This is a genomic window from Pandoraea commovens, from assembly GCF_024704525.1.
Taxonomy (GTDB): Bacteria; Pseudomonadota; Gammaproteobacteria; order Burkholderiales; family Burkholderiaceae; genus Pandoraea; species Pandoraea commovens.
In genome coordinates this window covers 5,055,878-5,112,768 of the sequence record NZ_CP102780.1, presented here as the reverse complement: position 1 = coordinate 5,112,768, position 56,891 = coordinate 5,055,878, and the positions used below count along the sequence as shown (strand labels likewise).

Genomic DNA, 56,891 nt, shown 5'->3' with positions numbered 1-56,891 from the left:
AGCCGATAGAGCCGCCACATCAACCCGAGGTCCTGCACCGGGTTCTGGCCTTTGGCCGCCATCGGCACACAGTGGACGACGCAACCCATTTCGGCGAGCCGCGCGGCAAATTCGTCGTCGGGCGCGGCGACGTGCACCGGGTGGCCCGCGGCGAGCAACGCGGCAATGGGGCCACGCCGGAAGTTGTAGATCGACCAGAAGGTGTTGGAGCAGAGCAGGACCGGAGATGCCATTGACGTTGCCATGACGAAATCAGTAGCCCGCGCGCCGCGTGGCGCGCAGGTGCGAATAAGTGTCGAGCCATCGCGTCACGATGGCGTCGAGCGAGAAATGCGTGACGATGCGTTCGCGGTTAGCCGCGCCGAGGGCCTGACGTGCTTCGGCGCTGGCACGCAGTTGGCGAAGCAGGGCGTCGCCGAGGGCTTGCGCATCGCCGACGGGCACCAGCGTGTTGTGTGCGCCACCGTGTTGCGCGTCGCCCAACAGTTCGCGAACCCCGCCGCAGTCCGTCGACACGACGGGCAGACCGCTCGCCATTGCTTCACCGACCACGAGCGGCAACCCCTCCCACGCGGACGACATGACATACACGTCGGCAGCCTGCATCCATTGCGCGATGTCGTTGCGACGGCCGAGCAACGTCACGGCGTGTGCGAGGCCGCGGGCGTCCACGTGCGCCTGTACAGAAGCGCGCAACGGGCCTTCGCCCGCGATGAACAGTCGCGCTTCCGGCATGGCGTTCGCGACGTACGCGAAGGCGTCGATCAGCGTCGGATAGTCCTTCGCTTCGACCATCCGCCCGGCCGCAAAAACGATGGGGGCGCCAGCATTCGGCAATACGTCGGACGCGTTGCGCCACGCGGCGCGTGCCTGTGCGTCCGGATGGTAGCGCCCGGTGTCGATGCCATTGGGCATGCTGACGATGCGCGCGGCGGGCGCGGCCCGTTGTGCGACGAATGCGGCGACAGCGTCGTCGCTCACGTTGGTCGTCAGATCCGTCCATCGATCGGTCAATCGATACGCGAGCATGCGCGCGCGGCCGCCTTCGTTGCGGCTGTGGGCGCTCGTCACCAGCACCGGCACGGGCGCAAACCAGCGCGCGACACGCGCCACCAGGTTGGCGTGGACCATATGGGCGTGCACGACATCCGGCTGCCAAGTCCTCAGATACGCCGCAAACCGGACCAATGCCCCGATCAGCGACCCCGGCGATTTGCCTGCCTTCAGTTCGACGAGCGTGAACTGCGGCGACGTCGGCAGCGCGATGGCGCACGGGCCGGTCAGCGAGACGAGCGTGACGTCATGGCCCCGCGCGAGAAACCCCCGCGCGAGATCGGCCACCTGCGTTTCCGCGCCGCCGAGTTGCAGCCCGGTGACGAACAACACGATCTTCATCGCGTGGCCTCCGTGGCGGAGACGCCGTTGGGCAAATCGTCCGCCCAGAGCACTTCCCAGCGCTCGGCGATGGCGTCCGCACGGAAGTCCTGCGCGTGCGCGTAACCGGCCAACCCGAACTGACGGCGCAGCGCGGCATCGCCGATTAGTCGACGCAGTGCATCGGCCAATGCCGGAATATCGCCGTCGTCCACGACGAGGCTGTCGACGCCGTCATGCAGCAGGGCGCGCGGTCCGGCGTCGGCCGCGAAGGCGACGACCGGCAACGCATACGCCTTGGCTTCGAGCAGCACCAGCCCGAAACTCTCACGTCGCGACGGCAGGCAGTAGATCGACGCGCGCGCATAGTGCTGCGCAATGTCGGACACGGCGGGCAGCAACCGGACGGTGTCGCCAACGCCGGTCTTGTGCGCGTGAGCGAGCAGATCGTCACGCAACTCGCCGTCGCCGACGATATGCACCTGCCAACCCGATGCGTCGGCGGCGATGCTTGTCCACGCATCGATCAGGCGATCGAAACCCTTATCGGGGATGAGACGGCCGACGGCAAGAATGCACCGCTCGTCGCCGTGCACGGGCGGCGTGCCGGGCATCGGGATGCCGAGCGGATTGGCCACCGTGACGAATTGCGCGCGCGCGTCGGGATGATGCGTCTGCCAGGCGCTGCGGTCTGCATCCGTGAGCACGACGACCGCGTCGTAGCGACGCGCGGCCAGCGCACGCGCCCATCGGCGTGCGCGACGGCCGAGATCGCTCGCATACGTGCTGTGCTCCCAGGCGATGCGCCGCAGCGGCAGGCCCAGCGTCGCGGGCACAGTGAAGAGCGCGAGCATCGGATCGACGTCGATCATCGCCTCGATGCCATGCTCGCGAACATATCGCCGCACCTGCCGCACGATGGACAGGTAGTGGCGTTTGAACGCCAGGCGTGCAGCGAACAGCGCGTGATGCGCGACACCGGGTGCGAGCGGAAAGACGGGCGTGTGACCCCACAGCGACAGCACGTGGACGCGATGCCCGCGTGCGGCGAGCGCGTTGGCCAGCGTGGCGGTCGCGCGCTCGGCACCGGCGAAGGCGGCGAGCGTGCCCGTGAACAGGCAGATCGTGCGCGCGGGGGGCAATGGATTCATGACAGTTGAGCCGGAAGTCGTCATCGTCTCAATCCCGCCGAAGCAGCCACACGCCGAGCACCAGCGCCGCAGCGTAACCCGCGCCATAACCCAGTGCCCCGGCCAGCGCGCCGAGCTGCGGTGCCAGACCCCGCACGACGACGAATGCCACGACGGCCGCGCACAGCCATTTCGCGATCACCCAGCGGCCAGCGCCGCGACGCACGAGCGTGAGGTTCAGAGCGGCGTCTGCAAACACGAGAATCCCCATGAGCGCCGAGACGCGCAGGATCTGCGCCGATTCCGCGAATCCCGCACCGTAAATCAGATGCACGATCCACGGCGCGAGCACGGCGATCGGAATGGCCAGACTCGCACCGGCGGCGACCATGAGCCAGACGGCGCGGACTGTGTTACGTCGCGCCGTCAGGTTGTCCATCGTCTGAAAAATCAATTGGGGTGCGAGCGAGTTCGCGATGATCGGTGCGACGAGCACAAAGTTCTCCGTAACCTGCATGGCGGCCGCGTAAGCTCCCAGTTCCGAGAGTGGAATGATCGGCTTGAGCACGAGCTGGTCGATGCGCTTGAACAGCATCATCAGCATCAGCCCGCCCCAGAAGGTCGAACCGCTTGCCAGCAAGTCGATCAGCAGACGACGGCTCCAGACGATCGCCGTCTTCGGCGAATTCCGCAGGTAGTAGCGCACGAGCAGCGCGGCTGCCACAACCGCCTCGACGGCGTAGACGACAGCGAAAGCCGCCACGTTCGCATGGGTGACGAACAGCACCGCGACCAGCGCGAGCTTCACGAACAACGCGCAGAGGTTGGCCGTCACACTGGGCCGGTTGAACGTGCGGGCTTGCAGCCAGGCGATCACGATGCCCGACGGCTCACGGAACCACAGCGCAACACCGAGCCAGAGCGTCACGACGACCAGATCGGACTCCGCAAAGCCGACGACGTAGATCGTGAGGATCGTATAGGCGACGGCCGCCGCCGCCAGCCGCAGCACGAAGGCATGTGCGATAACTGTGCGCTGTTCGTCTTCCGGCTTGCCGACCAGCCGGGGCACCACGACCTCGCTGCCGCATAGCAGCGTCAGCGACGCGGCGAGAAAGACAAGCGATTGTGCGTACTGAAACAGGCCGAACTGGGCCGCGCCGAGACTGCGGGCGAGCAGGCCGGAGACGGCAATGCCGCCGGCGATCTGTGCGCCGCGCTCGGTGAGCATCCAGAGGATGTTGCGAAAGATGGTCCGATAGGTTCGGTAGGGCATGGGCGCTCGCGCGTCTCACTCGTTCTCGAGATAAGCAAAACCGGCCTTGTGAGGCCGGTGCGGTGAACCGAAACTGGGACTGTCGGCGCTTGTCGGCTGGCGCGGCTACGGTCGGTAGGGCGAAAGTAGGTGCTGGCTGACAAGGGTTTGGGGAAATGCCGCAGTGCGGCGAAGTCCCGTATAATTTTAGCGTAATGCAGCCGCTCCCGGCCGGGCTTCCCGCCGGGATTTGCGTTTGTGATGCTGGCGGCCCCGATAGCTCTTTTTTGGCTCTTGACGGCGATTTTCGCCAACTGCTCAGCTTTCTCCCCCTCGTTTCCGAGAGACTCTTTCCCATGACGCAAACCACGCAAGTTTCGCCTGCGATTTTCAAGGCTTACGACATTCGCGGCATCGTCGGCAAGACGCTGGATGCCAACGTCGCGCACCTGATCGGACGCGCTTTCGGCACGGCGCTGCGTCGCGAAGGTGGCAATGCGGTCGTCGTCGGCCGTGACGGCCGCCTGTCCGGCCCCGAACTGGTCGGCGCACTGTCCGACGGCCTGCGCGCCGCTGGCGTCGATGTGGTCGACATCGGCGTTGTCGTCACCCCGATGGTGTACTTCGCTACGAACGTGACGCTGCACGGCCGCGTTGTCGACTCCGGCATCATGGTCACGGGCAGCCACAACCCGCCCGACTACAACGGTTTCAAGATGGTGCTGCGCGGACGCGCGATCTACGGCGACGCGATTCAGGGCCTCGCCAAGCTGATCGAGGCGCAGGACTTCGAAACGGGTCAGGGCACTTACACTGCCGACGAGATCGGCGAGTCGTATCGTGCGCGCATCGTCAACGATGTGCATCTCGCGCGTCCGATGAAGATCGCCGTGGACTGCGGCAACGGTGTGGCGGGCGCGTACGCCCCGGCGCTGTTCCAGGCGCTCGGCTGCGATGTCATCGAACTGTTCTGCGACGTCGACGGCACGTTCCCGAACCATCACCCGGACCCGGCGCATCCCGAAAACCTTCAGGACCTGATCCACACGCTGCAAACGACCGATGCCGAAATCGGTCTGGCGTTCGACGGCGACGGCGACCGTCTCGGCGTGGTGACCAAGGACGGCCAGATCATCTATCCTGACCGTCAACTGATGCTCTTCGCCGCCGAAGTGCTGAGCCGCAATCCGGGCGAGAAGATCATTTACGACGTGAAGTGCACGCGCAATCTCGCGAGCTGGGTGCGCAAGCACGGCGGCGAGCCGCTGATGTGGAAGACGGGCCACTCGCTGGTCAAGGCCAAGCTGAAGGAAACGGGCGCACCGCTCGCCGGCGAGATGAGCGGCCATGTGTTCTTCAAGGACCGCTGGTACGGTTTCGACGATGGTCTTTACACCGGTGCGCGTCTGCTCGAAATCCTCTCGAAGTCGGCCGATCCGAGCGCTGTGCTCAACGCGCTGCCGAACTCGATCTCGACGCCGGAGCTGCAAATTCCGCTGGCCGAGGGCGAGAACTTCGCACTGATCGACAAGCTGCGCGAGACCGCCAAGTTCGACGGCGCGCAGGACATCGTCAAGATCGACGGTGTGCGCGTCGAGTACCCGGACGGTTTCGGTCTGGCGCGTTCGTCGAACACCACGCCGGTCGTGGTGCTGCGTTTCGAAGCCGACAGCGACGCCGCCATCCAGCGTATTCAGGACGACTTCCGCCGCGCGATTCTGGCCGTCAAGCCCGACGCCAAGCTGCCGTTCTAAGGTTGGATGGCCGCCTGAATGGTCAACTGAGCGTCACCGGGCCGTCGTTGGACGATGGCTCGGAATGGCCTTGTAAGGCGGTCGTCGCGTAGTTCGTGGATGGACGCGGGCGTCAATCATGATTGGCGGGCCGGGACGGGGTAAAATCGCGGTTTTGCTCACGAGGCCCGGCCGAACCGCCGGGGCGTTCGGTTGCAGGTTCTGATCGTCAAAGTCTCGTCGCTCGGCGACGTCGTCCATAACATGCCCGTGGTGCAGGACATTCTGCACCGGTATCCCGACGCCCAGATCGACTGGGTCGTGGAAGAGGGATTCGTCGACCTCGTCAAACTCGTGCGCGGTGTGCGCCGGGTCATTCCGTTTGCGTTGCGCCGCTGGCGCAAGAAGCCGCTCGCGGCACGCACCTGGCAGGAGATCGGTGCGTTTCGCCGTGCCTTGCGCGAAACCCCTTACGACTACGTCATCGACACGCAGGGTCTGGTCAAGACCGGCTGGATCTCGCGCACCGCACGCGGCGCGGTCTGGGGGCTGGGCAACCGCACGGAAGGCGCCAGCTACGAATGGCCGGTGCGCTATCTGTATCAGCACATGGTGCGCATCGAGCCGCACACGCACGTGGTGACGCGTTCGCGTCTGCTGGTGGCCGAGGCGATGGGCTTCAAGGTGCCGGGCGAGATCGACTTCGGCATCGCCACCGAGCGGGCCGATCACAGTCAGTGCCCGGACCGTCCGTATGCGGTGTTTGTGCATGCGACCTCGCGAGACGACAAGACCTGGCCGGAAGACGATTGGGTCGCGCTGGGCCGCGATCTCGCATCGCAGGGATTCCTCATCGTCCTGCCGTGGGGCAGCGCTGCCGAGCGTGAGGTGTCGCGGCGTCTGGCCGCTGCGCTGGGCGAGGATGCCTGGGTGCCGCCGAAAATGAATCTGTCGCAGGTCGTCGGCCTGATCGATCGCGGGGCGATTACCGTGGGCGTGGACACCGGGCTGGTACATATCGCCGCAGCGCTGAACCGTCCGACCATCGAGCTATACAATTTCAGCACCGCGTGGCGCACCGGCGGGTTCTGGTCGCCGCGCATCGTCAATCTCGGCGACGCCGAACACAAGCCGACGCTCGCGCAGGTGCGCGACGCCGTGCGTGCGCTGGCACCTGCGCTGCCTTCGTCGTTGACGTCGTCGCCTGCGGCTGTGCCGGGCGGCACTGCCGCGTCTGAGGAGGACTGAATCGCATGAATCAAAACACTCAAGCTCACGACGCCAGCGAATCGAGCGCGAGCGGCCAGATCGTCACCGTCGCCTCGGGCGACTGGCAGGGCGGTCAGTTGCCGGTCGCGCGCGAGACGCTGGTCGCCGACGTCGAAGCCGGCAAGGTGCTGTACTTCCCGCATCTGGCCTTCGCCATCGACGCCGCCGAGCAAGCGTTGCTCGATCCGAAGATCGCCGATCCGAAGCGCAAGAACATCAGCCTCGACCCGAAGACCGGCGTGCTCGTGGGCGTGGCCGCCGACGACGCTACGCAGCGTGCCGTTCACGCACTGGTCAAGCGCTACTACACGCAGGCGTGCAGCCTGATCGATGGCCTGATGCCGGAGTATCGCGGCAAGCTGCGCGCCGCACCGACGAGCCTGCGACTGCATCAGGTGGAGACGCGTCAGACCTCATGGCGCAAGGACGACAGCCGTCTGCACGTCGACGCTTTCCCGTCGCGCCCGAACTATGGCGAGCGCATTCTGCGCGTGTTCACCAACATCAACCCGGCCGGTCAGCCGCGTGTGTGGCGCGTGGGCGAGCCGTTCGAGGACGTGGCGAAGCGCTTCCTGCCGAAGGTGCCGACGCAGTGGCCGGGCTCAGCCTGGCTGCAAAACGCCGTGGGCATCACCAAGCGCCCGCGCAGCGGCTACGACCACATCATGTTGCATCTGCACGATGGCATGAAGGCCGACATGGGGTATCAGCACGACGCGGACCAGCAGACCATGCCGTTCCCGCCGGGCAGCGTCTGGATCTGCTTCTCCGATCAGACGTCGCACGCCGTGATGTCCGGCCAGTTCATGATGGAACAGACCTTCTTCCTGCCCGCCGACGCGATGGTGCACCCCGAGTGCTCGCCGTTGGCGGTATTGCAACGTCTTACGCATCGCGCGCTGATCTGAATGTTGCTGCGTCTCGTCTATCGCGCGCTCTGGTGGATCGTCGCACCGCTGGCGGTGGTTCGCCTGTGGTGGCGCGGCCGTTTCGAGCCGGGCTATCGCCGTCACATCGGCGAGCGTTTCGGCTTCTACAGCACGCCGCCGTACACCGGCCGTCCGCTGATCTGGGTGCATGCGGTCTCCGTCGGGGAGACGCGCGCCGCGCAGCCGCTCATCGATGCGTTGCTGGAGCGCTATCCGTCGCACGGCGTCTTGCTCACACACATGACGCCGACGGGGCGCGCCACGGGCGAAAGCCTGTTCGGCGATCGCGTGGTGCGGTGCTATCTGCCGTACGACATGGTCGGTCCGATCCGGCGCTTCCTGAAGCACTGGCGGCCGAGCGTCGGCATGGTGATGGAGACGGAAGTCTGGCCGAACCTGATCTTCACGTGCCGCGAAGACGGCGTGCCGCTGGTGCTGACCAATGCGCGCATGTCGGCGCGCTCGTTCCGTCGAGCGGCGCGCTTCGGAGATGCGGCCAAACCGGTCTACGGCGGATTCAGTCGTGTGCTGGCGCAAAGCGATGCCGATGCAGAGCGTCTGCGCATGCTTGGGGCCAGCGACGTCGACGTGATGGGCAACCTCAAGTTCGACATGACGCCACCGCCTGCGCTGCTGGCGCTGGGCGCACGCTGGCGTGAGCGCTTCGGCGACCGTAAGGTGTGGCTGGCGGCGAGTACGCGCGACGGTGAAGAAGCGCAGGTGCTTCAGGCGCGTGCGATGCTCGCGTCGGCCTCTGACGAAGGACGTCGCTCGCTGCTGGTGCTCGTGCCGCGTCATCCGCAGCGTTTCGACGAAGTGGCGGCGATGCTCGAAAAGGTCCGCCTCAACTACGTGCGCCGCAGTGCATGGCCGGACGACGACACGCCGCTGCCCGCCGACGTCGACGTCGTACTCGGCGATTCGATGGGCGAGATGGCCGCTTACTTCTCGGCAGTCGACGTCGCGTTTATCGGTGGCAGTCTGCTGCCGCTGGGCGGTCAGAATCTGATCGAGGCGTGTGCGGCGGGTACGCCCGTAGTGTTCGGACCGCACATGTTCAACTTCACGCAGGCCAGCGAAAACGCGCTGGCAGCAGGCGCGGCCCGGCGTGTGAGCGATGCCGGTGAGCTGGCGTCGACGCTGGCCGACCTGCTGATCAACGACGACAAGCGGCTGGCGATGCGCACGGCAGCGTTGCTGTTCGCGAAGCAGCATCAGGGCGCAACCGCGCGCACCGTCACCGCGTTGGGACGCTGGCTCGATACCGGATTCGTCGCACCGCAGGAGTGATTCGATAAGACGTCGCAGCGCTGACGTCGGAAAGCAAAAAGCCTCGCATGCCAGAACGGTCATGCGAGGCTTTTTGTTTTGATGCGGACGAAGTCAGCGACGCAGCGGAGCAGTCGTGCCCGGACGCACGCCACGCGCCGGAAGACCCGTGCCCGCGTTTGCCGGGGCCGCTTCACGGGCACCGGCCATGGCGGCGGAGGCGTCCGGATTCTCGGTCAGCAACGCGTTGAGCAACTGCAAGTCCGTATCGACGAGCGTGGCGGCGCTGGCCTTCAGCTGGAGGCTGGAGAGCAGCGTGCTGTAGCGCGCCTTGGCGAGATCGCGTCGCGTGGTGAAGAGCTTGTCTTCGGCGTTGAGCACGTCGGCGTTGATGCGAATGCCGACCTGATAGCCGAGCTTGTTCGACGCGACCGACGACTGCGCCGATTGCTCGGCCGCTTCGAGCGCCTTGACCTGCGCCAGCCCGCTCGACACACCGAGGTACGACGTGCGCGCGCTCAGCACGGCCAGACGTCGGGCATCGTCCAGATCGCTTTGCGCCTTGTCTTCGAGCGCCAGCGTCTGACGCATCTTGCTCTGCACCGAGCCACCCGAGAAGATCGGGATGCTGATCTGAATGCCAATCTGCCCGGCCGAACTCGGCCCTGTGCCCTGACTCGACGGACTGGACATGGCGGACGACAGCAAGCTGTTGGCGTTGCCGACGTTCGAATGCGCACCAGCCGCCACCAGATCGACGGACGGCATATAGCCCGACTTCGCCTTCGACGTTTCGCGTCGCGCGATCTCCAGCGTGAGCGATTGCAATTGCACGCCGTAGTTGGCTTGCTCGGCCTGCGTGACCCAGTCGGCGACGTTGTTCGGCTCGGGAGACGGTAATGTCGATCCGGCGCGCAGCGTAGCGAGCGAGCCGACCGGATGGCCGACGATGCGCGCGAACGCGGCACGGCGCACGTCGAGCGTGTTCTGCGCGGCGATTTCCTGAGCGGTGGCCTGATCGAAACTGGCCTGCGCTTCGTTCGAGTCGACGATGGTGGCGTTGCCGACTTCGAAGTTGCGTTTGGCCGACGCGAGCTGTTCCGCGATGGCCTGCTTGTGCGTGCCTGCGAGGGCGAGATCGTCCTGCGCGGCGAGCACATCGAAGTAGGCTGTCGCCACGCGCAGGATCAGATCCTGCTGCGCCTGCGCGAATGCGGCTTCGGCGCTCGCGACCGTCAGCTTGCCCTGCTGGTACGACTGCCAGCTATCCCAATGGAAGATGGGCTGCGTCAGTGCGAGGCTGTAGCCGCTGCTGCCGAAAGTGTTCGAGATGTTGCCGGAGCCGTAGTGCGTGTTGACGGCCCCGTAGCGCGCTGTGACCTGCGGCAAAAGCGCGGCACGCGCTTGCGGCAGCGCTTCGATGTTCGCGAGGTACGACGAGCGTGCGCTGGCGATAAGCGCGTCGCGGCCCTGGGCTTCGCTGTAGAGCTGGAGCAGGTCGGTCGCGCTCGCGGGAGCCGAGTGCCCAATGAGGGCAGCGAGCATCGTCGCGGTGGCGACGACGCTCGCAGAGCGGGCATTGAGGATGCTACGGGTGTTACGGGTGTGGCGGGCGGACGCACGCCTGTCCGCGCGCAGCCGCGCGGCAAACCTCGGGGGGCGCATGGCCCTGGCTCAGTAAGTCGGCATCGACGGATCGACCTGGCGTGCCCAGGCATCGATTCCGCCGTCCAGATTGAACATCTGGGTAAAACCTTGTTGTTCCAGGAACATGGCGGCGCGGGCGCTGCGCATGCCGTGGTGGCAAATGCACACGATGGGCGCATCGGCGTCGAGCTCGCCCTGACGCGACGGCACGTCGCCGAGCGGCACGTTCTTGCTCTGGGCGATGTGGCAGGTCTGCACTTCCCAGTCCTCACGCACGTCGAGGAGCGTGGGTTGGCTGCGGTCCCCGTCCGCGAGCCACTGGGCCAATTGCGCCGGTGTAATGTTTTGCATGATGTTCTACGTGTGTCGAATCGATGGCGTCCGGCCTTCGTCTAGCCGCTTCATCGTCCCCAAACGATAAAAGCGGGAGACCGGTCCGCTCGCGGCTTCAGGGGCGCGCCGTTCGCTATCGAAGGGCGCGGTCCCCGGCAGCCGGGCTTTAGAACTTGAAGCTCGACGGTTGCGGGGCGACCAGATAGGTCACCTGCGTCTCGAACAGGTTTTCGCGACGGAATTCGGTCTCGGACACGCGCGTGATGAGCACGGCTTCCATGACCGGGCTGCCGCCCACGAAAGCTGCCAGACGGCCGCCGACCTTCAGTTGGTTCTGGAACGCTTGCGGCAGTTCAGCCAGCGCACCCGAGATGCAGATCACGTCGTAGGGTGCCGCGGCGCTCCAGCCCTGGGCACCGTCGGCGTTGACGACTTCGACGTTGGTCACGCCGTTGGCGCGCAGCGTCTGCTGGGCCGACTGCGCGAGGTTCGCGTCGAATTCGACGGTCGTCACGTGATGCGCGTTGTAAGCCAGCAGGGCGGCCATGTAGCCCGAACCCGTGCCGATTTCGAGCACGTTCTCGTTCTTCTTCGGCGCGAGCGCTTGCAGAATGCGCGCTTCGACGCGCGGGAACATCATGTGCTGGCTCTTGTTCGGGATAGCAGCGCCCGAGAGCGGCAGTTCGACGTCGGTGAACGCGATGTCGCGCAGTGCCGCCGGCACGAAATCTTCGCGCTTGACGACTTCCAACAGCTTGAGCACGTCCTGATCGAGCACGTCCCAGGGACGAATTTGCTGCTCGATCATGTTAAAGCGGGCCTGTTCGTAATTCATTTCGATTACTCGTGGGTAGTAGGCAAACACAACCCGGCATTTTACCAGTTCCGGACGGCAGCCATGATGACGTGTGAACTTTTGCCGCAAATCGGCACGAAAGCCGGGCAAATGTGACCGGCCCGAATGGCCCCGAGGCTCAGGCGGCCTTGTCCGGCGGGATCGAGAGCGCGGGCGATTCCACCCGAACCTCCGTGCAGGACTGCGCCACGCACTGCAAATAAGCCCCGCACATCGTGGCCATCTGGTCGGCGATCTGGCGGGAGAGCGTTTCCGAGCAGGCGCCCACGGGCGCACGGTTCTCCAGAATCGCCTTGATCGGCCCTGTCATGGAGTTAAGGAAGACGAAGGCCACCGTCTCAGGATCCTCGAAGCGCGCGTTGTGGGCGGTCTTCAGCATGCCGACGACCGCCGCGTGCATACGCGCCGACGCCCCCGCAAACACCTCCCGCCCGTCCAGATCCTCCGAGAGCCGGTACAGCGCCTGCGCCTCTTCGATATCGCGCATCTTCGCGCCGACGTACGCCTTCGCCAGTTCCTGCGCCATCGTTTCCAGCGGCTTGCCATGCGACGCCTGACACGTCTGCTCAACCGAATCGACGATACGGTCGATGTGACGCTCCAGCACCGCGTAGAGCAGCACCTGCTTGTTCTGGAAGTACTGATAGAGGGTGCCGACGGATACCCCGGCGCGCTCGGCCACCCGGGTGGTGGTCAGTTGACGCCCGCCATCGAGCAGCAAAACCTGAAGCGCGGCTTCGAAAATGGCGTCGATGGTGACCCGCGAACGCGCCTGCTGCGGCGATTTACGGGGCGTTGCGGGTGGTTGACCGGCCGGTTTCATATGCGAATAGAAAATCTGAAGGATTCTTCATAAACTCGATGCTAACAAATTTGCGTGCGGCCGGGCGCAGAACAACGGGAATTCGACGGGAGCAGTGATGAAACGGGACGCTATCGAAAATACGGTACGCGAGGACGCCGAACGCCATCTGGGAAGAGTGGCGCTGGTGACTGGCGCGACCCGGGGAATCGGATTGGAAGTGGCGCGTGAGCTGGCCGAAGCGGGCATGACGGTGCTGGTCGGCGCGCGCGATGAAGCCAAGGGGGACGAAATCGTCGCCCCGTTGCGCAAGGCGGGCTTTCAGGCAGAGACGCTGGTGATCGACCTGCTTCGCTCGGAGACGCTGCATGCCGCCGCCTACCGGATCGGGCGCTATCACGGACGGCTCGACGTGCTGGTCAACAATGCGGGCGTGACCGATCCGCGCGACGACACGCCGGAGAAGGCGTCCATCGAGGCGGTCGAGCGGGTCTTCCAGACCAACTTCTTCGGCACCTTGCGCGTCACACAGGCGATGCTTCCGTGGCTGTCGCGCTCGGACGGTGCGCGCATCGTCAATGTGTCGAGCGGCCTCGGCTCACTCGCGCAGAACAACGATCCGGCGTGGGAGCATGCGGCGTTCCGGCAGATCGGGTTCAACGCGTCGAAGGCTGCGCTGAACATGTTGACGGTGCAGCTCTCGCACACGTTGCGCGAGACGTCGATCACGGTGAACTCGGTCGACCCGGGCGCACCGGGTGATCTCACGGTCGACGCGAGCGGCAAGCGCGGGCGTCAGGGGCTGGCCGAAGGCACGCGCAGCGTGGTCATGCTCGCGCTGGGCGAACGCGGCCCGGTGACCGGTGGCTTCTTCGATCTTTCGGGCACGCTGCCCTGGTAAATGCGGTGATCCATGCAGAGAGGGCGGGTCGGGTAAAATCCGCCCCCATGAATTGCCGACCTCATTGCGCTGCCTGTTGCATTGCACCTTCCATTTCGACGCCGATTCCCGGGATGCCTGACGGCAAACCGGCGAACACGCGTTGCGTGCAGCTGGACGATGCCGACCGTTGCCGTATCTTCGGTAGCCCGCAGCGTCCGGCCGTGTGCGGATCGTTGCAGCCCTCAGAGGAGATGTGCGGCGGCGACCGCACGCAGGCCATCGCGTGGTTGTCGGCGCTGGAGGCGATGACTGCCCCGATGGCCGCCTGAGCATTGCCTGAGGATCGCCGTCGGGCAGCGTCGGGCAAACCTCAATTCCTGTCTTATCCGAGTGCTATAGTCGCGCGTGTCGGGCCTAATGCGCCCTGAAGCGGAACGCGAAATGCCGGGTAGCACTCATCCAGATCGTCCCATTCCTCAGCAGTGCGATGCGAGCGCGTCGTTCACTGTCTCGCGCCGTCGTTGGCTGACGATGACCGGTGCGGCTGCACTGGCTGCGGGCCTCGCCGCATGCGCAGGCTTGCCGTTCGGCAATGACTACACCTTCTCCGAAAGCCAGTTGCAGCGTGCGCTCGAGCGCAAGTTTCCGTTCGACCGTCGTGTGCTGGCTGTGCTCGACGTCAATCTCACGCATCCGCGTCTGACGCTGCTGCCTGAGCGCAACCGTCTCGCCGTATCCGTCGACGCCACCGTGACGCATCCGCTGGGCGGCGCGCCGCTGACCGGCACACTCGCCATCGACAGTGCACTCGCGTACGATCCGGCCACGCTGTCGGTCGTGCTGCGCGACCCCGAAGTGGAGACGTTCACTATCGATGGTCTGCCCGATCGCTGGTCGCGTCAGTTGAACGCGGCGGGGGCGCTGATCGCGACGCAGTTGTTGCAAGGCGCGCCGATCTATACGTTCAAGCCGGAGCAACTCAACATCGGCGGCGCGATGCGTCAGCCGGGGGCGATCACCGTGCTCTCGCACGGCGTGAACGTCAAATTCGACACGCGCTGACGTTGCACCGATTTCGCGCGAACGCATTCGCCTGAACCTACAAAAACTTCTTAATCCACGACTCCTCAGGAACTCATTGCATGGACTTGTTGCTGGCGCTCAAAGCCGTCATTCTCGGTGTAGTTGAAGGTCTGACCGAATTTCTGCCGATCTCGTCGACCGGGCACTTGATTCTGGTCGGTAGCCTGCTCGACTTCAACGACGAGAAGGGCAAGATCTTCGAGATCGTGATTCAGTTCGGTGCGATTCTGGCGGTGTGCTGGGAGTTTCGCGCGAAGATTGCGCAGGTCGTGTTCGGGCTGGGCAACGATGCGAAGGCGCGTCGCTTTGCGGTGAATGTGATTGTCGCGTGTGTGCCCGCTATCGTGCTCGGGCTGCTGTTCGGCAAGCACATCAAGGCAGTGCTGTTCAACCCGCTGGTTGTTGCCACCGCGTTCATCGTCGGCGGCGTGATCATTCTGCTGGTCGAGCGTCACAATCGTCGCAATGTGGAGGCGGGCAAACTGCCGCGCGTGAATTCCATCGACGAGCTGTCGACGCTGGACGCACTGAAAGTCGGCTTCGCGCAATGTCTCGCGCTGGTGCCGGGCACCTCGCGCTCGGGGGCGACGATCATCGGCGGCATGATGCTCGGGCTGGAGCGTCGTGTGGCGACCGAGTTTTCGTTCTTCCTCGCGATCCCGATTCTGTTCGGCGCGACGATTTACGAACTCTACAAGTCGCGCTCCATGCTGGAAGTCGCGGACTTCGGTCTGTTCGGCATCGGCTTCGTGTTTGCCTTCATCAGCGCGTTCATCTGCGTGCGCTGGCTGTTGCGCTACATCGCGTCGCACGATTTCACGGCGTTCGCCTGGTACCGCATCGTGTTCGGTATCGTGGTGTTGGTGTCGGCTTACAGCGGGCTCGTGGTTTGGGCTGACTGATCGCTTGTCGCTGAACGCCATATGAAAAAAGGGCACCGAAAGGTGCCCTTTTTGCTGTCCGTCAGTACCGACGCGATGACGTCGATGCCGCTCAGCTGCGCTTGCGGAAGACGAGATCCCACACGCCGTGACCGAGGCGCAGGCCGCGGTTCTCGAACTTCGTCACGGGACGGTAATCCGGGCGCGGCGCGTAATCGGCCGCTGTGTTCTCAAGCGACGCTTCGCCGCCGAGCACTTCAAGCATCTGCTCGGCATATTCCTGCCAGTCCGTCGCGCAGTGCAGATAGCCGCCCGGCTTCAGACGCGAGGCCAGCAAAGCGACGAACGGCGGTTGCAGCAGACGGCGCTTGTGGTGACGCTTCTTGTGCCACGGATCGGGGAAGAACACGTGCACGCCGTCGAGCGAGCCTTCCGGGAGCATGTGCTGGACGACTTCCACGGCGTCGTGCTGGATGATGCGCACGTTCGAGAGCGGCGTCGTGCCGATGAGCTTGAGCAGTGCGCCCACGCCCGGCTCGTGCACTTCCACGCCGAGGAAATCGTCTGCCGGACGCACCTTCGCGATGTGCGCGGTACCGTCGCCCATGCCGAAGCCGATTTCCAGAATGCGCGGTGCGTCGGCGCGATCGAAGGCCTTCGGCCAGTCGAGCGCTTCGGGCGCATACGGCAGCATGAACTTCGGGCCGAGTTCTTCGAAGGAGCGCTTCTGCGCTTCCGAGCTACGTCCCGCGCGGCGCACGAAACTGCGAATGCGGCGCGGGTGCGCGACGCCGTCCGGGCCGACGTACGTGTCGTCGTCTTCCGAAGAGGTCGTTTGCGACGCGTCGAGTTCAGCGTCGTCGTGGGCCGGGAGCGCGTCGTCGGCCGGCGGTTGTCCGTGGTTCGTCATGGAAACAAAAAGCCGTCTGGAACGACGGCTTGTCGAGGGAGACTTCGGCGGGCGGTGCGTACAGCGCCCAACACGATGATTTTTCAAAGGATTTTCCCGCGCCTTGGCAGCGGGAACGGGCTCGATTATCCACCGGAACGCCCTTCACTGGCAAGTTGGCGCCCGCTTCGCGTCCCGGCGTGATGCTGCCTGACGTCGCGAGCGTGCGCCGCCGTCAGCGAGCCTTGGCGCGTGACGGTTTGGCGCTCGCGGCCACGCGCGCTGCGCTCTTGTTGCCGAAGACGCCCGTCGTTTCCATGTCTTCGAGCCAGGAGAGGGCGTCGGCGTGGCGAAGGAAGTGACGCAGATAGTCCGGCGACACGTCGTGCATGAGCGAGAGCGCCCGATGCACGAGATGGCTGGAATTGAGCGGTCCCGCGTTTTCCGGCACCTGCGCGAGCGACTGGCGCAGATTGCCGTCGGTGCTCAGCTTCGACCATGTTTCGCGGAAGTATTCGAGGACGTCGAGGTCTTCGAAGGCGTCGTCCGTTGCGATGACCGTCGGCGTGATGGCGACGGGAATCGGTGCGGCTTGGGCGACGGTGCGTTTCGTGGGTGTGGTCGATGTCGTGACCGGTTGCGTGGGCGCGTCGGGGGCCTTCGCTGCGGGCGATGGGGCCGTCGGCTGAGCGCCACGGGTCGGTCTCGATGTCGCGGGCGATGCAGACGGCGTCGGCCGTTCACCAGTGCCGATCCGTCGCGTGATGTCTGCCGTCAGCGTGACGAGCGGCGATGCCACGCGCGATGCTGCGGGATCGTCGGCAGACGTCTCTGCATCGGCAAGCGACTTCGCGAAGTCGTCCATCAGCACCTTCAGACGCGTTTCAAGCACGCGCCGCACGTCTCCCTGATAGGTGAGCATGCGCGTGCAAAGCGCTTCGATGCGATGAAAGCGCGCCGGGTCGCGCTTGTCGGCACCGGCGTCGCGCCATGCGGTGAGTTGTGCGGTGATCGGATCGACCGGATCGACCGGATCGACCGGATCGGCAGACGACACGACAAGCGTATCGTCTGCGATGACGTCGTTCGTTGGAGAGGGCGTTTGCGTGCTCATCGCCGCACCGTCACGCTTTCGGCTTGCCAGCGTTACCGGCACTGCTGCGGGGCATCGGCGCGATTTCCACGCGGCGGTTCTTTGCGCGCCCGGTTTCGTCGGCGTTGGACGTCACCGGTTGTTCGGCACCGAAGGCGGCTGAGAACACGGAGGACGGCGGCACTCCGGCGGCGATCAGCTCGCGCGTGACGGTCAGCGCCCGTTGTGCCGACAACTCCCAGTTATCGGCAAAGCGGCGGTTCGTCTCGCGCACTTGCTGGTCGTCGGTGAAGCCGCTGACCATGAGAATTTCGTCGCTTGCGCGCAGATAGGCGGCCAGCGGCGCGGCCAGACTGCGCAGCACTTCGCGGCCCTGCGGCTGCAACTGGTCCGAGTTCAGGGCGAAGAGCACGTTGCCGCTGATACCGATGCGACCGTTCACGAGCGTTACGCGGCCGCCAGCGAGCGGTCCGGCGAGCGCTTTCTCAAGCGTCTCGCGGCGCTGCGTCTCGACCTGACGCTCCTTCACTTCGCGTTCCAGCTTCGCCGAGAGTTCGATCTGCACGCCGATCACACCGAGCATGATGAGCACGAACGCGCCGAGCATCACCGACATCAGATCGCCGAAGACGGCCCACGTCGGCGCGGCGGCGCCTACGTCGCCCGCGTCCGCGATATCCGCGTCGAATTCGTCTCTCATGCTGCCACGCTACCCGGTTGCATACCTGCTTGCGCAGCTTGCGAGCGCACCTGTGCGAGATCCTGAAGGTTCTCGAGGATCTGCTTTTGCGACATCACGCTCAGTTCGACCACTTCGCGCGCCTGTGCGACGTAGTACCCGAGCTGTTCGTCGCTGCGCGCCATCGACTTGTCGAGCGCGGCTTCGATACGTTGCAGATGCTCCAGCAGTTGTGTATTCGATTCGCCGAACGACTGGACGGCGGCACCGAAGGCGTCGCCGAGGCTGGCGATTTCCACCACGCTGCCAGTGACCTGTGCGGACGCTTCCGTGAGCTTCTCCGTCTGTGCGGCGATGGCGTCGCCGAGGTTCGTACTCGCGCGTTCGAGCAGTTGCGCGGAGGTCGTGACGAGTTCGTCGACGGCGGCACGTTGTTCGTTGCCCGCGTGCTTGACGGTGTCGAGCAGCGTGCCCAGCGTGTCGAGCAGTCGCGAGCGCTCTTCGAGCATGGCGTTGTCGCGGACCATGCTGTCCGAGAGCTTCTGACGCAGTTCGCCGATGATTTCGGCGGCCGCCTTCGGGGCTTCCGAAGCCGTTTGCACCAGACGCGAGATTTCCGCGATGGTGTCGCTGGCGTTGGCGCGCGTCTGTTCGGACATCTCCAGCGCGGTGCGCGCGAGCGTGTCGCAGATCGCCTGTTGCTGGCTGGCCGTTTGTGCGCCGACCTGCTGCCATTCCGAGCGCAGCGTGGACAACGTGCCTTCGAGCGTTTCCGTCCAGACGGACAGGCGCTGCGTTTCGCGCTCGGCGGTGGCGTCGTGATGTGCGGTGTTGGCGGCGCTGAGCGCTTGCAGCAGCGACGCACTGTGTTCGGTGAATGCGCTGGTCGTCGCCGCGACGAGTTGCTGATTGCCGTCGGCCAGACGTTCGCTCGTGCGCGTGTGTTCGGCGATGGCGTCGCGCCAGGTTTGAGCGACGTTGGAGGACGTCGAGTCGAGTTGCGTCGAGACGTTTTGCAGCAATTGCGACGCCCGCGATTCGAACGTTTCGGCGAAGCGCGCGAGGGCGGCGGCGAGGTCGGTAGCGAGCGTGTCGTTCGCCGATTGTTGCGCGACGAGGGCCTGCTTCCATTCGCCCGACACGACGGCGGCCGTCTCCGACACGCTGTGCATTGCGCCTTCCGTGCGCTGGCTTACGCCGTCGATCAGATGGGCGGCGCGTTGCTCGAAGGTTTCCGTGAAGCGGGTGAGGGCGGCGGCGAGTTCGGTGTTCAGTGCATCGTTGGCCTGCTTTTGCAGCCCGATCGATTGCTCCCATGCCGATGCCACGCGCTCGTGTGCATCGCTGACGTTGCCGCTCGCGGCGTCGAGCTTGGCTGCGACATCCGCCAGCAAGGTGCTTGAGCGCGCTTCGAACGTTTGCGCGAAGCGTTCCAGTGCTGCGCCGAGCGACTGCGTGAGCGTGTCGTGCGATTGCTGTTGCTGGCCAAGGGCCTGTTCCCACGCTTGCGCGACGGTCGTCTGCGCCGTGGCGATACTGCCCGTTGCACTGTCGAGGCGCGTGATGACGTCGCCGAGCAGGCTCGCGGAGCGCGTCTCGAACGACTCGGTGAATTGCGCGAGCGTGGCACCAAGTTCTCTGGCGAGCGTGTCGTTGGTTTGCTGCTGCGTGGCGAGCGACGTTTGCCACGTCTGCGCGATGCCCGCGTGTGCGGCGTTGACCTGCCCCGTTGTCGAGTCGAGGCGTGCGGAGACATCGTCGACCAGTTTGGCCGAGCGCGTCTCGAAGGTCTGTGCAAAGTGCGTGAGCGCCGTGCCGAGATTTTCGGAGAGCGCGTCGCTGGTGCGTTGCTGCGTGGCGAGCGACGTCTCCCATGTCTGGGCGACGTTCGCGTGGGCAGCGTCGATGCGGCCCGTCGTGGCTTCCAGGCGAGCGGCGACATCGTCGACCAGTTTGGCCGAGCGCGTCTCGAAGGTCTGTGCAAAGTGCGTGAGCGCCGTGCCGAGGTTTTCGGAGAGCGCGTCGTTGCTGCGCTGTTGCGCTGCGAGCGACGTTTCCCAAGTTTGCGCGACGCCGGTCTGTGCGCTGCTGACCTGTGCCGTGACGGTTTCAAGGCGTGCGGCTACATCGTCGACCAGTCGCGACGAGCGCGTCTCGAACGTCTGCGTGAAATCGCCGAGTGCCGAGCGCAGATCGGTGGCGAGCGATTCATTGGTGCGCAACTGAGCGTCGAGCGAATCTTTCCAGACGCTGGCGACGCGCGCCGTCGTGGCTTCGAAGCGATCGGACAGGCCGTCCATACGGTCTTGCACCGCGCTCGACACGGTCTGATGCCATGTGGCGGTTTCGCGCGCGAGGCTCGCCATCGTCGCTTCGACTTCCGGACGAATCGCTGCACCGGCGGCGCTTGCCGTGGTGGCGACGCTGTCCTTCAGATACTGCTGCATCGCGCTGGTAAGTTGCGCGTAGGACGCATCCGTCTTGGCGTGCAGGGCGTCCTGATTGGCGACGAGGCGCTCGCCGAGCGCCTGACTCTGGCGTTCCATCGCGGCCATCATGTCTTGCAGACGGTCGACGAGGGCGGGCATGACCGTCGCTTGTTGCTGAAGCAGTTGCAGCGTGGTTTCGCGTTGATGCTGCTGCGAGAAGCAGCGCAGTGTCGTAACGATGCGTGCGTCGAGCGACTGCACGACCTGTGCGCGTTCCTTGCGCGCGAGTGCGGCGAGCAGGCCGAGCATGGCCGACGTAGCGACGCCTGCGACCGACGTCCCGAACGCGAAGCCGAGTCCCTTGACCGGCGAGGCGAGCGAGGCGCGAATCGCTTGCAGATCGGTCGCGCCTTCGAGCGCGATGCCGGTGCCACGCAGCGTGGCGGCCATGCCGAGGAAGGTGCCGAGCATGCCGAGCAGCACGAGCAAGCCGACGAGATAGGGCGTGAGCGCCGGGCCGGGCAGGCCGACGCGTTCGCCTTCCACGCGCAGACGCACAGCGGTGCGAAGACCGGCGGGCAACGTCTCGAGCCACGCGGGCAGGGACGCGGGCGGCGCGTTTAGACCGGAGACGGCATTCGCGAGGGCGTTCGTCGACTGATGAAAGCGTTTGAGTTCGAGCGCGCCAAAGAGATAAACCGCTGCAATTAGCAGAGCGACGGCGAGCGCGAGGGTATTGGTACCGGCATAGCCGATGGCGATCCAGCCGACGACGGCAAGACCTGCGACAAAGGCAATGAGATCAACGAGGTAGCGTGGCAAACGGGTCATGTTGTCCGGGTTCACTAACGTTTTCGCCGGGAGTGACCGAGGCGAGGGCGGCAATCAGCCCTTCGATCGGTTCCAGGCGGATATCCAGTTCTGCGAGCAAAACGCTCTGCATATCCCGGTGGAAGGTGTCTAGCCATGTGCCTGCGGGCGCGAGCGGCGGTGCGCCGGGCACGCGCGGGGCCGCCATCGCGGCCTGCTCGGTGTCGCGCAGACGCACGAAGTGCCCTTCGAGCAGGTTCGGCACGCTCGCGAGCAGTGTGCGCTCACGTGCGCCCATCACGCGCTCCATAACGGCGTCGACACCGGCGAGACGCGCGGCGTCCGGCGACATCGTGGCCAATTGGGCGCGAAGGCGGGTCCGCAGGGCGCTGATCGCCGTGTCCATCGTCTGTTGCGACGTCGCGTAGCGCTGGCGATACGCCGGAAACTCCGCGAACGAAGCCGCCCGTTGACGCTCGGCAGCGCTCAGTGCGCGGATCTGCCCACCTGGCGCGGCCGCCAGTCCGCAATCGCGGGCGATGGCGGCGGCGAGGTCGACGCGCACACGTGCCAGTTCGCCTGCCGGGTTCTGCGCAGCCGAACGCGCGCCGGGCGTTGCCGCCGACGGGTTGGCTGGGTTGGCCTTAAGGGCCGACGACAAAGCGATGGCGTCGGTCCAGCCCAACCACTGGCTCAGACGGTCCGAGAGCGACGGCGCGGCCTCCGGGGGCGCGAACGAGCTCAGGCGGGCCAGCGAGCGTATGAGTGTTGGGGCGCTGATAACGGGACGCCGGGACACTTGCACCATTCCACTGGGGGGTCGAAAACCCAGCAGTTTACACTGCGCGCGCCCCGCGACCCCCACTGGCCGCCCGGTCGGGGGATTGACGGGCGAGCAAAGCGCCCGAACGCCCCCTGAAACCCCTCCGAAAGCCCCGCCGGACGCCGACTGTGATTTATCTCAGTTTTCAGGTGCCGACCCGAGGTTTATCTTTCACTCAACCCGCGACAAACGCGAAACAAACGAAACGAAACCGGAGGTGTGACATGGCTGCAATCGGACCGATCTGCGACGTACTGGTGACCGTAGGCACGTGGGCTAGCCGGGCTGCCCCGGTCGCCAAGTTCCTCAACGATGTGATGGCGCTGTTCTGAAATTTCCCGCGACTAACGCGAAACAACGAAACAAGACTGGAGGTGTGACATGGCTGCAATCGGACCGATCTGCGACGCACTGGTGACCGTAGGCACGTGGGCAAGCCGGGCTGCCCCGGTGGCGAAGTTCTTCAACGACGTGCTGGCGCTGTTCTGAACATTCCCGCGACTAACGCAAAACGACGAATCAAAACTGGAGGTGTGACATGCCCGCAATCGGACTCATCTGCGACGGACTGGTCATGATCGGAAGCTGGGCACGTGCTGCGGCACCTGTCGCAAAGTTTCTCGCCGACACGGTCAATATCTTCATGTAATGCGCGATTGGCGCAACGGAAACCATCAATAGCAGGAGGCTTGAGATGGGATGCGGGATGATGACTAATCCGACGATGAACGCAGTGGCCTGGGGCAGCGATTCCGAGTCTCTCCACAACTTCTTCTCGGACGTCGCTGCCACCGTCTTTTGATTCAGTTCAGGTCGTCGAGCAGGCAGTTTCGGGGGCTTGTGCGAGACCCGAGCGAAGGTAAGGCAACAAACTGGCGAGACCGACGGCGGCCATTGCGGCACCAATCCACAATGGTGCACGCATGCTGTAACCCGCGTCGATCGCGGCACCACCGGCCCACGTCCCGAAGGCGAGGCCCGCAGTAATCACCGACGTATGCATCGTATTGACCAGCGGCCCCGGCGCTGCGGCGCGCATCACCCGCGCGACCATTGCCGGATTGAGCGAGACGCCCGTCAGGCCGATGGCAGCAAACGCGGCGATGCCGACCGGCGTCAGTTCGGCCCAAAGCGCGAAGCTGATCAGGGCGAGTGCGAGCACTGACAAACCGGCCACCAGCACCGTGAGCGTATGACGGTCGGCGAAGCGTCCGACGACGGCGTTGCCGATGATGTTCGCGATGCCGTACATCGCGAGCAGATTCGGAATCGCGCTGGCAGACATACCAGCCACATTCAAAAAGATCGGCGAGAAATAGCTGAACGCAGCGAACGTGGCGCCGATGATCAACCCGCTGGTCGCAAATGCGGCCCACAGCGGACGATTCAGCAACGAACGGAATTCGCCGGACAGGCTGACGACTTCAGCGTCGGTCCCATCCTGCTTATGGTCGGCCGGTGCCCACAGTGCAATCGCGACGGTACAGAGTGCAGCGAGCACAGCGACGAGCCAGAAGCTGGCGCGCCAGCCGTAGTGTTGTTCGATGAAGGCGGTGAGCGGCACGCCGACCACTGGGGAGAACATCAGTCCGCCGAGCACGAAGGAGGCGGCGCGTCCGCGCACCGACGGTGCGACGAGATCGGCACAGAGCGTGAGCGCGACCCCGAACGTTGCCGAGCTGGCCACGCCCATGATGATTCGCGCGATGGCCATCATTTCATAGCGGGTCGACATGGCGGCGAGTACGCCTCCGGCCACGTTGATCGCGAGCAGCCAGATGAGGGCGCGCTTATGCGGCGTGCGCAGCGCGAGCAGCACGGCGGTGAGGACCGGGCCGCCGATGGTCATGCCAAGAGCATAAAGCGAGATCAGGTTGCCGATCTTGCCGATGCCGACGTTCATCGCATCGGCCAGTGCGGGCATCATTCCGGCGACCATGAATTCGGCCGTGGTCATGGCGAAGACGGTCAGTCCTAACAAGTAGACGACGGGTGGCATTGCGGATTTTTGCGTCATATTCTTTAACGTACATTCCATATTGGCGGGAGGAATAACGACCCGCGATGGGGGGAGTCAATTGTTGGGTGTTGTGGGTGGCGTGCTGCGAGAGAAAGTGTTGGGTGTGCGGACGGAACGTGGTCGTCCGTCAGAGTTGAGCCAGTATGCCTTCCATGATGCCTTCGAGGAATGCGCGGTCGCAGACGGTGCGTCCCAGCGCACGCAGGCCGTAGTAGCTCGACAGGAACGTGCGGGCGACAACGACCGGGGAGCGCTCGGTGGAGAGTTCGCCGTTGTGTTGTCCGACGGCGATCAGATGCACGAGCACTTGTTCGAAGCGGACGAAGTAGGCCTGGCTGATCTGGCGGACGCGTTCATCTTTGGCACCGCGCTCGAAGGCCGCGAACAGTGACATGCAGCCGCGTTGTTTCTCGGGATCGAGATCGTCGTCGATGCCCCATTGCATGAGCGTGCGCAGACGATCCTTGACGGGGCCGTTGCCGTTGAGAATGTCGACTTGCTGCTGAAGGCCGAGCGTCTGATAGCGCTCAAGGGCTTCGTGATAGAGATTGAGTTTGCTGCCGAACGCGTTGTAGAGGCTGCCGCGCCCGAGGCCGGTGCATTCGACGAGGGCTTGCGCGGAGGTGCCTTCATAGCCGTTCGTCCAGAAGACGTCCATGGCGGCGTCGATGACGGCTGCGTCATCGAATTCTCTGGGTCTTCCGCTCATGATGGACCTCGTCATTCTGGAGGAATGGAAATAGCCGGTGCCACGAAGCACCAGTCCGATGGCGTGACTATAGGTGATTTTTTACCGCTCGTTCAAATAACCGGATGTGGGTTGTGGATTTGGGCGGATGGCGGGGAGAGGACGATCGCGAGCGAGGTCAGTGTCAAGTCCTGAAATAGGTTGACAGTTATTTCAGGTTAAAACGCCCGATGCACCGCATCGGGCGTTTTGTATTTCAGGGCAGCATGTGGCCGCTCGTGGTTGTAGATGTGCACGGATTGCTCGACCATCTTGGCAGCCTGCTCAAGATCAACAGGACGCTGCAAGAGGAACTCGTCTTTAAGGATGCCGTTGACCCGTTCGGCCAGCGCGTTCTGATAACAGTCATAGCCGTCAGTCATCGAGCAGCGCAAGCCGTGGCGTCGGTGGATCTCCTGATAGTAGGTCGAGCAGTATTGGATGCCCCGATCAGAATGATGTATCAGTGGTTGGCGACTTCGGCGTTTGCGCAGCGCTTTTTGGAGCGCCTGACTGACCTGTTCAGTTTGCAGGCTATCGTGAACGTGATGACCGACAATCTTGCGTGAAAACGCGTCCGTGATGAGACTCAAATAGACAAACGGACCGGCCGTCGGTAAGTACGTGATGTCGGCCACCCATACCTGTTCGGGGCCAGTTGGCACGACCTGCTGCGGCCCCGGCTTAAGCAGATTCGGATGGCGCCGGAAGCGATGATGACTTTGCGTTGTCTTGTGGTACGCCCGGTGGGCCACTACGAGCAGACGCGCGCGGCGCAGCATCTCGAACATTCGGTCCCGCCCCAGCTTGATGCCTCGCTCGACCAGCGTTGGTCCGAGTAGATAGTGCAATTTTCGGGTCCCGATTCGGGGCTGACGCAACCGGACATCGCGCACCAGCGCTGTCACGGCCTCGGCCTGTGAGCAGCGACGCACCTCACTTTGGATGCGCTTGTAATATGCCTGGCGGCTGATACCCATGTATCGGCAGGCTCGCTCAACGCTTAGCTTTTCGATCCGCTTTTGCGCAACGACCTGCCCGAAGGCTTTTTTACGGTGATTCCGTAGTCCTTGCGCATCACGTCGAGCACCGCCTCGAATAGCGCAGCCTTTTCCTGCGCTTCTCGCAATTGCGTCTCCAACTCCTTGATGCGCTGCTCCGGCGTGAGCGGCTTTGAATCTTGTTTTGACATGGTGGAACCCGATTGAGCACGCCCGGATGGATCGGCCCAATCCTGCAAGCCGTGCTTGCGTAACCATACCAGTACTGTCGAGCGACCCTGAATTCCGTATCGCCGCTGCGCCTCCCTGTAGGTCAGCTCGCCCTTTTCGACTTGCTCCACCACCGATAGCTTAAAAGCCAGGCTGTAGTCCCGCTGCGTCCGCTTAAACCCTTGCTCCATTTGCCACTCCTTCAATGCATCGAAAAAGTGACAACCTATTTCAGGACGGGTCACAGAAAACAAAAAAGCCGTCACAAGGACGGCTTTCCTGAAAATTCTCTGGAGCGGGCGATGGGAATCGAACCCACGGCTCTAGCTTGGGAAGCTAGGGTATTACCATTATACGACGCCCGCGAAGAGCGCCATTTTACGCGGGGATTGAGGCGTTTGGCAATTGGCGCGTTTCGTAGGTGGGCGCGATTCTTCCCATCACTCACTCATCCATCAGCCGTACATGGCCCCGCGCCACACGATCGCCACCGATCAGCTTATGCAGCATCAATGCGCCTGCGGCGCCGCAGGCGATGCCCACGAGCCACCAGATGGCGGGCAAATCGAATATCGATGCGTTTTCCATGCCTTCCGGAGTGCTGATGCTGCTCACGACCACCGCTGTGTTGTAGACCATGTGCAACAAAATGCCCGGGAGGATCGAGCGGGTCCGTTCGTACATCTTTCCCAGAATCAGCCCGAGCACGAGGGCGACCACGAACTGATAGACGTTCAGGTGCGCCAGCCCGAAGACCGCAGCGGAGTGTGCGATAGCCGTGCCCGGCGGGTACTGTTTGAGAAATCCGCGCAGGATGATGCCCCGGAACAACATCTCCTCGACCACCGGCGCGATGAGGCAAACCAGAACGATCGCCCCAAGTCCGGCCTGCCGATACGACTCGGCCGCGTTGCCCAATGCGCCCCCCATCGGGAACATCTGCATGACGCCCGCCTCGATGACGTTGACGAACAGCAGCAACCCGGGCACCAGCAGCACAACGGGAACGGTGAAGAGACCCAACGTCGCCGTCATTGACACACGGCCTTCGTGAAACAACTCCCGGTAAGTGCGCTTGCTCTTGTGCAGCACGATCGCGAAGACGAGGCCATAGGCCAGTACCCGTCCAATGCTGTATGCCGCCATTGGACGAATGCCGACGACATAGCTCAACTGCACAACAATTGAATTCGTGATGAGTTCGAGAAAGAACAGCGCAATCAATACAAAAAACGCGTCCAGCAAACTCGGGAAGCAATATTCCCTGGGCCTGGCTTTCATGGCTTGTGCTCTTCTGATCAGTTGTTATTGTTGGTGCACCGCCGGACGTCCATGCGTTCCTGGCAGCAAAGCGCGTTTCTATACCTGAAGCCAGCATGTCGATCGCCGCATCTGAGATAGACGTCGAAGAACCCCCGCTCTCGAACGTCCTACGGCAAATGGATTGCACCTCCCCGGTTGTGCCGGACGATTATTAGGATTTGAAAGAGTTCGAATTATCGCAGGATGGGAGGAATTCCGACAGACCGGTGATTGCACTCCCCCAAATCATTCCCTTTCCTCATATGCGGTTGCGATCAGTATTTTTGCGTACCGATCGCACGTAGCATTGCGGATTCACCGATGTTTTTTATCGGATATATCTAACTCGTAATTCAAAAGGAGATGGTTAGTTAAGCGAGATAGATAAAGGGAGACGTAGATGAAAGGCATTTCTCTGTACGCGCGTTGGGTGGCCGCAACCGGACTGGCGACACTGTCCTTTGGCGCGATGTCGGCGGATTCGACAGACTCGCAAAGCCCATATTGCGAAACCGTCGCGCAATGCGCAAACCCGATGGTCACCGGCGGCATGGTCACATCGTCGAACTATCTGGCAACGCAAGCCGGACTGAAGGTGCTTCAGCAAGGCGGGAATGCCGTCGATGCGGCGATTGCCGTCGCGTCCACCATCGCCGTCGTCTATCCCCAGATGAACACCATTGGCGGCGACAACTTCTGGCTCATCTACAACGCCAGAACCCACGAGCTTCGCGCACTGAACGCGAGCGGCCGAGCCGGTGAACGCGCCACCATTCAGTTCTACAAAGACAAAGGCCTGACTTTGATCCCCCCACGCGGCTATCTGTCGGTCAATACCGTGCCCGGCGTTGTGTCCGGATGGGACGAGGCATATCGATACGCCCACGCCAGCATGGGAAGAAGCCTCCCATGGCCTGATCTGCTGCGAGACGCCATCCATTACGCCAAAGACGGTTTCATCGTCACGCCGTCGCTGGCAAAGTGGTCGGCGATCAACGTCGATACCACCGATAAAGTGTTTCGCAACCTTCAACAGTTCGATGGCTTCCGGCAAATCTTCCTGAAACCCGACGGCACGCCCTACCGATCGGGAGAGCGCCTCAATCAGCCGGAACTGGCGAACACGCTCACGCAGATTGCCGAGCAAGGTGCACAGGTGTTCTACAACGGCGAGGTCGCTGAGAAGATCGTCAAGGACCTGCAGGCCAACGGCGGATTGCTCACACGCGAAGATTTCGCCCGTCATCGCGCCGATTGGATGAAGCCGATCTCGGTGAAGTATCGGGGTTTCGACGCCTACAATTTTCCTCCGAACACACAAGGGTTTGCTTCACTGGAAATTCTGAACATCCTGAATCGATTCGATGTGAAGGCGTTGGGCGAGGGCTCGGCCGATTACTATCATCTCCTCGTGGAGGCGACCAAGCAGGCCTTCGCTGACCGCGACAAATATCTGGCCGATCCGGACTTCTCCGATATTCCGCTGGCCGAACTACTGTCCGTCAAGCACGGTACGGCGCAGGCCGCGCGTATTGACATGCGCCGCGCCAACAACGAGGTCAAGCCGATGGACCCGAAGGGCGATACCGTCTGGTTCGGTGTCGTCGATGGCGATGGAAACGCCGTCTCGCTGATCCAGAGCATCTATTACGACTTCGGCTCCGGCATCGTGCCGAAGGGCACCGGCATTCTTCTGCAGAATCGTGGCTCGTTCTTCTCGCTCGACCCGAGTCACATCAACCACATCGCCCCCCACAAGCGCACCTTCCATACGCTCAACCCCGCTATGCTGATGAAGAATGGCAAGCCGTATCTGGTCTACGGAACGATGGGCGGCGAAGGACAACCGCAGACGCAGGCGGCCATCGTTACGCGCATCGTCGACTTCGGCCTCTCGCCGCAGGCTGCGATCAACGCGCCGCGCTGGTTGTACGGCCGGACTTGGGGTGTGTCGTCGAACGATCTCAAGATCGAATCGCGTGTGCCGACGGCGGTCTCGGAGGCGCTGAAGCAGCGAGGCCACCCGATCAAAGTCGTCGAGCCCTTCACCGATACGATGGGCCACGCGGGCGCAATCCTGATCGATCCGACCTCGGGCGTGCTGCAAGGCGCAGCCGATCCGCGCGGCGACGGATTGGCGGCAGGCTACTGAGCCCGACGCGTTCGGGTACCGGCAGCCGTCCAATCGGTGTGGTTTGCGTGAGGCGAACGGCCATCACTCAAATGAATGATGTTTGCCTGCGCATGTGCATTTTAGAATCGCCCTTACATAAGAATTCGACACTGGGGGGCATGTATGCGGAACGGTCGCGGGCGATCACTTCGACTTGTGGCGACAGCGTGCGTTGCGCTCATATTGGCCGGTTGCGGTCTGCCGGGGCCGACGCATAAGGGCGGCGCCCTCGTCGCCCTGGACGGGCGTCCGGATTGCGGTGTGTATGGCGTTTGGGAACGTTACACATGGTCGGGGGAGTGCCAGGGCGGTTTGACCAGCGGTCAAGGCACCCTGCTCGGCTACGGTGGCTCCACGTTAATGCTGCGCTACGACGGCGAGATGAAGGCCGGTCTTCGCGACGGCGTGGGCGAAATGTGGATGAACGCTGAGAAGTTCAACGGCGGCCCAACGACACGGTCGGGCCGCTTTTCGCGCGGCAATCTGATGAGTGGCGCCGAAACGAACAACTACAGCGTTCGTAGCTATGCGGACGGTAAAAACGCCAGCACGGTCTATACCGCGAGCGAAAGCGAATCCTCTTCCGGGGTGGGGGGAGCGCTGGCCGTTGTTGGTGCGGTGATGCAGGGTGTTGCTGTGGGTGGTGGCAAGAACGCCGCACAGCTCGCGGCGCTGGGAGGTGCCATGCAGGGCAATACTCAGGCGACAGGCGCGCAAGTTGGCTCGAACAGTGCGATGAGCTCGAACAGTGACCTCAATCCTACTGTGCCTGCGGTGAATCGGTGCGTTCGCACGTCGCGCACGAAATACTCGGTCACCTTCACCAATACGTGCGACTTCCCAATAGCGGTCCGTTACTGCTTCAGCAGTCTGTCCGGCGCGAGCCAGGTGGACGCCAGTAGTGGGGCACTCAAAGACGCGCTCTGTGGCGCGAAGACCGCCTACCCAAGCGCGACGCCGTCGATATCGCCCGGTGGTAGCGATGCGCAGGCAGCGCCGAATAACGCGTTGCCGATCCAATTCATCGCCTGTCCATCGAGCGACATCCGAGCGCAAAACCACATTGCGTGGGACGGCAATTCACTTCGCGGCACCTGTGGCGGCATCATCGGCAAAAACGGTGTGCCGAACGGCCCGATCAGGAAGGCGGGGGCCGTACATTAGCGAAAGTGCGAGGTGCGTACGCCGTGGGATTCATATGGAATTTGCGTACGGGGCCTGAGAGCGTCTTACCCCTCGATCTTATCGATGAACGCCAGCACCTGCGCTTCGGCTCTCACCCATGCGTCATCTGGTGAGTGCCCTGATAACCCGGTGAGTTTGGAGAAGTCCGTGAAGAACACGCCGTTCTCCATGTGACCTATCGATGCGACAGCTCTCCATCCCGAGACCCCGTTCGGTGCTACGCGAATCATGTACGTTCGTTGGCGGTACTGTTTATGCAACTGCGTTGGCATGTGGCGAACTCCGACTGCTGGAAGCCAATCCTAGCACGCGTACACGTAACGTGCGTTTAAAGTCTCGACCTCGGCTTTCCCCCGGCAAACCCAAGAATCGTGTCGTAAAGCTGCTGCGCTGCGCTCGATAGCACCAGTCCCCGCCGACGAATCAACCCGACGGTGCGTGTGACTTCCGGCTCCACCAGCGGCACGCTCGTCAGGAGCGGATGCTCACCCGGTGGCATGGCCAGTCTTGGCACCGCCGCAATCCCCAAGCCTGCTTCGACCAGACTCACCACGCTCATCACATGTCGCACTTCACAGAAAGAGCGCGGCAGATCGGGCGTGCCCGCCAGCGCCAGATCCAGCACGAACCGATTGCCGCTCGCCTTGGCTACCGCCACGAAGTCGTATTCCTTTAACTCGGACCACTTCACTTCCGTGCGTTTGGCCAACGGATGTTCGTGTCGGCAAGCGAGCACAAACGGCTCCTTCAGAATCGGCTCGAACTCGATCGTGTCTTCCTGCGCGCCGAGATAGTTCAGCCCGAAATCCGCTTCGGCACGCACCACACTCGACAGCACGTCGCTCGCCCCCGTGTCCATCACGCGGATCAGCACACGCGGGTACGTCTCGTGAAACTGACGCAGCACCTCCGGCAGGAAGTGACGCACGGCCGACGGCACGCACGCGAGCGTGACCTCTCCGCCGAGGCGCGTCGCACCATCCGTCAGGCCGCGCAGGCTTTCGTCGAAATCGTTCAGCAACTCGCGTGCCTTGCGGGCGAAATCGCGTCCGAACGCGGTCAGGTCGACGCGACGGGTCGTGCGATCCAGCAGCCGCACGCCCAGCGTGCTTTCCATCTTGGCGATGCGACGCGAGAGCGCCGACTGCGACAAGTGAATTTCTTCCGCCGCCGCCCGAAAGTTGCCCCGCTCCGCAATCGCCACAAAGGCTCGCAGATCGCTCAATTCCAGATTCATGCGTTCAGTGCACTAATGGTTGTGATTTTTGCGATTCTAATGCGTCGCGAGATGGCCGATCATTTTGGGCTGCCCCAACGCAGGGCAACCGGTAGCCATTCACCAAAGCACACACAACGATTTCACGGAGGAACGACACATGAGTACTTTTACCCGACGCTCGGCCCTGAAGGCTGGCGCTTTCGCCTCGCTGGCCGCCGCGCAAGGACTGGTTCAGCGCAGTATCGCCGCACCCGCCCCCGGTGCAGCATCCGCCGCCAGCGCGGCTGAAAATGCGCAGAGCGGCAAAGGCGTGACCCGCACGCTGGCACGCTACATCGTCAACGCACGCTATGAAGATCTGCCTGCGAACGTCCGCAAGGAAGGCACGCGCACGCTGCTGAACTGGATCGGTGTGGCCGTCGGCGGCTCGCATCATGAGACGGTGGATCGCGCCGTCGCGGCGCTCACGCCGTTCTCCGGCCCGGCGCAGGCGCATCTGCTCGGCCGCAAGGAACGCTTCGACATCATGAACGCGGCGTTCCTGAACGGTGTGGCGAGCCACATCTTCGATTACGACGACACGCATCTGAAGACGATCATCCACCCGGCCGGTCCGGTGACGTCGGCCTTACTCGCGTTGTCGGAGTACCACCCGATCTCGGGCCGCGAATTCCTCAACGCGCTGGTGCTAGGCGTGGAGACGGAATGCCGCATCGGCAATGCCGTCTACCCGAACCACTACGACGTGGGCTGGCACATCACTGGCACCGCTGGCGTGTTCGGCGCGGCTGCGGCGGCAGGCAAGGTGCTGGGGCTGACCGAGCAGCAGACGGTCTGGGCGCTGGGTCTGGCGGCGTCGCAGCCGGTGGGGTTGCGCGAGTCGTTCGGCTCGATGAACAAGAGCTTCAATCCGGGACGCGCGGCCAGCAACGGACTCTTCGCCGCATTGCTCGCCGCGAAGGACTACACCAGTTCGGACGGCATGATCGAAGCCAAGCGCGGCTGGGCGAACGCCATCAGCACGAAGCAGGACTACCGGGAGATTACGGAAGGTCTGGGTCAGCGCTACGAGGCGGCGCTCAACACGTACAAGCCGTTCGCGTGCGGCATCGTGATCCACCCCGCCATCGACGCAGCCATTCAATTGCGCAACGAATACAAGCTGACGGCCGACCAGATCGCGAGCATCGACCTGAAGGTGAACCCACTCGTCATCGAACTGACCGGCAAGAAGACGCCGCGCATCGGACTGGAAGGCAAATTCAGCGTCTACCACTCGGTCGCGGTGGCGATCATCGAAGGCGCGGCGGGCGAGCGTCAGTACAGCGATCGCGCAGTGCAGGACCCGACGGTCATCGCACTGCGTGACCGGGTGACGGCGACCGTCGTGCCGTCGATCAAACCGGAGCAAGTCGACATGACCATCACGCTCAAGGACGGACGCAAGCTGCACAAGTTCATCGAGCACGCCATCGGTAGTCTGGAAGTGCCGATGACGGATAAGCAACTGGAGACCAAGTTCCTCGATCTGATGAACGGCATCCTGCCCGATGCACAAGTGCGCCGCCTGATCGACGCCTGCTGGCAAGTCGAGTCGCTGAAGAACGCAGGCGACATCGCCACGCTCGGCTCAGTACAGAGCTAAGCGTGACGTAGTTGACGGGTGCGACGTGCCCTCAGGCACGTCGCATTGGCATCACCAGCGATACCGGTACCCCACCTGCCCGTAGACGTTACGACGGTAGTCGCCGCCCATGTTGCGGGCGTACTTCACACCGGCATACATCGAAGACGTGCGGCCCAGCGTCGCTTCGACGCCTGCGCCGAGTTCGTACCACGTCTTCGCCAGGCTGCTGTCGAACGTCGCACCGCCCACGTTGGTCGCACCCGGCGAGAGGAAGTCGTGGACCACGTCGACGCTCAGATACGGCGACGCCGAACCGACACCCACCGCATTGCCCAGATCCGGCGTATTGAATTTCACGCCCACGCGCCCGCGCAGGGCATTCGTCGTATTGCCCGACACAGACGACACGCTGTCGCTGAAGCCGTTCAGATGCAGGTACTGATACGCCAGCTGCACTTGCGGCTCGACGGTGAAGCCCGATCCCAGAATCGAGAAGCGATGGCCGACCTCGCCCGACAGTGCCGCACCGAAGCCGTTCTGCGTCGCGCCTAAACCAGCGACGTCGCTGTACTTGTTGCGATAGTGGGAGAACTGCGTCGTGACGTCGATGAAGGCGCCTTGCGGCAGAATGCGCGTCCAGTATGCCCCGACCGATTGCGCCTGCATCGAGACGGTGCCGGTCGCGGCGGAGAGCGTCGGGTCCTGCGTGCGCGCGCTGTCGGAGAACGACGCCGAGGCCGTCCCGAACGTCGCCGTCAGCCCCACGAGCGCGCTGCCGCCCATGCCTGAGGCATCCGTATTCAGACGCCAGTCGCGGCCGAACTGCGCCGCGAACATGCGTTCGTCCGCACCGAAGCGTCCCGACAGCGTGGTGTCCATCGTCTTGCCGTACAAACGTCCCCACACACCGTTCGATGCATCCTCACCCGGCACGCTCACGCCACGCACACTGCCCATGCGTTCCTGCAAGCGGCCCAGCATCGTGTAACCGAAGTCGGCGTTCAGTTGCGGCGTCATCGCGTAGCCGACGGCTGCGGCGCGATAGGCCGTCTGGCCCGACGCGTACGACGTCGACAAGTACCAGCTCGGATCGCCGCCCACCGGGCCGACCTTGCGAAGCAGGTACTGATACGCGCCCGCCTGAATCGGTGCCGCCAGCTTGAAGGCCCCATCGGAGGCCGTTCCGTTGACCTGCACCAGTTGAATGCCCGCTCCCGACGTGGGCACACCCGTCCCCGTGACGGTGAGCTTGAGCAGCGTCGTGCCGCTTGCGTTCCCGTTGATGACGAGCTTGTCCGATGCGGTCGAGCCATCCGGCGAGACCGTCGCACCGAACAGTGCCGTGCCGTTGTTGCCGACGTAATCGCCCGCGATGGTGAACGTGCCGAGCGCCCCCGGCGTAGCACCCAGCGAAGCGCTACCCACCGCGATGATGCCCGCGTTCGTCACGCTGCCGAGCACGCCGCCGTAACCGCCGAGCGTCGCACCGGAGGCGACGCTCGTCATGCCGCTGCCCAGCGTTGCGCTGCGATGCGCGGCGTCGCCGACGAGGACCGTCGCACCGCTGGCAATCGACGTTGCGCCCGCGTAAGTGCTCGCACCGTTCAGTGCGATCGTGCCCGCGCCGAGCGAGACCGCCGAGAAGTTGGAAATCGCGCCGTTGTAGCTGAACGCGTTGCCCGCACCCGGTGTGATCGTCAGTGTGCTGGTGCCGGTGCCGCCGGACACGTCGCCATTCATCACCGCTGCGCCGCCCAGAATCTGGAGATTGCTGTTGCCGCTGCCCAGATCCACCGCCTTGCCGCTTTGGTCGGCTGTGATCGTGCCGTAGTTGGTCACGGTGGCATCGTTTGCGCCGGTATTCACGACTGCCGCCGTCGCACCGCCGCCTTCGAGCACACCGCTGGCCTGATTGATGACGGTCACGGTGAAGGCGTTGCGCCCGCCCGTCACTGCAATCGCCGAGTCGCTCTGGCCACGAATGAGGCCGCTGTTGACGATGGTCGTGTTCGTGTAGATGCCCTGCGGCGCGATGGGCGCTTTGGTGACGGGGTCTTTGTCGACACCCGCGAGCGTGATGCCGCGACCGATGCCGCCAGGCGTGTTCTCGCCGACGATGGTGCCGCTGTTGACGATGGTGCCACCGCCCACAGTGACGCCTTCGCTGACGTCGTTGTTGGCGCGCGCGCCGCGAATCGTGCCCGAGTTGGTGATGTTGACGATACCGTCGACATCCACACCGTCGCCATCGCCCGTCACGCCGTTACCGATGATCGTGCCCGCGTTGACGATGGTGACGACTTCCTTGGCGTTGAACCCATCGATGTTGATGCCGGAGCCGTTCATGCCCTGAATCGTCGCACCGGCGCTGTTGTTGACGTTCAGCGTGAAGGTGCCGTCGGTCGTCGTGTCGACGCCGCCCGTAATGCCGTGGCGCGCCCCCTGAATCAGACCGGCGCCCGTATTGTTGACGGTGATGCCGCTGTTGGCCTGCGCATCGACGCCGTCGCTGCTGCTCGTGCTGCCGGGGTTCACCGTCGAGCGGATGATGCCCGCGTTGTTGACCACCCCATTCACGCCGGGGCGCACCGCATCGGCTTCGTTCGCCTGAATGACACCGCCCGCAAAGTTGTTGAGAACGTTGGTGCCGGTCGTGATGGCGTTGAAGTCGATGGCCTGATTGCCGGAGCCGGAATTGTTGGTCGACGTCAGCGTGCCGTAGTTGTTGAAGACGATGCTGCCGTTCGACTTGTTCATCTGGATCACGTCGGCATCGAACGTCGTCATGCTCGCGCCGACACCGTTCGTGACCGTGAGCGACACACCCGTGTTGTCGCGAATGGCCCGGCCGGTGCCCGTCATGTTGATTGTGCCGTTGTTGACGATGGTGGCGTTGCCGGTGGTCGTAATGCCTACGGTGCCGCCGCTGACCTGCAACGTGCCGCCGTTGTTGATCGTGCCGGTCTGGCCGCTCGACAACGTCTGCCCTGCGGTGATCGTCTGCCCGTTGATGATTTGGAAATTAGCGGCGAGGGCGTGCTGCTCGGCGAAAAGCGCGATGACGCCTGCCAGAATGGCGATGGGTTTCATGGACTCCGATGTCCTCTTTGGAACTTGGTCGAAGTCCCGGAGTATTGGGCGGAGTCATGACGAACTGATGAAATGAAGTGAAAGTTCGCGAATTCGGGACGTGGAGTTTGGCGACGACCTCAGGTTACCTAACGTTACGGACCACGAAGCGCATCGGTGGCGAAGCGCTTGCGCGGCCCGACGTTCCATACGTCAATACAAACCGGCGACCGTGTTCTTCTGTAGATCGCGGTCGTAAGTCTCTGCGTCGAAATGCCCGCCGCTCAGACGGCGATGCATCGCGCCGGTGCTCGGCAGGCACTCGCGGGCGATTTGCGTCGCCTGATCCCACAGATGGGAGCGGACGATGGCTTTCGCGCAATGGAAATACACGCGATCGATCGACACGACGATCACCGTTTTGGGAAGCTTGCCGTTGACGTCGAAGCGCGCGAGCAGGTCGGGGTCGACCGAAATGCGCGCACGGCCGTTCACGCGCAGTGTCTCGCCGATGCCGGGGATGAGGAACAGCAGCGACACGCGCGGATCGGCAATGATGTTGCGCAGATTGTCGATGCGATTGTTGCCGGGACGGTCCGGTACGGCGAGCGTGCGTTCGTCGAGAATCTGGACGAAACCGGCCGGATCGCCCTTCGGTGAGCAGTCCGTGCCTTCCTCGCTGACGGACGCCAGCACCACAAACGGGCAGGCTTTCACGAACGCCTGATAGTCCTCGTTGAGGTACGTCAGTTCCTTCCAGATCGAGCGCTCGCCCGGCTCGCCGTAGATCGCTTCGAGTTGTTCGACGCTGCTCACATCGTGATTCATGTCATTGCCTCATCACTTCAGGTGTCCAAGGTGTCGCCAGGAGCGGGCAGTATAGAGGGTGACATCGACGCGCGTCAGGCTGGCGTGACACCCATCGACACATCAGGCGGCGTCCCCTCCCGAGAACCGCAGTCCTGCAATGCCCACGATTGCCAGCGTCAGAAAGCCGACGCGGCTCCACGTCAGCGACTCCCCGAACCAGAAGATGCCGACGGCCACCAGTCCAACCGTCCCGATACCCGTCCAGATGGCATAGGCCGTGCCGACAGGCAGCGCGCGCAACGCCAGCGCCAGCAGGTAGATGCTGGCGAGCGCGGCGGCAACGGCGATCGCACTGGGCAGCACGCGCGTCCAGCCCTGATTGAGCTTGAGCGCGAGCCCCATCGCGATTTCCAGTGCCGCCGCGAGCAGCAGGTAAAACCAGGCCATTGCGTTCATCGCATTCATCGTGTCATGCCTCCTGCGCCTCGGTTGCCTCGGACGCGCCGCGATTGGCCGCAATTGCCTTTTGCACCGCCGGACGCGCCTCGATGTCCGTCAACCATTGACGCACATCGGGGAACGGCGTCAGGTCGAGGTCCAGTTCGTAACACGTACGCAACCACGCGAAGGCGGCGATGTCGGCAATCGAGTACTCGTCCGTCGCGAGATAGGCCGATCTGGCCAGCTTCATGTCCACCACGCCGATCAAGCGCAGCGACTCCTTGCGATAGCGCTCGATGGCCTCGGTGTTACGTGTCTTCGAGCCGTGCAGGAACCACCAGAGCTGACCCAGCATCGGGCCGATGCCGCCGATCTGAAAGTGCAGCCATTGATTGACGGCAATCGCCTTCGCTTGCGTCATCGGTTGCAGCACACCGGTCTTCGTCGCGAGATAGGTCAGGATCGCGCCCGACTCGAACACCGTCAGATCGCGCTCGTGGTCGACGATCACCGGAATCTTGCCGTTCGGATTCAGCGACAAAAACGCGGGTTGCTTCTGCTCGCCCGCAGAAAGATCGACGTTGACCTGTCGATGCGCCAGACCGGCTTCGTGCAGATACAGACTGACCTTCAGCCCGTTGGGCGTGTTGGCCGTATAGAAGGTGAGCGGCGGGTGGATGGAATTCTTGGCGTTCATGGCATTCCTCGGGACGTTGTCTTGGTTTGCGATTGCAAATACAATGATTGCAATTGCAATCGTATGTGTTTCCACGACGAATCACAAGATGTGAGGAATGCCATGAGGGAATGGGTCAGCCGGGGCCGTGCCGCGTTGGAGGGACGAAGCGCGCCGGACGAGGTCACGCGGCAGGCGGCGCTCGCCTGCATCGGCAAGCTGCGCGCCGTGCGCAGTGCGGGGCAGACGCCGGTGTCGCCGTCCGGTGCGCTTGCGTCGCTGACGCATGCGCTTTCTGAAGGCGAGACATCCGACAAGGTCTGGATTGTCGATTCGGATGCCGAGATTGCGCCGCCACCACCGAAGGATCCGGCATCGAAGCGAAAGCGGAGCAGCAAACCCGTGCCACTCGCGAGCGCCATCGTCACGTGGTTCCGGTCGGCCCCGGCGCGCGAGCGTCCGCTGCTGTACCTGCTGCATTCCCCGACGTTGCGCGGTGTGCTGAACGCCGGTATCGAAGCGGCGGGATTGAAGGACGCTCAGGACGCCGGAGCAGGGCGGCGCGGCATTTTCCTCAACGACGCCACCATCTGGTCACCGGACAGGTTCAAGCGCGTTCGGCCGGAATTGCCGATGTGGCTCGCGGCACAAGCCGAATGGCTACCGTACGACCCGGCTTCAGCACAGGAGTTGAAGGCATTGTTGTGCGCGGCGCTCGACGCGCTATACGTCCGCGGTGAATCCGGCTTTTGCTATCTGAGCGCGCATGAAGTGCCCCACGCGCAATCGCGCGCGCTCACGCGCACCGATGCGCGCAACGCTTTCAAAGGGATGTACCGCCTGCGCACGTTACCCGACACGAATCCGCCGTACGTCGTTCGACTGTGCGGGGCGGGCAGGGCGTTGGCGAACGTGCTGGAAGCCGCGCGCTGGCTGCAACTCGATTGGGGGGTGGCGTGCGAAGTGTGGAGTTGCCCGAGCTACACGCGTCTGGCGCGGGAGGCGGGGGAGGCTGAGCGTATGGCGTTGCAGCGCCCGGATGCCGCAGCCCATATGCCACATCTCGTGCAATGTCTGGGCGACGGCAGTGCGCCGGTGCTGGCCGTCACCGGTTATGCCCGCCATATCGCCAATCAGATCGGCGCGTTCGTGCCCGCCCGTTTTGCTGCGCTGGGCAGCGACGATGCCGACATCGGAGAAGCGACGGACGAAAGCGGCGAGCGGTTAGGCACGGGCGACGCCCCCGGCGTGCGATGGATCGTACTCAACGCGCTGCGTCTGCTGGTGGACGAGGGCACGTTGCCGCGCACCCGCATCGCAGACGCTACGCGTCGTTACGGCGTGGTCTGACGTCGCCGAGGAATGCGTTATCGCGCCTTGGTCTCCGACAGAAACGCCTTCGCTGCCGTACTCGCACGATCCAGCGCCTCGGCCATGGGGGCGACGTCCTTCTCGCGAAACTGGCTGAGGAACAACTCCGCCACGGTGGACTGGTAGACCTTCCACATCTTCTTGCGAAGGGTGCGTCCCTTGTCGGTGATGGTCGCGTAGGCCGCGCGTCCGTCGTCCGGGTCGCGCATGCGCGTCACGAGCCCTTCCTGCTCCAGACGGTCGATCAGGCGCGTGAGGTTGTAGCGCTCGATGGCGAGCACGTCGGCCAGTTCGTGCATGCGCCGCGTGCCTTGCGGGCCGCTTTCCAGCCCCCACAGCGTGTCGTACCAGGCGTAGGCGGGCAGGTCGGCCTGCGCCAGACGGCGCTCGATCTCGCGAATCATCGTGCGGTGCGCACGCACGAAGGAGAACCAAAGATCGGGGTCAGGCGTGCTCATGAATGTCCTTGTCGATGTCACATGTGAGTTGCAGATGCAATTGTACATGGCTAGAATGGCCGGCATGACGATTGCAAATGCAATCCATGCTGCGCTTATTGCTGTCGTAATCGCTATCGCGAACCCCCGTCGCGATCCCTACTGTGGTTCGTGATCTCAAGGAGACATGTCATGACTCAATTGCCAGTGGCGGCGGGTGCCGACACCGATATCCAGGAAACGCGCGAATGGCTCGACGCGCTCGAAGGCGTCACCACCGTTGAAGGCCGCTCGCGCGCCCACTTCCTGATCGACCGGCTCGCCGCGTGGGACTTCGCGCAGCACGGTGATTTCCATACCCGGGTGACGACCGATTACGTCAACACGATTCCCACGTCGCGCCAGCCCGCGTACCCGGGCGACCTTGCCATCGAGCGACGTCTGAACGCCTTCATCCGCTGGAATGCGATGGTGATGGTGCTGCGCGCGGGCAAGCACTCGAACGTGGGTGGCCACATTGCGACGTACCAGTCGGCAGCGGTGCTGTACGACGTCGGTTTCGATCACTTTTTCCGAGGTCGCACGGACACGTTCGACGGCGACATGATCTACGTGCAGGGGCACTCCGCACCGGGCATCTATGCGCGTGCTTATGTCGAAGGCCGCATCACGCAGGCGCAGCTCGATAACTACCGTCGTGAAGCGGGGCGCAGCGGCATCTCGTCATACCCGCATCCGCGTTTGATGCCCGACTTCTGGCAGTTCCCGACGGTGTCGATGGGGCTCGGTCCGATCACCGCCGCGTATCAGGCGCGCTTCATGCGCTATCTCGAATACCGCGGGCTGAAGCAGCATCAGGGCCGCAAAGTCTGGGCGTTCCTCGGTGACGGCGAGATGGATCAGCCGGAATCGCTCGCTGCGATCTCGCTGGGCGGACGCGAGCGTCTCGACAATCTCGTCTTCGTCGTGAACTGCAATCTGCAACGGCTCGATGGCCCCGTGCGCGGCAACGGCAAGGTCATTCAGGAACTGGAAGGCACGTTCCGGGCGGCCGGTTGGAACGTCATCAAAGTGGTGTGGGGCAGCGGCTGGGACGCGTTGCTGGAAAACGACGTTCACGGCTTGCTGCGCGAGCGGATGATGGCGTGCGTCGATGGCGATTACCAAACGTTCAAATCGCAGAACGGGGCCTATGTGCGCGAGCACTTCTTCGGCACGTCGCCGGAGTTGTTGGCGATGGTCGCGCATCTGAGCGACGACGAGATCTGGCAACTCGCACGCGGCGGTCACGACGCGCTGAAGGTCCACGCCGCCTACGCGCAGGCAATGAAGACGCAGGGGCGTCCGACCGTCATCCTCGCCAAGACCGTTAAGGGCTTCGGCATGGGCGAAGCGGGCGAGGGGCAGAACGTCAACCACCAGTTAAAGAAGATGAGCGCCGACGCGGTGCGCGCCTTCCGTGACCGCTTCGATCTGCCGGTGAGCGACGAGCAACTGGCCGAGATGCCGTACCTGCGTCCCGAGCCCGACAGCCCCGAAGGTCGCTACTTCGCGGCGCGTCGTGCCGCAATGGGCGGACATCAGCCTGCGCGCTTCGGCTTGCGCGCGCCGCTTGCCATTCCGCCGCTAAGCACCTTCGCTGCACAACTCAAGGATTCGGGCGAGCGCGAGATGTCGACGACGATGGCGTTCGTGCGCATTCTCACGACGTTGCTCAAGGACAAGGAGATCGGCAAGCGCGTGATTCCTATCGTGCCCGACGAATCGCGCACGTTCGGCATGGAGCCGCTGTTCCGCCAGATCGGTATTCACTCGTTCCAGGGGCAGCGCTACACGCCGCAGGACGCCGGTCAGCTCAGCTACTACAAGGAAGCGCTCGACGGCCAGATTCTGCAGGAGGGCATCAACGAATCGGGAGCGATGGCGTCGTGGATCGCGGCGGGCACGTCGTACAGCACGCACGACTTCGCTACGATCCCGTTCTACATCTTCTATTCGATGTTCGGCCTGCAACGCGTGGGCGACCTCGCCTGGGCCGCTGGCGACGCGCGCACACGTGGCTTCATGCTCGGGGCGACGTCCGGTCGCACCACGCTCATGGGCGAAGGCCTGCAACACGACGACGGTCATAGTCACGTGCTCGCGTCCGTCATCCCGAACTGTGTCGCGTACGACCCCACGTTCCAGTACGAACTGGCCGTGATTCTGCAAGACGGCATGAAGCGCATGTACGTCGACGATCAGGACGTCTACTACTACGTCACGCTGCTCAACGAGAATTACGCGCACCCGGCGATGCCCGAAGGCGCGGAAGCGGGCATTCTCAAGGGGCTGTACTTGCTACGCGAAAGCGAGGCGAAGGCCGATGCTCCGCGCGTACAACTCATGGGCAGCGGCGCGATTCTTCGTGAGGTCATGGCAGCGAGCGAATTGCTGCGCGACGACTTCGGCGTGCAGAGCGATCTCTGGAGTGCGACGAGCCTGACGGAAGTGCGTCGTGAGGGGCTGGCCGCCGAGCGCTGGAATCTGCTGCATCCGGACCAGACGCCGCGTGTGCCGTACGTCCAGCAATGTCTTGCGGATCGCAAAGGGCCGGTCGTGGTGGCGACGGATTACATGAAGATCGTCGGCGACCAGATTCGTCCGTTTGTGCGTGACCGTCGTTTCGTCACACTCGGCACGGATGGCTTCGGCTGCTCGGATACGCGCGAGTCGCTGCGTACGTACTTCGAGGTGGATCGTCACTTCATCGTACTGGCGGCGCTCGGTGCGCTGGCCGACGAGGGCCACGTGCCGCGCGAGCGCGTCGCCGAGGCGATTCGCAAGTACGGTATCGACCCGGAGAAGTTGGACCCGGCAACGGTTTGATGGGGAAGTGGAGAAAGCGAAGCCAGAGGTGAGGCTAGAGGTGACGCTAGAGGTGACGCTAGAAGCGGGAAGGTGAAGCGCGGTGCGGGGGCGTGTCGCGCTTCACCTGAACGTTTGGCGCTCAGTTACCGGTTTTGCGATACAACGCCAGACCGCCCGCAAGCGAGAACATGACGACGGCGCAAACGCGGTTCAGCCGCTTGAGACCGCGTGCCGTCATCAGCCGCGCTGCCTGCACGCCGCCGGTCGCGTAAAGCGTCATCACCAGAATATCGACGCCAGCGGAGACCACCGCGAGCACGGCGTACTGCGGCGCGAGCGGCATCGACGTGTCCACGAATTGCGGAAGAAACGCCGAGAAGAACAGCAGAATCTTGGGATTGGTCAGTCCGACGCCGAAGCTGCGCAGGAAGACGCGTCCTGCACTCAGATCGGACTTGATCCGCACCTGACTCAGGTCTTGCGGATGGCTGCGCCAGAGTTGAATCGCGAGCCAAACGAGATACGCCACGCCGATCCACTTGACGGTGGCGAACAGCGTCGCCGACGCCATGAGTACCGCGCCGAGCCCGGCGCCCACAGCGGCCACGACCAGCAGATCGGACAGCGCCGCACCGCACATCCCCACGAGCACCACTCGCCAGTTGCCCGAGACGCCGTTGGCAAGGGCGAGCAGTGTCGTCGGACCGGGGATCAGGCCGCCGATCAGCGCGGCGGTGGCATATATCGCAAGCGTGGAGAGTTGCATGAGGCGGCACCGGTAACGGAACGGAGCCGCCAGTCTTGCAGATCGCGCGTCGGGCGGCAAGCGGGTCGTGACGCGGCCCTTATGCGACGTGAGCGACGTGAGCGACGTGAGCGACGTGAGCGACGTGAGCGACGTGCGCAGCGTATCCCGTCAGGCCGGTGGCGACCTCGTCCTTGAGCGTCAGCGCAGGAATCTCGTAGTCGCCGTAGTTCTGGCGACGGTACGGGATCGGCGCTGTCGTCGCGAGCGTGTCCAGACGCTTGCCCAAATCGCGCGTGATCGCGGCGAAAGCTTCGGCATCGACCCGCGACGAGCGGAACGTCACGAACGGTGGCAGTACGTCGAAGCCCGGGTAGAAGAGCATGCCGTGCTGAATCGGGAACAAGATGTCGTCGATGGGCCCGTTGATGCCGCGCGCGCTGTAATGCGAGTCCCAGCCGCCGGTCGTCACCAGGAGCATGGCGCGCTTGCCCGACAGCGAGCCTTCGCCGTAACGGTCGCCCCAGTGCGCGTTCGAATGCTCGCCCACGCCATAGGCGAAGCCATATGCATACACGCGGTCGAACCAGCCCTTCATGATTGCGGGCATGGAGAACCACCACAACGGGAACTGGAAGATCACCGTATCGGCCCAGCGAAGCTTCTCCTGCTCGCGGGCGATGTCGGCGCGCTGCGTGCCGTCGAGGAACGCCTGCTTCGAGTCGAGCGACGCGTGAAACGGCTCAGCCGGATCGCGTTGCGGTGCATCCGCCTCATCGATGGTGGTCTTCCACTGCATCGCGTACAAATCCGAGACTTGCACATGATGCCCCGCGGCTTCCAGATGCTGCACGGCGAAGTCGCGCAGCGCGCCGTTGAGCGAGCGCGGTTGGGGATGGGCGTAGACGATCAGAACATTCATTTTCAGACTCCGTGGTCTTGCGGCGTATTCGATGCCATCGCTTCATTCGGATGGGGATGAATGCAGCTTAGAGACGCACAAGGTATATTGGAAATGAATTCCTGATATGGCAGGTATAACGATGGTTAATTTGCGACGTCTCGATCTGAATCTGCTCGTCACGCTCGACGTACTGTTGGCCGAGCTGAACGTCACACGTGCGGCCGAGCGGTTGCACATCTCCCAGCCAGCGGTGAGCGTGCACCTCGCGAAGCTGCGCGACGTGTTGGAAGACCCGTTGTTGCTGCCGGGGCCGCGCGGCATGCGGCCGACGGCTCGGGCGGAGTCGCTGCGCGAACCCTTGCGCGAAGCGCTCGAATCGCTCACGCGCGCCGTGGCCCCGGCGGCACCGTTCGAACCGGCGAATGCCGATCTGACGTGGCGCATCACCGCGACCGATTACACCGAATCGACGATTGTCCTGCCGCTCATGCAGCAGTTACGCTCGCAAGCGCCGAAGACGCGCCTGGCGGTCTACGATCTGGTCCCGTCGCGGTTGTCGCGTCAGGCGGAGCAGGGCAACATCGATGTTGTTTTTCACACGACGGAGAACGCGCCGGACGGCTTGCGTCGCAAGGCGCTATTCACGGAGCGTTACGTGCTGGTGGGACGGCGGGGGCATCCGAAGTTGAAGCGTCGCCCGACGCTCAAGCAGTTCTGCGAACTCGATCACAGCATCGTCTCGCAGGACGGCGGCGGCTTTCATGCCAGCACCGACGACGCGCTTGCCACGATGGGCCTGTCGCGACGTGTCGTCTTCTCCGTGCCGCACTTTCTGTTTCTGCGCGCGGCGCTTGCGAGCACCGATCTCGTCGCGATGGCGCCGGAGCGTCTCGTGCGCGACGATCCCGCGCTGCAACTCATGGCCCCGCCCATCGATCTGCCCGGCTTCGAGATCTCGATGTACTGGCATGAGCGCGTGCATCGCGACCCGGCGCATCGCTGGCTACGGGAAACCATCGCCAGCGTGGTGTGACGTTCAGCGATCGGGCGTCAGCGTGCGTCGCTCGTAGTCCCGCGAACCCATCTCCGCGAGACGGCTGATCGTGCGTGACAGATCGCGCCAGTCGCTCAGTGCGTCGAGTGCGGGGATCAGCGGCGCATCGGACGCGATCAGCAGCGTTCGCTGACGGTCGTAGCAAATGTCGACGAGCCAGAGAAAGCGTTGCAACGTGTCGGGGCGGCGCAACTGCTCGACGTGCAGTTCATCGACGATCAGCGCATGCCACTGTTCGGCAAGACTGAGGTAGTCCAGATGCGAGCGGTGGGCCACGCACAGCGCCTCGAAGTCGGCCCACACCACGCGCTCGCCTGCGCTGCGCACCGCCAGGGCGCGACCGGCCACCGTGACGTTTGACGGGGCGATTGCGGGGCGGCCCTCCAGCGCTTCGTAACACGCTGGCAGGACCTCATGTGCGGCTTCCAGCGGCGCGAGCCAGCGCGGCATCGACGCCGCGTCGCCTCCCATCCGGTAGTCCGTTGCGCCGTCGAAATGGACGATGGCGAAGCGCCGAAGAATCACGGCGACGGTCGGCTCGAAACGCTCGTGAAACTCGGGGTCGGGCAACAACTGGGCGGGGGCGTAGTTCGACGTCAGCACCAGTCGCACGCCGCGTGCGAGCGCGATGTCGAGAAAGCGTCCGATGAGGAAGGCGTCGGCAATGTCGTGGACGTGGAATTCGTCGAAACACAGCAGCTCGACGCCATCGAGCCAGCGATTGGCCACAGCCGCGAGCCGGTCGTCGCACTTCGGCTCGCGCACAAGTTGACGGTGGATGTCGCGCAGAAATTCGTGAAAGTGCACTCGGCGCTTCTCGCCATCGGCGACGGCGAAGGCGGCATCCACGACAAGGCTTTTACCGCGTCCGGGCAAGCCGTAGCAATAGACGCCGTCATGCGTTGCCGCCCCACGGGGCGCGCCCGGTGGCGAGAGGCTCGCGAGCACGGCGATGGCGTCGCGTTGACGACGGTCGGGGGTGATGTGGCGCTCGGCCAGCGCTTGCGTAATACGCGCGGCGTCGATCATGGACGCAGGACTCCGGAAGGCTAAGGCCGATGCATGGGGATCATGCGCCCGGCCGACGAGCGCCACTATACCGGCGCGCTGCATGGCAGGCCAATACGGAATTCCGGGCGCCGCCATCGCATTTCGGCATCGCCGTGGCGGTGGTCTTCGGCGGCCTGCGATTGCTGCTAGAATTGCCGCACGGCCGATGCTGCCTGCCGCTCGCACCCGATCAGGGGACGGTGAAAGCATCGCAGGTATCGCATGTCCGTCCCGTTCTCCGGGCGACGCGCATCAGCAACGCGAGCACTGATCGAATGCGTCGCCATTGAACGCTATCAAGGATGGCCAACATGCGAACCTATCTCGACGCCAAAATCATGGCCAAGTCCCTGCGCGAACGGCTCGCGCGCGAGGGCATCGACATCTCCCACGCACAGGCACTCGAATCCGTCGCCGCACAGTTCGGCTTTGCGGACTGGAACGTGCTCGCCGCCAAAGTGAGCGCTGCTGCGGTCAGTGACGGCATCGTGTTCGACACCGTCGCGCCGATTCACCGGATCTTCGACGAAGCGAAAGCGCGCGAATTCTACGTCGACTTCCTCGGCTTCAGGCTCGATTGGGAGCATCGCTTCGCCGACGGTATGCCGCTGTACTGTCAGGTCTCGCGTGCGGGCATGACGCTGCACCTGTCCGGTCACTTCGGCGATGCCAGCCCGGGGGCGACGACGTTCGTCTTCATGCGCGGGGTCGAAGCCTATCAGCGCGACTTGTCGGGCAAGCGTTATCCCAATATGAATCCCGGTATCGAAGCACTCGACTGGGGCAAGCAGATGACGGTGACGGACCCATTCAATAACCGCATTCGCTTCTGCGAATCGAACGACTGACAGAGGAAGGCCGGTATGTCCCAAGATTTCGATCCTGCGCGTTATTTCCGGCGCATCGGTTATACCGGCCCCCGCGAAGCCACGCTCGATGTGCTGCGTGCGGTGCACTCGCTGCATCCGCTCGCGATTCCCTTCGAGAACATCGATCCGATGCGAGGCAAAGCGGTGAATGTGGATCTGCCGTCGGTCGTCGCCAAGCTGGTCGACAGCCAACGCGGCGGTTACTGCTTCGAGCAGAACGCGCTGTTCGCGAGTGCGCTTAAGTACCTCGGGTTCGACGTCACGCCACTGATCGGACGCGTCTGCTGGGGCCGCACCTTCGAAGCAGAAGCACCGCTCACGCACATGCTGCTGCGCATCGAACTCGACGGCGAATCGTGGTTGGCGGATGTGGGTTTCGGCTCGGTTACGCTGACAGCGCCGTTGCGTCTGAATGCGTCGGGCGAGCAGGCCACGCCGCTCGAAATCTTCAATCTGACGCCGGTGCCGACGAGCGACGGTCATACCGTCGGCGAATATCGTCTGAGCGTGAAGTCGGCGCAGACGTGGCTGCCGACCTATCGGTTCGCGCCGCGCCCCGCCGAGTGGATCGATTACAAGCTCGGGAACTGGTACACGTCGAGCGCGCCGGACTCGATCTTCACGAATCACCTCATGGCTTGCCGCGTGTTGCCGCAGGGACGTCTCGCATTGCTCGATACCAAACTTGTTGAGCGCGGTCCGAAGGGCGATGTGATCGCCGAGACGAAGATCGATTCGGCGTCGCAACTGGTCGACGCGCTGGCCGGACGCTTCGGCCTCAATCTGGCCGACGTCGATACCGACGAGTTGTTCGCGCGAGTGCTCGCGGGTGCCGCCAAAGCAGTCGTACGCTGAACATCCGAAGCACAAAGAAGAAGGGCCTTGCAGACCGACCGTCTGCAAGGCCCTTCTTTCATCCATCCTTCAATACACGCGCATTAGTGTGCCGACGTCGTGCCCGGCCACATCCGCACAGCCAGCGCACCGAGCGCGGACAGCATGGCGAGCGATGAGACGCCCGTCCAGCCCCAATGCGCCAGCGCCTGCGAGCCGAGCACCGAACCGAGCGACATGCCGATGAACACACAGACGAACAGCACGGCGTTCAGACGGCTGCGGGCAGGGGGTTCGATCCCGTACACGATGGTCTGATGCGAAATCAGGGCGACCTGCACGCCGAGGTCGAAGCCGATGGCACCCAGACCGATCAGCCACAGTTGCGCATGCGGGCTCAACAGCGGGGCGAACAGCATCGCGGCGAACGACACGGCCACAAGGCCTGCGCCGAGACGCGTCACGATCTGCGGGCCCTTCTTGTCAGCAATACGACCGGCAATCGGTGCACCGAGCGCACCCGCAGCACCGGCCAGACCGAACGCACCGGCGGCGGCCGCGCCCAGATGGAACGGCGCCTCATGCAGCATCACGGCCAGCGTCGACCAGAACGCGCTGAAGCCGACCGACAGCAAGCCCTGTGCGAAGGCTGCCCGGCGCAGTGCCGGGTGACGACGCCAGAGACTCGCGACCGAGCCGATCAGTTGACGGTACGACATCTGCGTCGTCGGATGGAACGACGGGAGGCTGCGCCACGCGACCACACCGAAGCCCGCCACGCTGATGGCCGCGACCACATACATCGCCCGCCATCCGAAATTCTGCGCGACGAAGCCCGACACCACGCGGGACAGCAAAATCCCGAGCAGCAGGCCGGTCATCACGGTGCCGACGACGCGTCCCCGGATCGATTCGGGAGCGAGCGTGGCGGCCGCAGGCACGATGTCCTGCGCCATCGTCGCCGTCAGACCGATGGCGAGACTCGCGACGAGCAAGGTGCCGATGCCTGGCGCAAAGGCCGCCAGCAGCAAGGCCAGCGTCAGGATCGCGCCCTTGACGAGTACGATACGGCGGCGGTCGATGATGTCGCCCATCGGCACGAGCAGCAAAATGCCAAGGGCGTAACCGAGTTGGGTGAGCGTCGGCACCCATCCCACGGTCGTGTTGGCCGCGTGGATGTCGTCGGTCATGATGCCGAGCATCGGTTGTGCGTAGTACAGCGAGGCGACGGTCAGGCCTGTGCCCGTTGCCAGCAACAGAATCAGTCGTGCGGACAGCTCCGGCTGCGGCCGGGGCGTGGCACGGCTCGCGTCGGGGGCGTTCGAAATTTGCGCGGAACTCATTGCTTGAGGCTCCAGTAGGAAGGTACGGGGCGTAGTGTCTCGCTTGGTGCGGTGCAGCGGTAGACCTATAATCCGTACAACCTTTATACGTGTGACGTATGACAGAGCCCCTCGATCCCTCATCCTCCGCATCGCCTTCGGCCCTCCGACCCGGTGGCGCCGACCGCGTCGAACTGATGCAGACCTTCGTGCGCATCGTCGAATCCGGCAGCCTGTCGGCGGCGGCGGCCCAGCTCGGCACCACGCAGCCGACCGTCAGCCGACGGCTGCAAATGCTGGAACGCTCGCTGGGCCTGCGGCTGCTTCAGCGCTCGACCCATCGCATGAAGCTCACCGAAGACGGCGAGCGTTGTTTTGCGCGTGCGAAGGAGCTTGTGACCAGTTGGGAGGCGTTCGAGGCCGATCTGCGCGGCACCGGGGCCGAGCCGGAGGGGACGCTGCGCGTGCTTGTGCCGCACGCGTTCGGGCAGGACATGATGATCGGGCCGCTGGCCGACTTTCTCGATCGCTATACCGGGATGAAGGTGCACTGGTTCTTGCAGGATCGCGAGCCGAACTTCATTGCCGAGGGCATCGATTGCGCGATTCACGTGGGCGAATTGCAGGACCCGTCGAACGTCGCCATCCTGCTGACCGACGTGCCGCGCATCGTCGTGGCGTCGCCCGACTTGCTTCGGGGACGTCCGATGCCCGAACAACCTTCGGAGCTGACGGCGTTTCCATGGCTCGCGCTCACCACGTTTTACCGGACCGACATCACGCTGACGCATCGCGAGACGCACGAGAGCGAGCGCATCACATTCGACCCGCGCATGAGTACCGACAATCTGTTTGCGTTGCGCAGTGCCGCATTGCGCGGTCTGGGGGTGGGCGTGGCGTCGGCCTGGGTGATGGCCGAAGACATCGCGCAGGGACGTCTGATTCAGCTCGTGCCGAAATGGCGCTCGACGCCGCTGCCGATGTATCTCTTGTACCCGTACGCGAAGTATTACCCCGCGCGTCTGCGCCGTTTCGTCGAAGCGATGCGCATCGCGATTCCCACGGTGATCGAGGAAGAGCAGCGCAAGATTCGCTAAGCGCGCGGCGTCAGGTCAGCAGCAACTGCCCGGCCTTGCCTTGCAACAGGGCGTCGTTGCGCTGGGCGGCGTCGCGCAGGTAATCCCACAGCACCGTAATGCGTTTGAGCGTGCGTAATTCTTCGTGGCAGTAGATCCAGAAGCTGCGCGTGACGACAACGTCGTCGACCAGCAGCGGCACGAGTCGCGGATCCTGCGCCGCCATGAAGCACGGCAGAACGGCCAGCGCTTCGCCCTGCAACGCCGCCTGATATTGCGCAATGACGCTCGTGCTGCGCAGCACGACGTTGCACCCGGGCACGATGTCTTCCAGATAGCGCAACTCGTTGCTGAACGAGAGTTCGTCCACGTAGCTGATGAAGCGACGCCCCGTGAGGTCGGCGAACGTCGATACGTCGCCGTATTGCGCGAGATAGCCGGGCGTGGCGTACAACTGCAAACGGTAGTCGCACAGCTTGCTGCACACATACGGTCCGCGTTGCGGGCGCTCGATGGTAATCGCCAGATCGGCTTCGCGCTTGGAGAGGCTGACGAATCGCGGCACCGGCAAGACGTCGAAGTCGATGGCGGGGTATTCGCGCTGAAAGCGTGAGAGCACGGGCGTGACGAAGTACGTGCCGAACGCTTCCGTCGACCCGATGCGCACGTGTCCCGAGAGCGTTTGTCCAAGCCCCGCGACCTGTTCGCAGGCCGATTGCAGCGCCGTCTCCATCTGCTCTGCATGCACCAGCAACTGCTGGCCTTCGGGCGTGAGCGCGAAGCCTGCGTTGCGCGACTTGTCGAACAGCAGCGTGCCGAGCGCCTGCTCCAGCGCACGCACCCGTCGCGACACCGTCGTGTGGTCGACACCCAGCCGAAGCGCAGCCGCACTCACGCGCTGCGTGCGCGCCACTTCCAGAAAGTACCGAAGGTCGTCCCAGTCGGGACGCGGTTCCGCACCCGATGCCCCGGGCATGCCGGTTGACCGTGCCGTTCTCGTCGCGCCGCTGTGCGCCATACCTCCGCTCCTGTGTGAAGTCGCTATGTGCATTTCTGCACAAAGTAGATGCAGATTTTCGCTATGTAAAGCAAATTCGCACAAATACAATTTATGAGCGCCACGCATAGACGTCGGCGACGAAAGCATAAAAGACCTGAAGGAGACAAAAGCGATGAAGATCAAGCCGTGGCTGCTCGCGCTGGGACTCGGTGCGGGCTTGGGATTGTCGTCAGCCGGAACGTTTGCGCAGTTGCCGGACCGGCCCGTCAAGGTGGGCGTACTCACCGATATGTCGGGCACGTATTCGGCGATGGGCGGAGCGGGGTCGGTCGTGGCCGCACAAATGGCCATCGACGACTGTCTGGCCGCCGAATGTAAAGGGATGAAGGTCGAACTGGTGTCGGCCGACAACCAGAACAAAGCGGATGTCGCCGCCAATAAGGCGCGCGAATGGTTCGATCGCGACAACGTCGACGCGATTGCCGATCTGACGAACTCTGCGGCGGCGCTCGCCGTGCAGAAGCTCGCGATGGACAAGCAGCGTGTCGTCTTGTTCTCCGGACCCGCCACCACGCGCCTGACCAACGAAGACTGCTCGCCCACGGGCTTCCACTGGATGTTCGACACGTACTCACAGTCGGCCGCCACCGCCCGCGCAGTGGTCGGTGATGGCGGCAAGTCCTGGTACTTCATCACCGTCGACTACGCCTTCGGGCACTCGCTGGAAAAGGACGCCGCCGATATCGTGAAGACGCTCGGCGGCACGGTTGTGGGCCAGTCGCGACACCCGCTCAATGCGTCTGATTACGCGTCGTTCCTGTTGCAGGCGCAAAGCTCGAAGGCGCAGGTCGTGGCACTCGCCAACGGCGGGCAGGACACCGTCAACGTGCTCAAGCAGGCACGCGAATTCGGCATCGTGCAGCGCGGACAGAAGCTCGCCGCATTGCTGGTGTTTCTGTCGGACGTTCACGCCCTCGGCCTCAATACGGCACAAGGGCTGATGTTTACCGACGGCTTCTATTGGGACTTCGACGACGCCTCGCGCAAGTGGTCCGACCGCTTCCAGAAGAAGTACAAGAATCTGAAGCCGACGATGGTGCAGGCCGGTGTGTATTCGAGCGTGCTGCATTACCTGCGCTCGGTCGCGGCGGCAAAGAGTGTTGACGCGAAGGTGGTTGCGCAAAAGATGCGTGAATTGCCGATTCGCGATCCGATCATGCACAACGCGTCGATTCGTCCGGACGGACGCGTGATTCACGACATGTATCTGTTTCGCGTGAAGTCGCCCGCCGAGTCCAACGGCCCGTGGGATTACTACACTAAAGTGGCCACCGTCCCCGCGACGGAAGCCTTCCAGCCGCTGTCGAAATCGACCTGTTCGCTCGTGAAGACGAACACGGCAGCGAAGTAACCGACATCGGGCCGTCACCCGACGGCCCTCAACCCTTACCCGAATCCCTGCATTCGTTTCGATCTGGAGAGCGTGTCATGTCCCTACCCACCATTCCGCTGCTCATCGACGGCAAGCGTGTTGAATCGAAGACGTCGCAATGGCGCGACGTCGTGAACCCTGCCACGCAGGAAGTCGTCGCGCGCGTGCCGTTCGCCACGACCGAAGAACTCGATGCGGCTGTGGCTTCCGCCAAGGCAGCCTATAAGGGCTGGCGCAACACGTCGCAAGCCAATCGCATGCGCGTGATGCTGCGCTTTCAGCAACTGCTGCGCGATCACACGGGCGAGCTCGCCGAACTGATTACGCGTGAACATGGCAAGACGCTGCCCGACGCCGAAGGCGAAGTCGGACGCGGTCTCGAAGTCGTGGAACACGCCTGCTCGATCGCGTCGCTGCAACTCGGCGAGTACGCGCAGAACGCGGCCGGTGGTGTCGACGTCTATACGCTCATCGAACCGCTCGGGGTGTGTGCGGGCATTACCGCGTTCAACTTCCCGGTGATGCTGCCGTGCTTCATGTTCCCGCTGGCCGTCGCCACGGGCAATACGTTCGTGCTGAAGCCTTCGGAACAAGACCCGAGCGCGTCGCTGCGTCTCGCCGAACTCGCACTCGAAGCCGGTCTGCCGCCGGGTGTGCTTAACGTCGTGCATGGTGGCCCGGACATCGCGAACGCGATCTGCGATCACCCGGATATCAAGGCTGTGTCGTTCATCGGCTCGACGCATGTCGGCACGCACATCTATCGTCGTGCATCGGAAGCGGGCAAGCGCTGTCAAGCGATGATGGGCGCAAAGAATCACTGCGTGATCCTGCCGGACGCGGATCGCGAGCAAGCCATCAACCATCTGCTCGGCGCGGCCTTCGGCGCGGCAGGGCAGCGTTGTATGGCGACGTCGGTGGCGGTGCTTGTGGGCGAAGCCCGCGAGTGGGTGCCGGAGCTGGTCGAGCGCGCGCGTGCGCTCAAGGTCGGACCGGGCACGGATCGTAAGGCGGACGTTGGACCGCTCGTCTCGAAGCAGGCCCGTGCGCGTGTGGAGAAACTGATCGGCGCGGGGGCGGAAGAGGGGGCAAAGCTGCTGCTCGACGGGCGCGGTCACTCGGTCAAGGAAGCACCTGACGGCAACTTCGTCGGCCCGACCATCTTCGACGGCGTGACGGCCGAGATGTCGATCTACCGCGAGGAAATCTTCGGGCCGGTGCTGTGCATGGCCGGGGCCGAGACGCTCGACGAAGCCATTGCCTTCGTCAACGCGAACCCCAACGGTAACGGCGTGGCGCTGTTCACGCAGGACGGCGGTGCGGCGCGTCAGTTCCAGAATGAAATCGACGTCGGTCAGGTCGGCATCAACCTGCCGATTCCGGTGCCGGTCGCGTGGTTCAGCTTCACCGGTTCGCGTGCGTCGAAGCTCGGCGATCTCGGCCCGAACGGCAAGCAAGCCATCTTGTTCTGGACGCAGACGAAGACCGTCACTGCACGCTGGCAGGCGCGCGGCACCGGCCCGTCAGGTGTGAACACCACGATCACGCTGAAGTAACGCGCCCTTCCACGGATTTCGGAGACAGACGATGGCTACGGAAACTCAACAAGGGACGCTGCGCGTGGCGTTCATCGGGCTGGGCAACATGGGCGGTCCGATGGCGGCGAATCTGGTCAAGGCCGGACATGCCGTGCGCGGCTTCGACCTGTCCGGCGAAGCGGTGGAGCGACTTGCAGCGGCCGGTGGCCGCCCGGCGAAATCGATTGCCGATGCGGTGCGCGACGCGCAGGTCGTCATCACCATGTTGCCTGCGGGCGAGCATGTGCTTGCGGCGTACGACGGCCCGCAAGGGGTGCTGGCGAATGCTGCACCGGACGCCGTGCTGATCGACAGCAGCACGGTGCCGCCGGAGATTCCCCGTCAACTGGCGAAGCTTGCGCGGCCCGGCACGTTGCTGCTCGACGCACCGGTTTCGGGCGGTACGGCCGGTGCGGCGGCGGGCACGCTGACGTTCATGGTCGGCGGCGATGCGGCGCTTGTCGAGCGCATGCGGCCGCTGCTGGGCAACATGGGACGCGCAATCCACCACGGCGGCCCGCTCGGCGCAGGGCAGACGCTCAAGCTGTGCAACAACATGTTGCTGGGCATTCTGATGGCGGGCACGAGCGAGGCGCTGCGACTGGGCATTGCGAACGGTCTCGACCCTAAGGTGCTCTCGGCCGTGATGCAGCAAAGCTCCGGACGCAACTGGACGCTGGAAGTGTATAACCCCTGCCCGGGCGTGATGGAGAATGCAGCGTCCTCGCGCGGCTACACCGGCGGTTTCGCGACCGATCTGATGGCGAAGGACTTGCGTCTCGCGCACGGTGCGGCCGAGTCGAGCGAGGTAGCGACGCCGCTGGGCGATCTCGCGCGCCGTATCTTCGAAGTGCATCGTGCGAACGGTCATGGCGGGCTCGATTTTTCGAGCATCTTCCAGGACCCGGTCACGCTGGCGCAGGCGCTGAACGTGAAGTAAACGCCGCTGCGTCGCACGGCGCAAGACGAATGGCAAGAATGGCGAACGCCTGTCGGCCTTACGGTTGACGGGCGTTTGTCATTGCGACGATTTGACGCGCCTGACCCACGGCACGAGGTTCGGAGATTTCAATGACGCGAATATCGGCGTATCATCCGGCCCCAACGGCTACCCCCACAGCCAGTTTCTCAGCGCTTGCGAGCGCCCATTCGTCATCATGATCGTCCGTCCCAATCTGCATTGGCTGCGCATGCTATTCGTCGTGCGCGGCTCGATCTTGCCCAAGATCGCCCCGCAGCTCATTTTCACCACGATCATTTCGATTGTCGTCACGCTGGCGCACGGGCGCATCTTCGAATGGAAGATCCCGCTCACGTTCATCCCGTTCTCGCTGATCGGTATTACGCTCGCGATCTTTCTCGGTTTCCGCAACACCACCAGCTACGCCCGCTATTGGGAAGCCCGTGTGCTCTGGGGCAGTGTGCTCAACGAGACGCGGGCGCTGTCCCGTCAGTCGATGACGCTTGTGTCGGATACCTCCGATTCGCCGCGCTTCGTCGCCTATCTCATTGCCTTCGTGCATGGAATGCGTCACCAACTGCGCGGCACGGACCCGCGCGCCGACTTCGAGCGCCTGCTCGATAAGGAAGACGTGGCGTGCCTCAAGCGCAAGCAGTTCAAGCCGATCACTATTTTGCTGATGGCGGGCGAGTGGCTGCGCGAGCGCCGCATGCGCGGGCAGATCGAAGCACCGCTGGCGCAGGTCATGGAGATGCATCTGGACCGCCTCGGCGAAGCCATCG

General features: G+C 63.7%; 50 protein-coding genes and 1 tRNA gene (2 of these 51 running past the window's edge). 21 read left to right on the top strand and 30 right to left on the bottom strand.

Translation table 11 applies throughout. The features are described 5' to 3' along the window. The 4 genes in view from NTU39_RS23010 to NTU39_RS22995 are tightly spaced (at most 28 nt apart) and all read right to left on the bottom strand, a layout consistent with a single transcriptional unit that may run on beyond the window. A protein-coding gene (locus NTU39_RS23010; RefSeq protein ID WP_174985227.1) for a glycosyltransferase family 4 protein crosses the window boundary here: on the bottom strand, positions 1–245 show its 5' end (the start). It extends 910 nt beyond the left edge of the window; the window shows 245 of its 1,155 coding nt (coding positions 1–245); its start codon is at positions 243–245; its stop codon lies beyond the left edge, outside the window. Positions 246–252: 7 nt separating this feature from the next. Further along, entirely contained in the window at positions 253–1,395 is a 1,143-nt protein-coding gene (locus NTU39_RS23005; protein WP_257958655.1) for a glycosyltransferase, read from the bottom strand. Continuing rightward, positions 1,392–2,525, bottom strand: a complete 1,134-nt coding sequence (locus NTU39_RS23000) for a glycosyltransferase family 4 protein (protein WP_257958654.1) — start codon at positions 2,523–2,525, stop codon at positions 1,392–1,394. Before NTU39_RS23000 ends, NTU39_RS23005 begins: the two co-directional genes overlap by 4 nt. A 28-nt stretch (positions 2,526–2,553) precedes the next feature. Continuing rightward, positions 2,554–3,780, bottom strand: a complete 1,227-nt coding sequence (locus tag NTU39_RS22995; protein ID WP_150666862.1) for an oligosaccharide flippase family protein — start codon at positions 3,778–3,780, stop codon at positions 2,554–2,556. 335 nt (positions 3,781–4,115) lie between these two features. Here NTU39_RS22995 and NTU39_RS22990 point away from each other — a divergent pair, with 335 nt between their 5' ends. From NTU39_RS22990 to waaA, 4 genes are all read left to right on the top strand, one after another. Next, positions 4,116–5,513: a phosphomannomutase/phosphoglucomutase gene (locus tag NTU39_RS22990; RefSeq protein WP_150662115.1), complete on the top strand. Its 1,398-nt coding sequence runs from the start codon at positions 4,116–4,118 to the stop codon at positions 5,511–5,513. A gap of 243 nt (positions 5,514–5,756) precedes the next feature. After that, positions 5,757–6,740: a lipopolysaccharide heptosyltransferase I gene (gene waaC, locus NTU39_RS22985; protein WP_246184785.1), complete on the top strand. Its 984-nt coding sequence runs from the start codon at positions 5,757–5,759 to the stop codon at positions 6,738–6,740. 5 nt (positions 6,741–6,745) lie between these two features. Then, on the top strand, positions 6,746–7,669 hold the full coding sequence (kdoO, locus tag NTU39_RS22980; RefSeq protein WP_150666861.1) for a Kdo hydroxylase KdoO: 924 nt from the start codon (positions 6,746–6,748) through the stop codon (positions 7,667–7,669). 3 nt (positions 7,670–7,672) lie between these two features. After that, positions 7,673–8,980: a lipid IV(A) 3-deoxy-D-manno-octulosonic acid transferase gene (gene waaA, locus NTU39_RS22975; protein ID WP_150666869.1), complete on the top strand. Its 1,308-nt coding sequence runs from the start codon at positions 7,673–7,675 to the stop codon at positions 8,978–8,980. 93 nt (positions 8,981–9,073) lie between these two features. Here the strand turns inward: waaA and NTU39_RS22970 are convergent, their stop codons facing one another. From NTU39_RS22970 to NTU39_RS22955, 4 genes are all read right to left on the bottom strand, one after another. Beyond that, complete coding sequence (locus NTU39_RS22970) at positions 9,074–10,504, bottom strand: TolC family outer membrane protein (RefSeq protein ID WP_150576426.1); 1,431 nt, start codon at positions 10,502–10,504, stop codon at positions 9,074–9,076. Between the two features lie 129 nt (positions 10,505–10,633). Continuing rightward, positions 10,634–10,957, bottom strand: coding sequence for a rhodanese-like domain-containing protein (locus NTU39_RS22965; protein WP_150666860.1), 324 nt, complete (start codon positions 10,955–10,957; stop codon positions 10,634–10,636). Between the two features lie 148 nt (positions 10,958–11,105). Beyond that, positions 11,106–11,774: a protein-L-isoaspartate O-methyltransferase family protein gene (locus NTU39_RS22960; protein WP_150666859.1), complete on the bottom strand. Its 669-nt coding sequence runs from the start codon at positions 11,772–11,774 to the stop codon at positions 11,106–11,108. Between the two features lie 139 nt (positions 11,775–11,913). Beyond that, positions 11,914–12,618 (bottom strand): TetR/AcrR family transcriptional regulator, encoded by a 705-nt coding sequence (locus NTU39_RS22955; protein ID WP_150666858.1) that lies wholly within the window; start codon positions 12,616–12,618, stop codon positions 11,914–11,916. A 97-nt stretch (positions 12,619–12,715) separates the two neighbouring features. On the opposite strand from NTU39_RS22955, the gene NTU39_RS22950 reads away from it, so the two are divergent. The 4 genes from NTU39_RS22950 (at position 12,716) to NTU39_RS22935 (ending at position 15,465) form a co-directional block, all read left to right on the top strand. After that, positions 12,716–13,498: an SDR family NAD(P)-dependent oxidoreductase gene (locus NTU39_RS22950; RefSeq protein WP_150666857.1), complete on the top strand. Its 783-nt coding sequence runs from the start codon at positions 12,716–12,718 to the stop codon at positions 13,496–13,498. Positions 13,499–13,545: 47 nt separating this feature from the next. Further along, on the top strand, positions 13,546–13,809 hold the full coding sequence (locus NTU39_RS22945; RefSeq protein WP_150666856.1) for a YkgJ family cysteine cluster protein: 264 nt from the start codon (positions 13,546–13,548) through the stop codon (positions 13,807–13,809). 112 nt (positions 13,810–13,921) lie between these two features. Further along, positions 13,922–14,542, top strand: a complete 621-nt coding sequence (locus NTU39_RS22940) for a DUF1439 domain-containing protein (RefSeq protein WP_150666855.1) — start codon at positions 13,922–13,924, stop codon at positions 14,540–14,542. 80 nt (positions 14,543–14,622) lie between these two features. Next, positions 14,623–15,465, top strand: coding sequence for an undecaprenyl-diphosphate phosphatase (locus tag NTU39_RS22935; RefSeq protein ID WP_150666854.1), 843 nt, complete (start codon positions 14,623–14,625; stop codon positions 15,463–15,465). A 91-nt stretch (positions 15,466–15,556) separates the two neighbouring features. Here the strand turns inward: NTU39_RS22935 and trmB are convergent, their stop codons facing one another. The 10 genes from trmB to NTU39_RS22885 all read right to left on the bottom strand — a co-directional run bounded on the left by trmB (position 15,557) and on the right by NTU39_RS22885 (position 27,406). Continuing rightward, positions 15,557–16,354, bottom strand: coding sequence for a tRNA (guanosine(46)-N7)-methyltransferase TrmB (gene trmB / locus NTU39_RS22930; protein WP_257958651.1), 798 nt, complete (start codon positions 16,352–16,354; stop codon positions 15,557–15,559). Between the two features lie 214 nt (positions 16,355–16,568). After that, positions 16,569–17,447 (bottom strand): DUF2894 domain-containing protein, encoded by an 879-nt coding sequence (locus tag NTU39_RS22925; protein WP_150666852.1) that lies wholly within the window; start codon positions 17,445–17,447, stop codon positions 16,569–16,571. Positions 17,448–17,457: 10 nt separating this feature from the next. Then, on the bottom strand, positions 17,458–18,126 hold the full coding sequence (locus tag NTU39_RS22920) for an OmpA family protein (RefSeq protein WP_150666851.1): 669 nt from the start codon (positions 18,124–18,126) through the stop codon (positions 17,458–17,460). Next, a complete protein-coding gene (locus tag NTU39_RS22915) occupies positions 18,123–21,356 on the bottom strand; it encodes a DUF802 domain-containing protein (RefSeq protein ID WP_444511836.1) in 3,234 nt (1,077 codons plus the stop codon). The genes NTU39_RS22920 and NTU39_RS22915 overlap by 4 nt, the downstream gene beginning before the upstream one ends. Further along, complete coding sequence (locus NTU39_RS22910; RefSeq protein ID WP_257958646.1) at positions 21,337–22,152, bottom strand: DUF3348 domain-containing protein; 816 nt, start codon at positions 22,150–22,152, stop codon at positions 21,337–21,339. The genes NTU39_RS22915 and NTU39_RS22910 overlap by 20 nt, the downstream gene beginning before the upstream one ends. 823 nt (positions 22,153–22,975) lie before the next feature. Continuing rightward, positions 22,976–24,184: an MFS transporter gene (locus NTU39_RS22905; RefSeq protein ID WP_257958645.1), complete on the bottom strand. Its 1,209-nt coding sequence runs from the start codon at positions 24,182–24,184 to the stop codon at positions 22,976–22,978. A gap of 130 nt (positions 24,185–24,314) precedes the next feature. Next, the gene (locus NTU39_RS22900; RefSeq protein WP_150664567.1) at positions 24,315–24,896 is read right to left on the bottom strand and encodes a TetR/AcrR family transcriptional regulator; all 582 of its coding nucleotides are present in this window, start codon (positions 24,894–24,896) and stop codon (positions 24,315–24,317) included. Positions 24,897–25,093: 197 nt separating this feature from the next. Next, a protein-coding gene (locus NTU39_RS22895; RefSeq protein ID WP_257960126.1) for an IS3 family transposase occupies positions 25,094–26,316 on the bottom strand; the annotation gives its coding sequence in 2 pieces (ribosomal slippage) (positions 25,094–25,948 and positions 25,951–26,316; 1,221 coding nt in all). Positions 26,317–26,416: 100 nt separating this feature from the next. Further along, positions 26,417–26,490, bottom strand: a tRNA-Gly gene (locus NTU39_RS22890). A gap of 79 nt (positions 26,491–26,569) precedes the next feature. Next, positions 26,570–27,406 carry a CPBP family intramembrane glutamic endopeptidase gene (locus NTU39_RS22885; RefSeq protein WP_257958644.1) on the bottom strand — a complete coding sequence of 279 codons (837 nt, stop codon included), beginning with the start codon at positions 27,404–27,406 and terminating at the stop codon, positions 26,570–26,572. Between the two features lie 421 nt (positions 27,407–27,827). On the opposite strand from NTU39_RS22885, the gene ggt reads away from it, so the two are divergent. Beyond that, complete coding sequence (ggt, locus tag NTU39_RS22880; RefSeq protein ID WP_444511778.1) at positions 27,828–29,579, top strand: gamma-glutamyltransferase; 1,752 nt, start codon at positions 27,828–27,830, stop codon at positions 29,577–29,579. Between the two features lie 381 nt (positions 29,580–29,960). Further along, positions 29,961–30,764, top strand: a complete 804-nt coding sequence (locus tag NTU39_RS22875) for a hypothetical protein (RefSeq protein ID WP_150664565.1) — start codon at positions 29,961–29,963, stop codon at positions 30,762–30,764. A gap of 65 nt (positions 30,765–30,829) precedes the next feature. Here NTU39_RS22875 and NTU39_RS22870 read toward each other — a convergent pair whose 3' ends face one another. After that, positions 30,830–30,955, bottom strand: coding sequence for a hypothetical protein (locus tag NTU39_RS22870; protein WP_257958643.1), 126 nt, complete (start codon positions 30,953–30,955; stop codon positions 30,830–30,832). A 158-nt stretch (positions 30,956–31,113) separates the two neighbouring features. Further along, complete coding sequence (locus NTU39_RS22865) at positions 31,114–32,022, bottom strand: LysR family transcriptional regulator (RefSeq protein ID WP_150664564.1); 909 nt, start codon at positions 32,020–32,022, stop codon at positions 31,114–31,116. A gap of 139 nt (positions 32,023–32,161) precedes the next feature. Here NTU39_RS22865 and NTU39_RS22860 point away from each other — a divergent pair, with 139 nt between their 5' ends. Further along, positions 32,162–33,649, top strand: coding sequence for an MmgE/PrpD family protein (locus NTU39_RS22860; RefSeq protein ID WP_257958641.1), 1,488 nt, complete (start codon positions 32,162–32,164; stop codon positions 33,647–33,649). A 51-nt stretch (positions 33,650–33,700) separates the two neighbouring features. Here NTU39_RS22860 and NTU39_RS22855 read toward each other — a convergent pair whose 3' ends face one another. The 4 genes from NTU39_RS22855 to NTU39_RS22840 form a co-directional block, all read right to left on the bottom strand. Then, complete coding sequence (locus NTU39_RS22855; protein ID WP_257958638.1) at positions 33,701–36,721, bottom strand: autotransporter family protein; 3,021 nt, start codon at positions 36,719–36,721, stop codon at positions 33,701–33,703. A 192-nt stretch (positions 36,722–36,913) separates the two neighbouring features. Beyond that, positions 36,914–37,528, bottom strand: coding sequence for a pyridoxamine 5'-phosphate oxidase family protein (locus NTU39_RS22850; RefSeq protein ID WP_257958637.1), 615 nt, complete (start codon positions 37,526–37,528; stop codon positions 36,914–36,916). 102 nt (positions 37,529–37,630) lie between these two features. After that, a complete protein-coding gene (locus tag NTU39_RS22845; protein ID WP_150664615.1) occupies positions 37,631–37,957 on the bottom strand; it encodes a DMT family transporter in 327 nt (108 codons plus the stop codon). Between the two features lie 22 nt (positions 37,958–37,979). Next, complete coding sequence (locus NTU39_RS22840; protein ID WP_257958636.1) at positions 37,980–38,648, bottom strand: glutathione S-transferase family protein; 669 nt, start codon at positions 38,646–38,648, stop codon at positions 37,980–37,982. Between the two features lie 102 nt (positions 38,649–38,750). On the opposite strand from NTU39_RS22840, the gene NTU39_RS22835 reads away from it, so the two are divergent. After that, entirely contained in the window at positions 38,751–39,977 is a 1,227-nt protein-coding gene (locus NTU39_RS22835) for a transketolase-like TK C-terminal-containing protein (protein ID WP_257958635.1), read from the top strand. 17 nt (positions 39,978–39,994) lie between these two features. On the opposite strand, the gene NTU39_RS22830 is transcribed toward NTU39_RS22835, so the two are convergent. Then, a complete protein-coding gene (locus NTU39_RS22830) occupies positions 39,995–40,456 on the bottom strand; it encodes a MarR family winged helix-turn-helix transcriptional regulator (RefSeq protein ID WP_150664558.1) in 462 nt (153 codons plus the stop codon). A 171-nt stretch (positions 40,457–40,627) separates the two neighbouring features. Between NTU39_RS22830 and aceE the strand changes: the two genes are divergently transcribed. Continuing rightward, a complete protein-coding gene (gene aceE / locus NTU39_RS22825; protein WP_150664557.1) occupies positions 40,628–43,303 on the top strand; it encodes a pyruvate dehydrogenase (acetyl-transferring), homodimeric type in 2,676 nt (891 codons plus the stop codon). 121 nt (positions 43,304–43,424) lie between these two features. Here aceE and NTU39_RS22820 read toward each other — a convergent pair whose 3' ends face one another. Both NTU39_RS22820 and NTU39_RS22815 read right to left on the bottom strand, forming a co-directional pair. Continuing rightward, complete coding sequence (locus NTU39_RS22820) at positions 43,425–44,051, bottom strand: LysE family translocator (protein WP_150664556.1); 627 nt, start codon at positions 44,049–44,051, stop codon at positions 43,425–43,427. A gap of 79 nt (positions 44,052–44,130) precedes the next feature. Further along, complete coding sequence (locus NTU39_RS22815) at positions 44,131–44,952, bottom strand: NAD(P)H-dependent oxidoreductase (protein WP_257958634.1); 822 nt, start codon at positions 44,950–44,952, stop codon at positions 44,131–44,133. A gap of 121 nt (positions 44,953–45,073) precedes the next feature. On the opposite strand from NTU39_RS22815, the gene NTU39_RS22810 reads away from it, so the two are divergent. Then, entirely contained in the window at positions 45,074–45,967 is an 894-nt protein-coding gene (locus NTU39_RS22810) for a LysR family transcriptional regulator (protein ID WP_217426158.1), read from the top strand. Positions 45,968–45,970: 3 nt separating this feature from the next. Here NTU39_RS22810 and zapE read toward each other — a convergent pair whose 3' ends face one another. Further along, the gene (gene zapE, locus NTU39_RS22805) at positions 45,971–47,017 is read right to left on the bottom strand and encodes a cell division protein ZapE (RefSeq protein WP_150664553.1); all 1,047 of its coding nucleotides are present in this window, start codon (positions 47,015–47,017) and stop codon (positions 45,971–45,973) included. 332 nt (positions 47,018–47,349) lie between these two features. On the opposite strand from zapE, the gene NTU39_RS22795 reads away from it, so the two are divergent. Together NTU39_RS22795 and NTU39_RS22790 are read left to right on the top strand one after the other, a co-directional pair. Then, positions 47,350–47,886 (top strand): glyoxalase superfamily protein, encoded by a 537-nt coding sequence (locus tag NTU39_RS22795; protein WP_150664552.1) that lies wholly within the window; start codon positions 47,350–47,352, stop codon positions 47,884–47,886. A 15-nt stretch (positions 47,887–47,901) separates the two neighbouring features. Continuing rightward, positions 47,902–48,762, top strand: coding sequence for an arylamine N-acetyltransferase family protein (locus NTU39_RS22790; RefSeq protein WP_257958633.1), 861 nt, complete (start codon positions 47,902–47,904; stop codon positions 48,760–48,762). Between the two features lie 83 nt (positions 48,763–48,845). Here NTU39_RS22790 and NTU39_RS22785 read toward each other — a convergent pair whose 3' ends face one another. Further along, the gene (locus NTU39_RS22785) at positions 48,846–50,084 is read right to left on the bottom strand and encodes an MFS transporter (protein WP_150664550.1); all 1,239 of its coding nucleotides are present in this window, start codon (positions 50,082–50,084) and stop codon (positions 48,846–48,848) included. A gap of 98 nt (positions 50,085–50,182) precedes the next feature. Between NTU39_RS22785 and NTU39_RS22780 the strand changes: the two genes are divergently transcribed. Continuing rightward, positions 50,183–51,160, top strand: coding sequence for a LysR family transcriptional regulator (locus NTU39_RS22780; RefSeq protein WP_257958632.1), 978 nt, complete (start codon positions 50,183–50,185; stop codon positions 51,158–51,160). Positions 51,161–51,170: 10 nt separating this feature from the next. On the opposite strand, the gene NTU39_RS22775 is transcribed toward NTU39_RS22780, so the two are convergent. Then, a complete protein-coding gene (locus tag NTU39_RS22775) occupies positions 51,171–52,115 on the bottom strand; it encodes a LysR family transcriptional regulator (RefSeq protein ID WP_257958631.1) in 945 nt (314 codons plus the stop codon). Between the two features lie 196 nt (positions 52,116–52,311). Between NTU39_RS22775 and NTU39_RS22770 the strand changes: the two genes are divergently transcribed. From NTU39_RS22770 to NTU39_RS22755, 4 genes are all read left to right on the top strand, one after another. Beyond that, a complete protein-coding gene (locus NTU39_RS22770) occupies positions 52,312–53,550 on the top strand; it encodes an ABC transporter substrate-binding protein (RefSeq protein ID WP_257958630.1) in 1,239 nt (412 codons plus the stop codon). 77 nt (positions 53,551–53,627) lie between these two features. Next, positions 53,628–55,127, top strand: a complete 1,500-nt coding sequence (locus tag NTU39_RS22765; protein ID WP_150664548.1) for a CoA-acylating methylmalonate-semialdehyde dehydrogenase — start codon at positions 53,628–53,630, stop codon at positions 55,125–55,127. Between the two features lie 31 nt (positions 55,128–55,158). After that, positions 55,159–56,088 carry a 3-hydroxyisobutyrate dehydrogenase gene (gene mmsB, locus NTU39_RS22760; protein ID WP_150664547.1) on the top strand — a complete coding sequence of 310 codons (930 nt, stop codon included), beginning with the start codon at positions 55,159–55,161 and terminating at the stop codon, positions 56,086–56,088. A 217-nt stretch (positions 56,089–56,305) separates the two neighbouring features. Further along, a protein-coding gene (locus NTU39_RS22755) for a bestrophin family protein (protein WP_150664546.1) crosses the window boundary here: on the top strand, positions 56,306–56,891 show its 5' portion. It continues 326 nt past the right edge of the window; 586 of the gene's 912 nt are visible here — the first part of the coding sequence; the start codon lies at positions 56,306–56,308; the stop codon falls past the right edge of the window.

What these genes read in the sequence shown, in the direction of transcription:
- NTU39_RS22920 (WP_150666851.1), bottom strand. Translation starts at nt 18,126, where the DNA reads ATGAGAGACGAATTCGACGCGGATATCGCGGACGCGGGCGACGTAGGC.
- NTU39_RS22875 (WP_150664565.1), top strand. Translation starts at nt 29,961, where the DNA reads ATGCTGCGCTACGACGGCGAGATGAAGGCCGGTCTTCGCGACGGCGTG.
- NTU39_RS22795 (WP_150664552.1), top strand. Translation starts at nt 47,350, where the DNA reads ATGCGAACCTATCTCGACGCCAAAATCATGGCCAAGTCCCTGCGCGAA.
- NTU39_RS22845 (WP_150664615.1), bottom strand. Translation starts at nt 37,957, where the DNA reads ATGGCCTGGTTTTACCTGCTGCTCGCGGCGGCACTGGAAATCGCGATG.
- NTU39_RS22955 (WP_150666858.1), bottom strand. Translation starts at nt 12,618, where the DNA reads ATGAAACCGGCCGGTCAACCACCCGCAACGCCCCGTAAATCGCCGCAG.
- ggt (WP_444511778.1), top strand. Translation starts at nt 27,828, where the DNA reads ATGAAAGGCATTTCTCTGTACGCGCGTTGGGTGGCCGCAACCGGACTG.
- NTU39_RS22790 (WP_257958633.1), top strand. Translation starts at nt 47,902, where the DNA reads ATGTCCCAAGATTTCGATCCTGCGCGTTATTTCCGGCGCATCGGTTAT.
- NTU39_RS22840 (WP_257958636.1), bottom strand. Translation starts at nt 38,648, where the DNA reads ATGAACGCCAAGAATTCCATCCACCCGCCGCTCACCTTCTATACGGCC.
- kdoO (WP_150666861.1), top strand. Translation starts at nt 6,746, where the DNA reads ATGAATCAAAACACTCAAGCTCACGACGCCAGCGAATCGAGCGCGAGC.
- NTU39_RS22865 (WP_150664564.1), bottom strand. Translation starts at nt 32,022, where the DNA reads ATGAATCTGGAATTGAGCGATCTGCGAGCCTTTGTGGCGATTGCGGAG.
- trmB (WP_257958651.1), bottom strand. Translation starts at nt 16,354, where the DNA reads ATGACGAACCACGGACAACCGCCGGCCGACGACGCGCTCCCGGCCCAC.
- NTU39_RS22940 (WP_150666855.1), top strand. Translation starts at nt 13,922, where the DNA reads ATGCCGGGTAGCACTCATCCAGATCGTCCCATTCCTCAGCAGTGCGAT.
- NTU39_RS22860 (WP_257958641.1), top strand. Translation starts at nt 32,162, where the DNA reads ATGAGTACTTTTACCCGACGCTCGGCCCTGAAGGCTGGCGCTTTCGCC.
- NTU39_RS22990 (WP_150662115.1), top strand. Translation starts at nt 4,116, where the DNA reads ATGACGCAAACCACGCAAGTTTCGCCTGCGATTTTCAAGGCTTACGAC.
- NTU39_RS22960 (WP_150666859.1), bottom strand. Translation starts at nt 11,774, where the DNA reads ATGAATTACGAACAGGCCCGCTTTAACATGATCGAGCAGCAAATTCGT.
- NTU39_RS22785 (WP_150664550.1), bottom strand. Translation starts at nt 50,084, where the DNA reads ATGAGTTCCGCGCAAATTTCGAACGCCCCCGACGCGAGCCGTGCCACG.
- NTU39_RS22950 (WP_150666857.1), top strand. Translation starts at nt 12,716, where the DNA reads ATGAAACGGGACGCTATCGAAAATACGGTACGCGAGGACGCCGAACGC.
- NTU39_RS22815 (WP_257958634.1), bottom strand. Translation starts at nt 44,952, where the DNA reads ATGAATGTTCTGATCGTCTACGCCCATCCCCAACCGCGCTCGCTCAAC.
- NTU39_RS22775 (WP_257958631.1), bottom strand. Translation starts at nt 52,115, where the DNA reads ATGCCCGGGGCATCGGGTGCGGAACCGCGTCCCGACTGGGACGACCTT.
- NTU39_RS22770 (WP_257958630.1), top strand. Translation starts at nt 52,312, where the DNA reads ATGAAGATCAAGCCGTGGCTGCTCGCGCTGGGACTCGGTGCGGGCTTG.
- NTU39_RS22905 (WP_257958645.1), bottom strand. Translation starts at nt 24,184, where the DNA reads ATGACGCAAAAATCCGCAATGCCACCCGTCGTCTACTTGTTAGGACTG.
- NTU39_RS22945 (WP_150666856.1), top strand. Translation starts at nt 13,546, where the DNA reads ATGAATTGCCGACCTCATTGCGCTGCCTGTTGCATTGCACCTTCCATT.
- NTU39_RS22970 (WP_150576426.1), bottom strand. Translation starts at nt 10,504, where the DNA reads ATGCTCGCTGCCCTCATTGGGCACTCGGCTCCCGCGAGCGCGACCGAC.
- NTU39_RS23005 (WP_257958655.1), bottom strand. Translation starts at nt 1,395, where the DNA reads ATGAAGATCGTGTTGTTCGTCACCGGGCTGCAACTCGGCGGCGCGGAA.
- NTU39_RS22830 (WP_150664558.1), bottom strand. Translation starts at nt 40,456, where the DNA reads ATGAGCACGCCTGACCCCGATCTTTGGTTCTCCTTCGTGCGTGCGCAC.
- NTU39_RS22765 (WP_150664548.1), top strand. Translation starts at nt 53,628, where the DNA reads ATGTCCCTACCCACCATTCCGCTGCTCATCGACGGCAAGCGTGTTGAA.
- NTU39_RS22855 (WP_257958638.1), bottom strand. Translation starts at nt 36,721, where the DNA reads ATGAAACCCATCGCCATTCTGGCAGGCGTCATCGCGCTTTTCGCCGAG.
- NTU39_RS22885 (WP_257958644.1), bottom strand. Translation starts at nt 27,406, where the DNA reads ATGAAAGCCAGGCCCAGGGAATATTGCTTCCCGAGTTTGCTGGACGCG.
- zapE (WP_150664553.1), bottom strand. Translation starts at nt 47,017, where the DNA reads ATGATCGACGCCGCGCGTATTACGCAAGCGCTGGCCGAGCGCCACATC.
- NTU39_RS23000 (WP_257958654.1), bottom strand. Translation starts at nt 2,525, where the DNA reads ATGAATCCATTGCCCCCCGCGCGCACGATCTGCCTGTTCACGGGCACG.
- NTU39_RS22780 (WP_257958632.1), top strand. Translation starts at nt 50,183, where the DNA reads ATGACAGAGCCCCTCGATCCCTCATCCTCCGCATCGCCTTCGGCCCTC.
- NTU39_RS22925 (WP_150666852.1), bottom strand. Translation starts at nt 17,447, where the DNA reads ATGAGCACGCAAACGCCCTCTCCAACGAACGACGTCATCGCAGACGAT.
- NTU39_RS22850 (WP_257958637.1), bottom strand. Translation starts at nt 37,528, where the DNA reads ATGAATCACGATGTGAGCAGCGTCGAACAACTCGAAGCGATCTACGGC.
- waaC (WP_246184785.1), top strand. Translation starts at nt 5,757, where the DNA reads ATGCCCGTGGTGCAGGACATTCTGCACCGGTATCCCGACGCCCAGATC.
- NTU39_RS22965 (WP_150666860.1), bottom strand. Translation starts at nt 10,957, where the DNA reads ATGCAAAACATTACACCGGCGCAATTGGCCCAGTGGCTCGCGGACGGG.
- NTU39_RS22835 (WP_257958635.1), top strand. Translation starts at nt 38,751, where the DNA reads ATGAGGGAATGGGTCAGCCGGGGCCGTGCCGCGTTGGAGGGACGAAGC.
- mmsB (WP_150664547.1), top strand. Translation starts at nt 55,159, where the DNA reads ATGGCTACGGAAACTCAACAAGGGACGCTGCGCGTGGCGTTCATCGGG.
- NTU39_RS22900 (WP_150664567.1), bottom strand. Translation starts at nt 24,896, where the DNA reads ATGAGCGGAAGACCCAGAGAATTCGATGACGCAGCCGTCATCGACGCC.
- NTU39_RS22910 (WP_257958646.1), bottom strand. Translation starts at nt 22,152, where the DNA reads ATGGTGCAAGTGTCCCGGCGTCCCGTTATCAGCGCCCCAACACTCATA.
- NTU39_RS22810 (WP_217426158.1), top strand. Translation starts at nt 45,074, where the DNA reads ATGGTTAATTTGCGACGTCTCGATCTGAATCTGCTCGTCACGCTCGAC.
- NTU39_RS22995 (WP_150666862.1), bottom strand. Translation starts at nt 3,780, where the DNA reads ATGCCCTACCGAACCTATCGGACCATCTTTCGCAACATCCTCTGGATG.
- NTU39_RS22820 (WP_150664556.1), bottom strand. Translation starts at nt 44,051, where the DNA reads ATGCAACTCTCCACGCTTGCGATATATGCCACCGCCGCGCTGATCGGC.
- NTU39_RS22935 (WP_150666854.1), top strand. Translation starts at nt 14,623, where the DNA reads ATGGACTTGTTGCTGGCGCTCAAAGCCGTCATTCTCGGTGTAGTTGAA.
- NTU39_RS22870 (WP_257958643.1), bottom strand. Translation starts at nt 30,955, where the DNA reads ATGGAGAACGGCGTGTTCTTCACGGACTTCTCCAAACTCACCGGGTTA.
- aceE (WP_150664557.1), top strand. Translation starts at nt 40,628, where the DNA reads ATGACTCAATTGCCAGTGGCGGCGGGTGCCGACACCGATATCCAGGAA.